Origin of the sequence: Phytohabitans houttuyneae, from assembly GCF_011764425.1 — a bacterium.
Classification (GTDB): domain Bacteria; phylum Actinomycetota; class Actinomycetes; order Mycobacteriales; family Micromonosporaceae; genus Phytohabitans; species Phytohabitans houttuyneae.
On the sequence record NZ_BLPF01000004.1, the window covers coordinates 343,259 to 400,439 of the forward strand.

General features: G+C 67.7%; 57 protein-coding genes and 1 pseudogene (1 of these 58 only partly in view). 22 read left to right on the forward strand and 36 right to left on the reverse strand.

The features are described 5' to 3' along the window. Positions 1–46 precede the first annotated feature (46 nt). From Phou_RS44145 to Phou_RS44155, 3 genes are all read left to right on the forward strand, one after another. Complete coding sequence (locus tag Phou_RS44145; RefSeq protein ID WP_218579588.1) at positions 47–334, forward strand: ribbon-helix-helix domain-containing protein; 288 nt, start codon at positions 47–49, stop codon at positions 332–334. A 103-nt stretch (positions 335–437) separates the two neighbouring features. After that, positions 438–659, forward strand: a complete 222-nt coding sequence (locus Phou_RS44150; protein WP_173069848.1) for a hypothetical protein — start codon at positions 438–440, stop codon at positions 657–659. A gap of 525 nt (positions 660–1,184) precedes the next feature. Continuing rightward, complete coding sequence (locus Phou_RS44155) at positions 1,185–2,516, forward strand: tyrosine-type recombinase/integrase (protein WP_246274574.1); 1,332 nt, start codon at positions 1,185–1,187, stop codon at positions 2,514–2,516. A 54-nt stretch (positions 2,517–2,570) separates the two neighbouring features. On the opposite strand, the gene Phou_RS44160 is transcribed toward Phou_RS44155, so the two are convergent. The 3 genes and pseudogenes from Phou_RS44160 to Phou_RS44170 all read right to left on the reverse strand — a co-directional run bounded on the left by Phou_RS44160 (position 2,571) and on the right by Phou_RS44170 (position 5,266). Next, positions 2,571–3,743: a tyrosine-type recombinase/integrase gene (locus Phou_RS44160; protein ID WP_173069852.1), complete on the reverse strand. Its 1,173-nt coding sequence runs from the start codon at positions 3,741–3,743 to the stop codon at positions 2,571–2,573. Between the two features lie 3 nt (positions 3,744–3,746). Beyond that, positions 3,747–3,955 (reverse strand): annotated as a pseudogene (locus tag Phou_RS44165) (helix-turn-helix transcriptional regulator). A gap of 735 nt (positions 3,956–4,690) precedes the next feature. Next, complete coding sequence (locus Phou_RS44170; RefSeq protein WP_173069854.1) at positions 4,691–5,266, reverse strand: hypothetical protein; 576 nt, start codon at positions 5,264–5,266, stop codon at positions 4,691–4,693. 157 nt (positions 5,267–5,423) lie between these two features. Between Phou_RS44170 and Phou_RS44175 the strand changes: the two genes are divergently transcribed. Then, the gene (locus Phou_RS44175; RefSeq protein ID WP_173069856.1) at positions 5,424–5,573 is read left to right on the forward strand and encodes a hypothetical protein; all 150 of its coding nucleotides are present in this window, start codon (positions 5,424–5,426) and stop codon (positions 5,571–5,573) included. Between the two features lie 252 nt (positions 5,574–5,825). Here the strand turns inward: Phou_RS44175 and Phou_RS44180 are convergent, their stop codons facing one another. Beyond that, entirely contained in the window at positions 5,826–7,388 is a 1,563-nt protein-coding gene (locus tag Phou_RS44180) for a hypothetical protein (protein WP_173069858.1), read from the reverse strand. 926 nt (positions 7,389–8,314) lie between these two features. On the opposite strand from Phou_RS44180, the gene Phou_RS44185 reads away from it, so the two are divergent. Together Phou_RS44185 and Phou_RS44190 are read left to right on the forward strand one after the other, a co-directional pair. Next, positions 8,315–8,773, forward strand: coding sequence for a transposase family protein (locus Phou_RS44185; RefSeq protein ID WP_173069860.1), 459 nt, complete (start codon positions 8,315–8,317; stop codon positions 8,771–8,773). A gap of 1,690 nt (positions 8,774–10,463) precedes the next feature. Then, complete coding sequence (locus tag Phou_RS44190) at positions 10,464–11,813, forward strand: IS701 family transposase (protein WP_281365205.1); 1,350 nt, start codon at positions 10,464–10,466, stop codon at positions 11,811–11,813. 97 nt (positions 11,814–11,910) lie between these two features. Here Phou_RS44190 and Phou_RS44195 read toward each other — a convergent pair whose 3' ends face one another. The 8 genes from Phou_RS44195 to Phou_RS44230 form a co-directional block, all read right to left on the reverse strand. After that, positions 11,911–13,101 (reverse strand): DUF711 family protein, encoded by a 1,191-nt coding sequence (locus Phou_RS44195; RefSeq protein WP_281365181.1) that lies wholly within the window; start codon positions 13,099–13,101, stop codon positions 11,911–11,913. After that, positions 13,098–13,688 carry a hypothetical protein gene (locus Phou_RS44200; RefSeq protein WP_173069866.1) on the reverse strand — a complete coding sequence of 197 codons (591 nt, stop codon included), beginning with the start codon at positions 13,686–13,688 and terminating at the stop codon, positions 13,098–13,100. Before Phou_RS44200 ends, Phou_RS44195 begins: the two co-directional genes overlap by 4 nt. A gap of 10 nt (positions 13,689–13,698) precedes the next feature. Further along, on the reverse strand, positions 13,699–14,082 hold the full coding sequence (locus tag Phou_RS44205; protein WP_218579589.1) for a RidA family protein: 384 nt from the start codon (positions 14,080–14,082) through the stop codon (positions 13,699–13,701). A 24-nt stretch (positions 14,083–14,106) separates the two neighbouring features. Beyond that, positions 14,107–16,047: a caspase family protein gene (locus Phou_RS44210; protein ID WP_173069868.1), complete on the reverse strand. Its 1,941-nt coding sequence runs from the start codon at positions 16,045–16,047 to the stop codon at positions 14,107–14,109. Continuing rightward, positions 16,044–16,364: a hypothetical protein gene (locus tag Phou_RS44215; RefSeq protein WP_173069870.1), complete on the reverse strand. Its 321-nt coding sequence runs from the start codon at positions 16,362–16,364 to the stop codon at positions 16,044–16,046. Before Phou_RS44215 ends, Phou_RS44210 begins: the two co-directional genes overlap by 4 nt. A 68-nt stretch (positions 16,365–16,432) precedes the next feature. After that, complete coding sequence (locus Phou_RS44220; protein ID WP_173069872.1) at positions 16,433–17,203, reverse strand: aKG-HExxH-type peptide beta-hydroxylase; 771 nt, start codon at positions 17,201–17,203, stop codon at positions 16,433–16,435. A 16-nt stretch (positions 17,204–17,219) separates the two neighbouring features. Further along, positions 17,220–17,390, reverse strand: a complete 171-nt coding sequence (locus Phou_RS44225; RefSeq protein WP_173069875.1) for a hypothetical protein — start codon at positions 17,388–17,390, stop codon at positions 17,220–17,222. 283 nt (positions 17,391–17,673) lie between these two features. Continuing rightward, on the reverse strand, positions 17,674–17,964 hold the full coding sequence (locus Phou_RS44230) for a DDE-type integrase/transposase/recombinase (protein WP_173069877.1): 291 nt from the start codon (positions 17,962–17,964) through the stop codon (positions 17,674–17,676). A 3-nt stretch (positions 17,965–17,967) separates the two neighbouring features. Here Phou_RS44230 and Phou_RS54815 point away from each other — a divergent pair, with 3 nt between their 5' ends. Together Phou_RS54815 and Phou_RS44235 are read left to right on the forward strand one after the other, a co-directional pair. Beyond that, positions 17,968–18,102: a hypothetical protein gene (locus Phou_RS54815; RefSeq protein ID WP_281365209.1), complete on the forward strand. Its 135-nt coding sequence runs from the start codon at positions 17,968–17,970 to the stop codon at positions 18,100–18,102. A 2-nt stretch (positions 18,103–18,104) separates the two neighbouring features. Beyond that, positions 18,105–18,326 (forward strand): hypothetical protein, encoded by a 222-nt coding sequence (locus Phou_RS44235; RefSeq protein ID WP_173069879.1) that lies wholly within the window; start codon positions 18,105–18,107, stop codon positions 18,324–18,326. Between the two features lie 2,081 nt (positions 18,327–20,407). Here Phou_RS44235 and Phou_RS54035 read toward each other — a convergent pair. Together Phou_RS54035 and Phou_RS44245 are read right to left on the reverse strand one after the other, a co-directional pair. Beyond that, positions 20,408–20,761, reverse strand: coding sequence for a DUF397 domain-containing protein (locus tag Phou_RS54035; protein WP_246274577.1), 354 nt, complete (start codon positions 20,759–20,761; stop codon positions 20,408–20,410). A gap of 216 nt (positions 20,762–20,977) precedes the next feature. After that, positions 20,978–21,856 (reverse strand): helix-turn-helix domain-containing protein, encoded by an 879-nt coding sequence (locus tag Phou_RS44245; RefSeq protein WP_173069881.1) that lies wholly within the window; start codon positions 21,854–21,856, stop codon positions 20,978–20,980. 725 nt (positions 21,857–22,581) lie between these two features. On the opposite strand from Phou_RS44245, the gene Phou_RS44250 reads away from it, so the two are divergent. Further along, a complete protein-coding gene (locus Phou_RS44250) occupies positions 22,582–22,791 on the forward strand; it encodes a hypothetical protein (RefSeq protein WP_173069883.1) in 210 nt (69 codons plus the stop codon). Between the two features lie 23 nt (positions 22,792–22,814). On the opposite strand, the gene Phou_RS44255 is transcribed toward Phou_RS44250, so the two are convergent. Continuing rightward, positions 22,815–23,135, reverse strand: a complete 321-nt coding sequence (locus tag Phou_RS44255) for a hypothetical protein (RefSeq protein WP_173069885.1) — start codon at positions 23,133–23,135, stop codon at positions 22,815–22,817. Between the two features lie 874 nt (positions 23,136–24,009). Here Phou_RS44255 and Phou_RS44260 point away from each other — a divergent pair. The 3 genes from Phou_RS44260 to Phou_RS44265 all read left to right on the forward strand — a co-directional run bounded on the left by Phou_RS44260 (position 24,010) and on the right by Phou_RS44265 (position 29,060). Next, the gene (locus Phou_RS44260; protein WP_246274580.1) at positions 24,010–26,529 is read left to right on the forward strand and encodes a beta-L-arabinofuranosidase domain-containing protein; all 2,520 of its coding nucleotides are present in this window, start codon (positions 24,010–24,012) and stop codon (positions 26,527–26,529) included. Beyond that, entirely contained in the window at positions 26,478–27,284 is an 807-nt protein-coding gene (locus Phou_RS54040; protein WP_246274582.1) for a hypothetical protein, read from the forward strand. The genes Phou_RS44260 and Phou_RS54040 overlap by 52 nt, the downstream gene beginning before the upstream one ends. Positions 27,285–27,437: 153 nt before the next feature. Next, the gene (locus tag Phou_RS44265) at positions 27,438–29,060 is read left to right on the forward strand and encodes a hypothetical protein (protein ID WP_173069887.1); all 1,623 of its coding nucleotides are present in this window, start codon (positions 27,438–27,440) and stop codon (positions 29,058–29,060) included. An 81-nt stretch (positions 29,061–29,141) separates the two neighbouring features. On the opposite strand, the gene Phou_RS44270 is transcribed toward Phou_RS44265, so the two are convergent. Next, complete coding sequence (locus Phou_RS44270) at positions 29,142–30,536, reverse strand: FAD-dependent oxidoreductase (protein WP_173069889.1); 1,395 nt, start codon at positions 30,534–30,536, stop codon at positions 29,142–29,144. 68 nt (positions 30,537–30,604) lie between these two features. Further along, positions 30,605–30,979, reverse strand: a complete 375-nt coding sequence (locus Phou_RS44275; RefSeq protein ID WP_173069891.1) for a hypothetical protein — start codon at positions 30,977–30,979, stop codon at positions 30,605–30,607. Positions 30,980–31,207: 228 nt separating this feature from the next. On the opposite strand from Phou_RS44275, the gene Phou_RS44280 reads away from it, so the two are divergent. The 5 genes from Phou_RS44280 to Phou_RS44300 all read left to right on the forward strand — a co-directional run bounded on the left by Phou_RS44280 (position 31,208) and on the right by Phou_RS44300 (position 35,985). Continuing rightward, positions 31,208–32,263, forward strand: coding sequence for a hypothetical protein (locus Phou_RS44280; RefSeq protein ID WP_173069893.1), 1,056 nt, complete (start codon positions 31,208–31,210; stop codon positions 32,261–32,263). Continuing rightward, the gene (locus Phou_RS44285) at positions 32,239–32,829 is read left to right on the forward strand and encodes a hypothetical protein (RefSeq protein WP_218579590.1); all 591 of its coding nucleotides are present in this window, start codon (positions 32,239–32,241) and stop codon (positions 32,827–32,829) included. The genes Phou_RS44280 and Phou_RS44285 overlap by 25 nt, the downstream gene beginning before the upstream one ends. A gap of 167 nt (positions 32,830–32,996) precedes the next feature. Beyond that, positions 32,997–33,515: a beta/alpha barrel domain-containing protein gene (locus Phou_RS44290; protein WP_178135017.1), complete on the forward strand. Its 519-nt coding sequence runs from the start codon at positions 32,997–32,999 to the stop codon at positions 33,513–33,515. A gap of 11 nt (positions 33,516–33,526) precedes the next feature. Continuing rightward, entirely contained in the window at positions 33,527–34,612 is a 1,086-nt protein-coding gene (locus Phou_RS44295; RefSeq protein WP_173069897.1) for a Zn-dependent alcohol dehydrogenase, read from the forward strand. Beyond that, positions 34,609–35,985: an aldehyde dehydrogenase family protein gene (locus Phou_RS44300; protein ID WP_173069900.1), complete on the forward strand. Its 1,377-nt coding sequence runs from the start codon at positions 34,609–34,611 to the stop codon at positions 35,983–35,985. The genes Phou_RS44295 and Phou_RS44300 overlap by 4 nt, the downstream gene beginning before the upstream one ends. A gap of 45 nt (positions 35,986–36,030) precedes the next feature. Here Phou_RS44300 and Phou_RS44305 read toward each other — a convergent pair whose 3' ends face one another. Further along, positions 36,031–36,651 carry a DUF6642 family protein gene (locus tag Phou_RS44305; protein WP_173069902.1) on the reverse strand — a complete coding sequence of 207 codons (621 nt, stop codon included), beginning with the start codon at positions 36,649–36,651 and terminating at the stop codon, positions 36,031–36,033. Between the two features lie 101 nt (positions 36,652–36,752). Between Phou_RS44305 and Phou_RS44310 the strand changes: the two genes are divergently transcribed. Then, positions 36,753–37,160 carry a hypothetical protein gene (locus tag Phou_RS44310; RefSeq protein ID WP_173069904.1) on the forward strand — a complete coding sequence of 136 codons (408 nt, stop codon included), beginning with the start codon at positions 36,753–36,755 and terminating at the stop codon, positions 37,158–37,160. 65 nt (positions 37,161–37,225) lie between these two features. Then, on the forward strand, positions 37,226–37,423 hold the full coding sequence (locus Phou_RS44315) for a hypothetical protein (protein ID WP_173069906.1): 198 nt from the start codon (positions 37,226–37,228) through the stop codon (positions 37,421–37,423). On the opposite strand, the gene Phou_RS44320 is transcribed toward Phou_RS44315, so the two are convergent. From Phou_RS44320 to Phou_RS44360, 9 genes are all read right to left on the reverse strand, one after another. Beyond that, complete coding sequence (locus Phou_RS44320) at positions 37,408–38,055, reverse strand: slipin family protein (protein WP_173069908.1); 648 nt, start codon at positions 38,053–38,055, stop codon at positions 37,408–37,410. The two genes, Phou_RS44315 and Phou_RS44320, sit on opposite strands and share 16 nt — an antisense overlap. Positions 38,056–38,410: 355 nt before the next feature. Further along, on the reverse strand, positions 38,411–40,612 hold the full coding sequence (locus Phou_RS44325) for a heavy metal translocating P-type ATPase (protein ID WP_246274584.1): 2,202 nt from the start codon (positions 40,610–40,612) through the stop codon (positions 38,411–38,413). A 16-nt stretch (positions 40,613–40,628) separates the two neighbouring features. Next, positions 40,629–41,474: a DUF8832 domain-containing protein gene (locus tag Phou_RS44330; RefSeq protein ID WP_246274586.1), complete on the reverse strand. Its 846-nt coding sequence runs from the start codon at positions 41,472–41,474 to the stop codon at positions 40,629–40,631. 183 nt (positions 41,475–41,657) lie between these two features. Continuing rightward, positions 41,658–42,194: a hypothetical protein gene (locus Phou_RS44335; RefSeq protein WP_173069912.1), complete on the reverse strand. Its 537-nt coding sequence runs from the start codon at positions 42,192–42,194 to the stop codon at positions 41,658–41,660. Positions 42,195–42,277: 83 nt separating this feature from the next. Continuing rightward, positions 42,278–42,886: a hypothetical protein gene (locus Phou_RS44340; RefSeq protein WP_246274588.1), complete on the reverse strand. Its 609-nt coding sequence runs from the start codon at positions 42,884–42,886 to the stop codon at positions 42,278–42,280. 75 nt (positions 42,887–42,961) lie between these two features. Continuing rightward, positions 42,962–44,515, reverse strand: a complete 1,554-nt coding sequence (locus tag Phou_RS44345) for an FAD-dependent monooxygenase (RefSeq protein WP_308785053.1) — start codon at positions 44,513–44,515, stop codon at positions 42,962–42,964. Positions 44,516–44,566: 51 nt separating this feature from the next. Continuing rightward, a complete protein-coding gene (locus Phou_RS44350; RefSeq protein WP_246274590.1) occupies positions 44,567–47,239 on the reverse strand; it encodes a LuxR C-terminal-related transcriptional regulator in 2,673 nt (890 codons plus the stop codon). 731 nt (positions 47,240–47,970) lie between these two features. Continuing rightward, positions 47,971–48,216, reverse strand: a complete 246-nt coding sequence (locus Phou_RS44355) for a hypothetical protein (RefSeq protein ID WP_173069916.1) — start codon at positions 48,214–48,216, stop codon at positions 47,971–47,973. Between the two features lie 14 nt (positions 48,217–48,230). Further along, entirely contained in the window at positions 48,231–48,788 is a 558-nt protein-coding gene (locus Phou_RS44360) for a hypothetical protein (RefSeq protein ID WP_173069918.1), read from the reverse strand. Between the two features lie 38 nt (positions 48,789–48,826). On the opposite strand from Phou_RS44360, the gene Phou_RS44365 reads away from it, so the two are divergent. Both Phou_RS44365 and Phou_RS44370 read left to right on the forward strand, forming a co-directional pair. Beyond that, positions 48,827–49,354, forward strand: coding sequence for a GNAT family N-acetyltransferase (locus tag Phou_RS44365; RefSeq protein ID WP_173069920.1), 528 nt, complete (start codon positions 48,827–48,829; stop codon positions 49,352–49,354). A gap of 10 nt (positions 49,355–49,364) precedes the next feature. Beyond that, entirely contained in the window at positions 49,365–49,766 is a 402-nt protein-coding gene (locus Phou_RS44370) for a PPOX class F420-dependent oxidoreductase (protein ID WP_173069922.1), read from the forward strand. Here Phou_RS44370 and Phou_RS44375 read toward each other — a convergent pair. The 9 genes from Phou_RS44375 to Phou_RS44410 all read right to left on the reverse strand — a co-directional run bounded on the left by Phou_RS44375 (position 49,744) and on the right by Phou_RS44410 (position 56,279). Continuing rightward, positions 49,744–50,538: an alpha/beta fold hydrolase gene (locus Phou_RS44375; protein WP_173069924.1), complete on the reverse strand. Its 795-nt coding sequence runs from the start codon at positions 50,536–50,538 to the stop codon at positions 49,744–49,746. The genes Phou_RS44370 and Phou_RS44375 overlap by 23 nt on opposite strands. Before the next feature lie 11 nt (positions 50,539–50,549). Then, positions 50,550–50,993, reverse strand: coding sequence for an SRPBCC family protein (locus tag Phou_RS44380; RefSeq protein ID WP_173069926.1), 444 nt, complete (start codon positions 50,991–50,993; stop codon positions 50,550–50,552). Continuing rightward, positions 50,990–51,346: an ArsR/SmtB family transcription factor gene (locus Phou_RS44385; RefSeq protein WP_425571200.1), complete on the reverse strand. Its 357-nt coding sequence runs from the start codon at positions 51,344–51,346 to the stop codon at positions 50,990–50,992. The genes Phou_RS44380 and Phou_RS44385 overlap by 4 nt, the downstream gene beginning before the upstream one ends. Positions 51,347–51,450: 104 nt before the next feature. Further along, positions 51,451–51,780: a cellulase family glycosylhydrolase gene (locus Phou_RS54045; protein ID WP_246274594.1), complete on the reverse strand. Its 330-nt coding sequence runs from the start codon at positions 51,778–51,780 to the stop codon at positions 51,451–51,453. After that, on the reverse strand, positions 51,777–52,049 hold the full coding sequence (locus Phou_RS54050; protein WP_246274596.1) for a hypothetical protein: 273 nt from the start codon (positions 52,047–52,049) through the stop codon (positions 51,777–51,779). The genes Phou_RS54045 and Phou_RS54050 overlap by 4 nt, the downstream gene beginning before the upstream one ends. Before the next feature lie 118 nt (positions 52,050–52,167). Continuing rightward, positions 52,168–52,335: a substrate-binding domain-containing protein gene (locus Phou_RS54055; protein ID WP_246274598.1), complete on the reverse strand. Its 168-nt coding sequence runs from the start codon at positions 52,333–52,335 to the stop codon at positions 52,168–52,170. Between the two features lie 230 nt (positions 52,336–52,565). After that, positions 52,566–54,023: a M20/M25/M40 family metallo-hydrolase gene (locus tag Phou_RS44400; RefSeq protein WP_173071433.1), complete on the reverse strand. Its 1,458-nt coding sequence runs from the start codon at positions 54,021–54,023 to the stop codon at positions 52,566–52,568. A gap of 127 nt (positions 54,024–54,150) precedes the next feature. Continuing rightward, positions 54,151–55,083, reverse strand: a complete 933-nt coding sequence (locus tag Phou_RS44405; protein ID WP_246274601.1) for a serine/threonine-protein kinase — start codon at positions 55,081–55,083, stop codon at positions 54,151–54,153. Next, positions 55,080–56,279 carry an MFS transporter gene (locus Phou_RS44410; protein ID WP_173069932.1) on the reverse strand — a complete coding sequence of 400 codons (1,200 nt, stop codon included), beginning with the start codon at positions 56,277–56,279 and terminating at the stop codon, positions 55,080–55,082. The genes Phou_RS44405 and Phou_RS44410 overlap by 4 nt, the downstream gene beginning before the upstream one ends. 145 nt (positions 56,280–56,424) lie before the next feature. Between Phou_RS44410 and Phou_RS44415 the strand changes: the two genes are divergently transcribed. Continuing rightward, positions 56,425–57,181, forward strand: partial view of a S41 family peptidase gene (locus Phou_RS44415; protein WP_173069935.1) — the 5' portion only. It continues 92 nt past the right edge of the window; the window shows 757 of its 849 coding nt (coding positions 1–757); its start codon is at positions 56,425–56,427; the stop codon falls past the right edge of the window.

Genomic DNA, 57,181 nt, shown 5'->3' on the forward strand with positions numbered 1-57,181 from the left:
CGTTCGGGCCAGCTCGGTTGCGAACGAGTGGATGGAGGGGGACGCGATGACGGTGCACCGGGACCCGAGGACGATGAGTCGGGAAGAGCTGGTGGCCTACTTCGACGGCGGAGGGGACATCTCGGAACTGTTGCGCGATGCCGCCGTAGGTCCGGACCTCGGTCCGGTGCCGAACCCGGAGAGAATACCGATGATCGTGACCGGAGTACGGCTCTCCGCGGCGGCAGTTCAGCGGCTAAACGAGCTGGCGGGTAACGACAAGGCGGGACGCTCAGATTTGATCCGTCAGGCAGTCGACGAGTTCCTGGCCAGGCATACACCCGAGGATGCCTGAACAGCGACAGTTCCTCGCGTCCTCGCGTTGGCGCGCACTCTTGCCGCTGCCATCGGCGGGCGCTGCTTTACGAGATCAGGTGCACGCACGGTCCCCGCCACCTGTGGGTGGCCTGCTCATCGCCGGAAGCAAACACGTACATCTCGGTGGACGGGCCATCGATGCCGTTCAGCATCCTGTAGCGTTCGAACCAGCGCTGTACTACGAGACGGTTGATGAGCGGCGGCGTTACTTGTCGGGCGTTGCCGGCTCGACGGGGCGACTCGGGCTGCTCGTCGGGACCGATGACGCTCTCCATGGCGAGAAGCCGTTGCTCTATTCCTGAGGTACGAGGGCCGGCAGGCTCACGATACCTGCCCTCGGGTGACTGCCCGCCGCCTGGGCGCAGTGGTGTCGTTGGACCTGGTGACGGCCGAGCCGCCCTGACCGAACACGACCGCCGAGGTTCGCCAGGTTGGGATAGCCCGGGGCGGGTAGTGGGTAGTGTCTAAATTATCCCATAGGTTCTGGTGCTCCATCTGACGCGCGCATCAAGTCTCAAGAAGCCGGGACGCTGCGGTAGGAGACCGACCATCAAACCTGCCTATACATTTGGCATTCACCTACACGGCAAATAGTGCATTTGATCAATCGCTGAATAGCGCTCGACCTGAGGTGAGCGCCAATTGGCGCTTGGCGGGCCCAAGTGCGCTGCCAATTGGGAACAGAAAGGCCTGACGCTGTGATCAACGGATCCTTGTATAAACGATGCGTATGCCGCGACGCACTGACTGGAAGAGTGTTGGGTCGGGCGTGTCCAAGATTGCGGCGTAGCAGCGGTTCCTGGAGTTCTGAGCACGGACTGTGGTATGTGCAGCTTGAGTTGCCCCGTCGCCTGGACGGGGGACGGCGACAGCTCCGCCGCGGCGGCTTCGGCAGCAGGAGCGAGGCCACCGAGACACTCGACCTTGCCCGGGACGTGCTCAGACTCGCCGGGCACGACCAGGCTCGCCGTGATGATGTCGCTGAGCTGCTGCTTGCCACGATCCGAGCGGGTCAGCCTTTGCCCGACATTGAGGACGTACGTCGGCGAATCCGCGCTGACCTTTCCCTAACCGGAATTCCCACCCTGGCCGAATACCTCACCGAATGGCTAGCAGGTCTCACAGTCGAGGCCACCACCGTCGCCGGCTACGAGTCACACATCCGAGTCCATATCATCCCGCACCTCGGACACCTGCCTGTAGACAAAATCCGTCCACGGCACATCAGAGCAATGCTCCAGGCAATCCAAACCTCCAACGCCGAGCTGCTCGCCGCGAAAGCGAGCCCGGACCCGCAGGTTCGCATCGGCGCGACAGGTAGGCGGATAACCGGTCCAGGCACCCTGCAACGGATCCGCGGCACGCTCCGCAAGGCCCTCAACGACGCCCTCGCGGAGGAACTCATCGCTGGGACGAACCCGGCCACCCTGGTCAAGACGCCCTACCGTCGGGCGCTCCCCATGATCTGGGAAGACGAACGCGTCGCCGAGTGGCGTCTGAGCGGAACAGTGCCCAGTCCCGTCATGGTGTGGACCGGCGAGCACCTCATCAGCTTCCTCACCTATACCGCCGCGCACGACCCGGACCTGCACCCCCTGTTCCACCTCATCGCCTACCGCGGCCCCCGCCGCGGCGAAGCATGTGGCCTACGCGACCGCGACGTCCACCTCGCCAAACGCGAAGTCGTCATCAACAACCAGATCACCGCGTTCGGCAACACGATCTGCCAGAAACCGCCCAAGAGCAGAGCCAGCAACCGGCTCCTCGTCCTTGATGCAGATACCTTCGCGGCGCTGGCCGCCTACAAGGCCCACCGGGCGGCCCGGCAGCTCGCCGCCGGCCCTGACTGGCCCGCCACCGGGCTGTTCTTCGTCCGTCCCGACGGACAGCCGTGGCATCCCAACGCGGTCTCAGCGCGGTTCCGCCGCTTGGTCCGCGACGCGGACCTCCCGCCAGTGCGGCTGCATGACCTACGACACGTCGCGGCCACCATGGCCCTCGACGCCGGCATAGACATCAAGGTCGTGCAGGAGCAACTCGGCCACTCCACATCCACGCTGACCCGCGACGCGTACCAGTCCGTGTCCAAGCATCTACACCGTGAGGCGGCTGACGCCGTCGCACGGCGTATCGCCGAAGCCGGCGGTCGAAGCGCCTGAACCCGACCACGCCACCAGTCCACCCGCTCGGGCTGTCGCCGCGAAGATCAGACCCTACCTGTCCCTGGCGGCGAACTGTTCGAGGATTTCGGAGACGTCCGAGACGAGGACGGGCTTGGCGATGTAGTAGGTGCTGGTGATTCCCTCACTGGCGTGGCCGAGCTGGGCTGCGGCGCTCTTGGTGTCGGCCTCCTGGGCGATCACGGTGGCGACGGTCTTGCGGAGGGTGTGCGGGGTAACCCATTCGAGGCCGGTGTCGGCGCGGGCCCCGCGCCATTGCCGGCGGACGTTGTGCGGCGACAGCCAGGTGCCGCGCCGCGAGGCGAAGACCGCGTCCCGAGCCTTGTCGGCAGCGATATCCTTGCGGGCCCGCAGCATCCGCACAGCGAACCGGGGCAAGACGAGTGTCCGGTAGCCGGCGTCGCTCTTGGTCCACTCCTGCCGAAAGTACCCCTTGCCCTTGACGTAGACGAGGGTGCCGCAGATGGTCACAGTTGGACGTTCGGCAGCCAGGTCGAGGTCGTCCCAGCGCAGGGCGAGGATCTCGCCGATGCGGGCGCCAGTGGCGAGTATGAGGTCGACGACGTCGGCCAGGTCGCCGTTCTGCCGAGGTCCCGGCTTGCCGGCCACAGGCTGCTGCCACTGGCGGATCGCCGCGCGGACAGCCTGCAGGTGCTCCTCGGTCAGCGCCGCAGCCTTACTGCGTGGGTTCCGCAGTCGCCCGGTCTCGCGTACGGGGTTGGTCATCAGCGCCCCACGGCGTACCGCCAACGCGAACATCTGACCGAGGACCACGTTCGCGGCCCTGGCGGGCCGCTGGACGATTTCGGCGACCGTGCGCAGGAACTTGTCGAGGCGGCCCACAGTGGCCTCCTGGATGCGCAAGCTGCCCAGGGCGGGCAGGATCGCGCTTCGCAGGCTGGTCTTGTAATTGTTGATGGTCTGCGGTTTGACGCGTTCCTCCGTGGTGATCTCTTCGATCCACAGGTCGGCGAGCGTGCGGACGCGGGTGTCCCTGGTGATCTCGTCGTCGTTCGGGGTGGCGCGGTCGCGCAGCTTCTCCTTCAGCGCCCGGATGGCGGCCGGGCCAGTACTGGCGGTGGCCTCGACGTCACGGGTCTTGCCGTCGTAGTCCCGGAATCGGGCTCGGGCGCGGTATCGGTTAGGGCCGCGCATCTCGGTGCGGATGCTGCCCCAGGTACCGATCGGTAGTGGAGGTCGGGCCACGGCTCACCACGGCGGATCGGTGTGTGCGTCGAGCCAGCGTTCGACCTCGCTGCGTCGGTAGCGCAGCGTGTTACCGACCCGGATGGCCGCGGTCCCTTACCTCGGCTGTGCCAGGCGTAAAGGGTGTTCTTGGGCTTGCCCGGCCAGGCGGCGACATCGTCGACGGTCAAAAGAGGGTCGGGTCGCCATTCGGCGGCGGCCGGCTCGTTCATCGCCGGCCTGCCCTGCCGCAGGGCCACAGCCCCGACACGCCCGGTCAGCCCCTTACGCCGGACGCAGCTGACCACCCTGGCGAGCCTGGTTCGTCTTGCACACCAGACATGCCTGGCCAGCCCTGCCATTCCGGTGGAGAGAAGATGCCGAAGACCAGCCCCGCCGTCGCCACCAACCGGAGACGGCCAGCGCGATCCAACGCTTCACGGGGCTCATGCCCCAACCCCCGAAGCTATTGTGGCCCACCCGTCGCCGTCGCGGTTGTCAATTCGATCAAGAAGCCTGGCCGCCGGCCTCGGCGTCGCGACATCCCTGCAGCGGTGCCCGTGCACCCGGATCGCCCGGTGCAGTGGATCGCACTGACGACAAACGGCAACGGGTCAGGTTGCGGGAGCTCGACGCGACCGCTCCACGCCGACCCAGAGCAGCCCGGCAGAACCGCGGTCGGGCAATCGGCGCACGGCGGCGCGCGACATCGACAGTAACAAAGAGCGACACATGACAGCGGCTCACCGGCAGCACCCCCGATGTCTTCGACGGTGGGCCCAGTCCCAACGCATTGAACACGTCGTCGCCACTCGCGGCCACCGTCCTCAAATCGCCGGCCCGCCGGAGCCGCCGCTCGTGGCAGGCCGCCGTGCCCAGCGTCGCACCGGCGCGTGCCCGGGATTCCGCCGATTGACATGGCCAACCACGTCCGAGCGGCGGCGGTGCCGAGACTCAGCCCCTGAATCCTATTCTGTTACCTCCACCTCCAGGTGTACGGTCCAGCGTTGTCCACTCGAATCATTGAACGCACAGTTCAAATACACGATGCCCAAGGGGGTGCCAGGATCCTTTACGATTGGCACAAAAGCATAGGACATCGGCTCAATGCGGTCAACCTTGATCTGGTAGCTCGCCCAATACCAGTCTAGAAAGCCGGCTATCGTTCTTGGGATCGTCCTATTCCAGTCGATCTCTAGCATGAGTTGCTCGAACGTGCGGTGATCTTTGTTGAAAACCATGAAGCCGCGTTTCGGAGCAGATTGATATGTCGCGCTAAGTTGCGGATGCGATACAGAGGAATGGTCGTGTTGCTGGTTTCGTGCATCATTAGGGGCTTTTCTGTCATCGCCTTGCAGAGTTGATCCCCATCGTGGTGCTTCACGTTCCCGCATCAGGCGTTCCTCTTCTATGGCAGTCAGACGCCTCGCGGCCTCGGCCTGATCTCGCGCATGTCTCGCCTGGCGACGCGCGATGAGTAATGCGACAAAACCTGTGAGTGCAACTGCAATAGACGCGATTAGCCCGAAGATTTCTACATTCACGCGAGCTCCTAGCGTTCGGCCGTCTGCCTACATTACTAGTTCATGTCGATTACCGGGCGTAGCGAGTCGGTGGTGCCACTGAATTGCCACAAAGGCGATGCGGTACACCGATCTCGCGCGCGGCCGACAGGCACGGCTTGGGTGAGCCGGCGGCTCTGTGAGGTTTGAGCGCCAGATACCGCTCGACGAGCTCGCCAACCGAGACCGCCGGCGGCAGCTGCGCAAGTACCTGCGCGAAGCGGGAGAGCTCGGAAGGCTCGACGCGACGGACCACCCCGTCGTCTCCGACCACGACCACCAGCATTGAGCTCATTGCCCCCATCAAGAACCAAGATCCGGCGGCCAACGAATGTAACCGGACAAAAAGGCTCGATGGGTGAGGCGCGCGGGGCGGGCACCTGGCGGCGGCCGGTGAGGTTGCTGGTTGAGGATCAGTGTCGACGGCTGGCGGTAACCGCGCGAAGCCCGCAGAACCCTCCCAACTGTCTGGGGCAATGCCCGACCGCCATCGTGTGCTGCGATTGCATTTCAGACACCAACGCACCGATGTACGTGAGAATTAAGCCTTTGAGTTGGGTACGAGATGGTGTGGACCGACAAATCCAACATGGACACGGCCAGTAGGTCCGTCGGTGTCATCGTAGAAGTAGATGCGCGGAGCAAGTGCACCTCCTCCCTCGCTTACCTTTATGTGAGCCTCCATATAGGTGCGCGGGCCTAGTCCCACCGCCGGATCGATCTCGAAAATGCGCGACTCTGCGTGGCGACTGTTGCGTAGTGTCTCTGATTCAGTCATAGCTAGGCGCTTGCTGCTAGCTGGCCAGCTCAGTGGGTCGCCACGTTCGCACCACGACCAGAAGTTGCCGCTGGCACCAGTTTGCTTCGCCTGGACGTAGGAGGCGAGGGCTTGAAAGCCCCGCCAAGCGGAGTTGCCGAGCGCGAATGCGTTCGGGGCGGTGTCGATACCCTCTAGCTTTTGGACGGCGCTTGGAGCAACCGTTACCCATGTGGCGAGGTGTGTTCGTGCCGCCTCGACTGCCTCGGACACGTCTTGGACCGTTTCCGGACGCGCGGCTGTCTCGTCTGGCTGCTCTGGGGCTGCCGACACCCTCCAGAACATTTCAGCCAGGCCCTGTCCCTCAAGCGCCTGTCGTAGGCGATCGAGGTGTCCGTTTGCTCGGGCGAGCTCCCGCTGAGCCTCCGCGAGTTCCTCATAGGCGAGGTCGGTCTCGAATTGTAATTCTTCACGTATTTGTTCTAGTTCGCTTTGGTTTACTGCGGTCCTGTCATCTCCTGTGAAGACCTGCAGTTCGGCGGGTACGCGCCGTCGGGTCGATAGCTGAGCGACCGCATAGACGATCCGGTCGACTGCGGCCTCTCCGCCGGCTCCGAGAAGCGCCGTTGCCTGCACGTACCGATGGCGCCAACCGTCCGCTGCTGTATCCAGGGGTGCAGGCACGTATGTCCGCACGGCCCCGTTCCATACAGCGAGAGGCCCGAGTTCTGCCTTAAAGGTCGCAGTTGCAGCCTCGTCTAGAACAACTACGGTTGCGATACCCCGAACGCGATGTGCAATTCGCTGAGCCCGATCCAACCACTGTACGTCCGTGTCATGTGGTGGTGCAGCGACCACAATGAACGGCAGCGTGCGCTCGCTTGATCGAAGAACATCAACTAGCGCCTTGGCTTCGCCGTTGGCGACTCGGACGACATCTGTGACGATGTTGCTGACGCCGAGGGCCGGTGAACCGGGTAGCGTGAGCACACTGTCGACAAGGCGGGGACTTCCGACGACAACGCGTTGAGTCGGGTTGTCCGTCTCCATGTCGACATCAATCCAGACATGGACCGCAACGTCCGTAGCGAGGGCACGCATCGTGACTGACCAGACCGCCGTCCCACGAGGCTCTCGTGAGCACGCTTCGACGCCGTATTCGGTGGCAGTCTCAAGGACCCGTACCGTGATCACCTTGTCCTGGACCACGGTCTCGCCCACGCCAAGCGACGTCACACTTGGGTTGTCCAGCGCCCATCGACTGAAGATCTCGCGCGCCAGCTCGACTACGGCACGCCGATCGGGTTCGGTGGTGTCCTTCCATATCGCGCGATACAGCAGGCTCATCGTCCGCTCCGAGTTCTGCGGCGCGACCAGACCGCGCGGGCGTAGCGCCGCGTATGTGTGATCATCGCGGATGTAGAGGATACCTCCGTCCACCGGGTGCTTTCAGGCAGTGACCGATTTCCGACGACGCGCCGTCGTCTAAGCATGGGGGCCTGCAGGACTCGGACGCCGGCTACACCGTAAACGCCGTCGATGGACCAAGTGGACACCTATCCGGTTGCCGGACCTGTGGATCGAGATCAGTTGATGTGGCGGCACAATGCGGTGACGGCTGTGAATCAGCGGCCCATCAGCCGGATGTGGCAAGCCGAGCCGCCGCAGCTGGCGAGCCGGGATCGGGATAGCGCACGCCGAGCCAGCTCCTGGCGCACGTCGGCGTCGTCACGGAGCCTCTACTCGTCGGCGACGGGCCGTTCGTGGCGGAACTTGCCATCGGCGTACCGACGTCGGTCGCACTGGATCGTGACGGCCAGGACCTGGACACTCCCCGGATCCGCCGTCCACCATATGAACGCTGCCGAATCGGGGCGACGGTGGCACGACCCGCAGTCGGTCGTGGCTTGCAATCGCGACTGCCCAGCCTGACCGCGGCCGGGGCGCAGTGTTCGCGTCTAGGCGACCCTCGAACGACGTAGCTTTGCCCTCCTGCAGAAGGTCGTGAAGCTCGAAGCGGGCGGCACCTACTACAGAGCCGTGGTCCACGTCACGCCCTGCCTTGCAGCCAATAGCTCATGGTCGAGTGGCACACCTGCAGCGCAGGAATACCCAGCGCCGTGCGGCGCTGGCCTGGTGCGGTTAGCAAACATAAGAACAGTTATCGACCATTGAGCGCCTGGCAGGCTACCACGGCCCTGCGGGTGCGCCGTCGTCGGACAGGCCACCGCCGACTACGCCGGCCAGATATGCGGCAGGCCAAGCGGTCGGCGGTGCTGGTCGACGGGTTCCTGGCCCCGACCGGCAACTGCACCGGTATACCGGACCTGTACTCCGGCAAACGCCACAGCAGCGGGATGAACGTCCAGGCCGTACCCAATTTGGCTGGCCGGCTGCTCGACAGCGGACTACCGGTCCCCGGCGCCCGCCACGACAGCAAAGCCCTGGCCGAGTCCGGCACCGCCGACCGCTGGGCCAACCACCTGCGACCCGGCGGCCCCGGCATGCTCGCCGACCTGGGCTACCTAGGCACCGCCGCGATCACCGGCACCCGCAAACCACGCGGCGGCGAACTCGGCGACGTACGACGCGCCTGCAACCAAAGATCACAGCACCCGCGCCGCAGTCGAACGAGCAATCGCGCACCTGGTCAATGGAAGTCCTCGACGCCGGCTGGCGCGGACGCCTTACCGACTTCCCCGACGTCCTACTACGGCAGCCGCACTTCGTAATCTGATTGTCCCAATCCTCCAGCAGCGCAGTGAGTTCGCCCCATCGGCTGATGTCATGGTCAGCTTCGCCATGCTGCGAGTTTCTCGCACTGCACACAAGCAGTCCAGGTCTTGCCGCGGGTGCAGAGCATCGTTGCTGCTGGCCATAGCGATGGTCGCTGATCCGCGCCGGAGGCAGAACCGGGTGCGGCGGGTGCTCGCGCTGGCGCTGTACTAGGCCGCCCGCCGCACCGGTCGGACGGTCCGCGCGGGTTGCGTCAGGACATGCCGCTGTGGTGGCTGGGCGACGCTGCCGCTAGCAATAGCGGCCAGACGGGACAACAGTCCGCTCACTGTTTGTACACAGACAATGGGCCTGTGACACTTGAGCCAGAGACGAGCGTGCCGCTGCACTGTATCTCCAAACTCGTTCCTGCGATCAGGTCGGGCCCATGTAGACGCAGTCATTAGGTCCAGCATGCGCCGGGTCCAAACACACTTGGTAAAAATAGTCGCAGTTACAGTAACAATAGTCGTACTGATAGGGGTCATGAGTGTCATAAGGATTGCCATGGCAGCCCCTAATGCACTCGGCCCACGACCTCCGACACAGGGCCATGTGGAACGACGACCCGGTGGGGGTGCCTCGTGGAGGCCACAACTTCGGATCTGGGTCTGGGGGCTGCGCGAAGGGGAATCGCGTAGGTGGCGGGTCGAACCGACGCGTGGTAGTGGTCTGCAGTGACCGAGTGGCCGCGGGTCGTGCTGAACGACGGGCTGAGTCGCCCAGCTGCTGGAAGACATCGGCCAATGCGTTCTCAGCAAAGGAGACCTGTACGATCATCAGTCGTTTGCCGCAACAATGGTGAAACTCGTCCGTCGTTGTGACCGACTCGATAACCTGCTTGTCGATGGTCAATGAGTAAGCACAGAGGCATCCTACGTCCGGTACAAACGGCGTGACCTTGACGCGGCCTTCGTCCTCGGGAACGGCCTCGATGGTGACGCGTAGTTCCTCGGCGCTACCTTGCCGCGCCAACACGTCGTCGACCGTGATCCGATCGCCTGACATTCGTGGCTCCTTGTCTACCACGTCCACAGTGGCCATTCCACCTAAATCTCGACGTAGAAATCATACGCCCGTTCGTCGGCGAGCCCAAGGTGCGTGCCATGTGGGAGCCCACGCGATGACCGTTGCGGGGTGTGCGGCACCAACGTAGAGCCGTGACGTTTGGGCTGGTGAGACGCCTGCTAGGTTGCGGATCAACCAGCCATATCCCGACGCCGTGACCAGCGCTTTAAGGCAGGCACGTTGGAACCAAGTCTGGTTGTTTGTCCGCAACCAGAGTCACAACTCCTGGCCAGTATTACGAAGCCGATCTTGAGCCCACCTACAAAATTTGACGGCGACGTGGCGTTCACCTCGACATGTCTCGCCGGCGGCGGGGCCACTGCTGAGGTGGCCTGCCGGCAGCCGGATGGCACCTGGCTTTGGATGATCGACCAGCCCAACGTTGTCGGATCGCGACTTGCCCCGATGCCAGCCCTATGGAATCCGCAAGGGTGACCGCCTGCTCCACTTACCAGCTCGACATTTGCGTGCCGTAGGCACAGCCCCGTGCGCTCGGCGTGTCGGCTTGCGTGAGGGGCGGCCGTCCCATAGTTCTGCGTGATTGTGGATCAAACTGAATACGAGACGGCCGCCGCGTGCATGGTAGCGGCCGGTGAGTTGACCCGGGAATACCAGGACGAGTTGTTGGGGCGTGTCGGGTGGGTGTTCGCCCGGCGAGAGCCGAGGTTGCAGGCGGGCAAGTATGTGCGTGCGCTGACTGCCGAGGTGCCGCGCAAGAACGGGTGGCAGATCGCGGAGTGGGCCGGTGATGCCACCCCGGACAAGACGCAGCGGCTGCTCAATCACGCGGTGTGGGACGAGAAGGCAGTGATGGGTGTGGTGGCCGGGTTCGTCGCCGAATATCTGGGCGCCGAGGCCGATCCCCTTGCGGTGGTGGTGCTGGACGAGTCCGGTCAGGAGAAGAAGGGCGAGTCCACCTGCGGCGTCAAACGCCAGTATGTCGGCTGCGCGGGCCGGGTCTCCAACGCGGTCAACATTGTGTACGCCACCCTCGCGACCGTCCGCGGGCATGCCCTGGCCGGGGCTCGGCCGTATCTGCCCCGCGAGTGGGCTGAGGACCAGAGGCGGCGGGCGCGTGCCGGGGTGCCGGAGCGTGTGGTGTTCAAGACGAAACCGGCGCTGGCCGTGGACCTCCTGACCGACCTGCACACTGCCAGGCTGCTCCCGCCGTGGGCCACCGGCGACGAGGTCTACGGACGGGACAAAGACCTGCGCGACTTCTGCGAGCAGCACAGCATGGGCTACGTGTTCGGGGTGCCATGCTCATTCACCGTCACGCTGACCTCCGGCCGGCGGGTCCGCGCCGACCAAGCACTGAAACTGGTGCCACCCAAAGCATGGAACCGCGCCTCATGCGGTGCCGGGTCCAAAGGAGACCGAACCTACGGGTGGGCGTGGATCGCCACCTGCAGCGACCGCCACCACCTGCTCGTGCGCCGCAACCCGACCGACCCGACCGATGTGGCCTTCTTCTACGCCTACGCACCCGACGGGCGGCCCGCCACCCTGCCCGTCCTGGTCTCCGTCGCCGGGCGTAGATGGCCGGTTGAGGAAGACTTCCAGGTCGGCAAGGACCAGTTCGGCCTCGACCACAGCCAGGTCCGGCTCTACACCGCGCTGCTGCGCCACCTCGTCCTGGCCATGCTCGCCCTGGCCGCCTGCGCGGTAACAGCCGCCGCGATGCGCGTGCTCAGCAACACCGCGGCCGCCGCCCCGACCCACCCCGACGATGAGCCACCCGAAGACCCCGGCCTCATCCCGCTGACCGTCGCCGAGGTCAAACGCCTGGCCAACATGCTCACCCGAACCGGGCAGCGACCCGCACACCACCTGCGATGGTCGTGGTGGCGACGCCGCCACCAAGCCCGCGCCCGCTGGTTCCACCACCGCAACCGGCTACGCCGCAGCCTTCAACCAGCACGAATGTAACCAGGTCTCAAAGTGCGGCTGCCGTACTACGCACCGTCACCACACTCGAGATCAACCGAACCTGGGGATAACCGATTTGCTTCGTCCAATCTTTCCGCTACGCGTCCCCGATGAGCGTTGGAGGCGCCGCCAACCCGTGGATCACCGTGTTCGTGACGTAGGGCGAGCGGAATGTCGTCATTTCGCCGTCTCGCTTGCCAGGCACAGGCATCAGCCGACCTGACAACGGCTTTGCGAGCCGTACCGCGAGCGTACCGATGTCAGACAGCACACGAGCGAGGCTTCCCACAGAGACATCGCCGGCCAGCGGAAGAGCGTCCAACCCCGTGCCGCAGACCGCCGAGTAGTACAGCAGCTTGTCTATGTCGACGAGCCTCTGCGCCCAGCGCTGTCCGAGTATCGAATCCTCGAGCACTGCCAGCATCAGACCGTTGTAACCGCGCGTCGGCAATCCGGTCGTCTGGATTCCTTCCGTCAGCGCGGCAGCCAAACTCAACGTGCCGGCCGAGCCGAAAAACTCGAGGCCGAAAGCCTCAAACGCGGCCGCCAGACTGTCGTGACCAAGTGGCGCCGGCGAGAGATCAATTCCGTCGAATCCGACGCCATGGTCGGCGCCGAACTTCGCCAATGCCGTCACTACCGGACCCGCATGGGCGATGAGCGTGCGTCGCACCAGCTCCGGGACCTCAGCGATCGAGCACCCGGACGACAGAGCCGCTACGACCGCGCTTGCACTTTGCAACCCCACGGTGAGGCCGGTCGGTCCCACGCCGTGGCTCGCCGCTGGGAAGAACGGGCAACCGTGACTCATCATCGCGACGCCGGCGAAGCGGAAATTGCCGAAGCCCTCTTCTGACTCCTGGGAGAGCCTCCTCACAACCTCAGCAACCGCCACGCATCGATCGAAGTCGACGCCATGATTGCGGGTGGCCAGCTGGACGGATCCGGAAAACGCGGGGTGTTGAACGAGAGCATCGCCCAGCCATGCGATGTCCTCACATGATGAGGTCGCGCCGGCAATACCCAGTGAGCAGAATTCAAGTCCGGCGTCGCGGACGACATCGTGAAAATCACGCAAATACCGCGATCGCGCCTCATTGTGCCAGTCACGCAGGTCATGCAGGACCGGCCGAGTGCTGAGCCGTATTGTCTGGACAGTGAATCCCGCCATCTCAAGACTGTTCCGAGCCTGATCCAGTGTCCACTTGGCTTGTTCGACAACCGAGGCATCGAGAGGGTGCCGGTCGGCCAAGCCCAGCGTTATTGTGCGGACTATATCTGAATTCATTCAGGCCATTCTCTGCTGATATTTTGGCGCAATGTACAGGCACATGCGCCCGGCACAGCACGACAGAGACGGCTTGCCAGTTCCACCTCACCGACGAAAGAGTGGAGTTCGTTGCCAACGGATCCAATTTCCTGACTTCGGCTACGCAGTACCTTATCCGCTACCAGCGCGGTGAAGACGTAGGCTTTGAGAACGTCGAGGTTGCAAACTTCTGTCAAGGAATCCGTGCCAGGAGTGCAGAGGTAATGATATTCTCCTGCCCACCGAGACAGGTCGCCGTCCTGTGACACCAGGCGGTCGATGTGAAGGTCACATTCGCGCGGCACGCATGAAACCGTCGGACCGCCGCGCCCCTCAGTCAAGATCGAGGCACAGGCCGCAAGACGGTAAACTTCGACAAGATTCTCTCGAACTTGCTGGCCATGCACGGGCTGAGCGGCCAACAGGCGCTTCGCCTTCAGGAGCAGAAGATACATGCGGTCGACGTCGACGGGTCGTCGCAGATCAAACGCCCTCAATCCGAGGAGTTCATCAAGAACGTTGTCGGCGACACGCAGATTCTGCAAGCAGTTGGCGGCCACAGCCATGGCAGTGACACTACACCCCGAGGACTGCGAGAGCGTCGAGCTCCACGAGCAGATCGCCGGGCAACTGGACGCCAACCGTGGTCCGTGCAGGAAACGGCTCCCGGAAGAACTGCGTATAGACCTTGTTGACGGCCGCGAAGTCGGCAAGATCGGCTAGATAGATTCGCATCATGATCACGTCTTCGAACGACGCATCAGCCTCCGTCAGCACGGCCTGCATGTTCAGCAGCGCCCGTTCCGCCTGAGCGTCTGCACCCCCCGGCACCATCTCCTCAGTCCGAGGATCAATCCCGACCTGGCCGGCGACGGCAAGAATCCTGCCGCGGCGCGCAGCGTGGGAATAGGGATTGACGGGAGGCGCGATCGTACGGCCGAAGGTCTCCAACGAGATCAACTTGGCTTCCTTCCAGGATTGCTATCACGTTAATTGACCAGCCAGCGGACGCCCATGGCGCCACAACACTGAGAAGGCCGAGAGCATCGACTCGCCCACCGCAGATGCGGCACGCACGACGTGTACAGGCGCTCTCCAAGGATCGGCCGACATCAGGCAAAGAGTATAAAATACTCGATCATCCACTACGCATAGATTTACTGGCATGAAGGTCGTCGAGTTCAACCGCAGTTCTGGGCCGCGTGCCCTTCGGAGCGCCCGAACGCAAACACGAGCGAATTCCTGGCCGTCAGCCAGACCGTGAGCCAATGCCTCCTGCCTGCCTCCGCACAACAGCGTAGCGCGCAGGCTCAGGAACGCGCCCTCCGGATCCAGCGCTACGAGTCTCGCATCGACGCGCCGCGGTATGACATCCGGCGCAAGGGTGAACTCCGCGTTACCGGACCACTCCTGGTACATGAAGACGCGCTGTCGTGCGGTACGGATCTGATCGGATAACTCCTCGACGCTCCAGTCCTCGATGACTTGGAAGCTTTGCTCAACCTGGAAACGGTGTGCGCCTGGTCCATTTGCCGGACGCTGCAGCCACGCGACTGCGAGTTCTAGTCGCTCGATCCTGCTTGAGGCAGCGTCGTTGGGCTGAGGCATCCGGGTCGACGCCGGGCTGGATGGCAGACCCCATCGACCGAGCGTGTCGATGACCTGTCGGAGCAGTCCGCCCATGACGCTGTCGGCCGGCGTTCGATGCATAGGCCCCAGATCTGCATCGGCATGGGGCAGGAAGACGCCGTAATACATCTCGCGATCGACGTTGTAGACCGGTCCGGGCACAAACGCATCGTAAAGCTTAGTGTTAGGGCCGTATCCGTAGCGCCACAACCAGTCGACGGACCGCTCACGCTTCCGCTCAACCCCTGCGACCCGTCCATCGCCGTGCGGGGTACGAGGTTCCGCGATGGTGAACGCGTAGTCCTCCCGGTGCGCCATCCGCAGCGCCCGGAACCTCGAATCCGGAGCGAGCAGCAGAAACTCATAGTTCACATTCGGACGCGCTGGTCCGCACTGCGCGATGTCACTCTCCACTCCGGGGAACCAGGTCTCCAGGATAGCAACCGAACCGAGCGCCTGTCGCACAGCGTCCAAGACCTTGCCCGGTTCCCACCGGGTATAGATGACGTAGTCGGTGTTGGGTGTGGAGGACCCCCGGCCTTTGCCGGGCGGCGGCACGGCGCTGTGAGCGACAACTACATCCGAATTGCCGTCCAGAGATCTCCAAATCCGAAGATCGTCCTGTCCGGCAAGTCGCCGTGTGCAGTAGCGCCAAAGTTCGTCGACGGTGATCTCGCCGTCACCGTTCAGATCCGCTCGCCCTTGAAGGATCCCTTCGGCGATCGTCTCCGTCATGTAAGAGGTCAATGTCGCAAGATTGATCTTGGCGAGAGAGCTCGGCCCTGAAGCGCCGAGCATCGCGTATCCATAGCTGGCCAGTGCCGCCGGCCCGGCACCCTTCAACACGTCGACAGCCGCCGCACCGGCGTAGCAGCAGTCCAGAATGAAGACGCACTGGTTGATCCCACGGTTTCGCACAAACCCTGCCACCGTCGCCAAATCCAGCCCGTCGACATCAACGTCGGTGGTCCCGCCGAGAATGAGCCGAAACTGCCCGGCTGTAGTTAGATCGGCGTGGCCGGAAAAATAGAAGACGAGGCTGGTGGAAGGTGACGCCTCAACGAGGATTCTGTTGATCTGCCGCCGGGCCTCCGTATCATTAAGGCTTGGATTCAACACAAGGAACGTCGTCCGCTCGGCCGATTCAGCCCCTGAAAACGCCTCGCGCAGCAATTCGACATCCCGCTGCGGTCCGTCCAGAGCTGAAAGCCCTTCCACCTCCGTCTGCTCGACACCGATGGCGATGACGGTCCGGCTCGATCCTCCACCACTGGGCGGACCGGCGTCTTCTATCACTTAGATCCGTCCTCGTCCTCGCCCTCGTCTTCACGAGTCTCAATTTGGGCATCCCTGATCCGATGCTTGGCGACCCGCTCGCGCAGATAGGCAACCGTCCAGTCCAATCCCCTGCCGGCCGCGTAGCCGATCACGAACTCAATGATCATCTCGGTCGGCGCTTTCGTCTGATCGCCACCGTTGAGGTCGGACCGCGTGCCACGACGATGCACCACCACACTGAGACCATTGGATCGCAGGTCTCCAGACAGCCTGTCCAGCGCCGCAAGATTGGCCGGCCCGCTACTGACTGGCACGGCCAATAAGATCGTCTTCACCAGGGATGTACCCCCAATCAATCACTTCCGACAGTACAGACTTGTGACAATCTGTCTACCAGCCGCAGTCAAGGGAGACCGAGGACCGTCGCGCGAGCATCGTCCAGCTTGACCGCGGCCCACTCGGCCTTGCACCGCGCTTCGGCGCTGTCGATACGCCGATTCCATGCGCCCAGCCGGGCGACTACGAACAGTTGATGCAGTAATCCGAACGCGGGTCGCGGATCTTCGCGAAGCGGTGTGGTGTACAGCTGGCCGTCGTCTGCTTCCAGACAAGGCGTCGAGGCTAGGAGCCCGTTAAACCGAACATGGGACGCCTCATGGATGATACCTTCAGCGCACACTGCTGGGTCGTCGAGCTCATCTCTACGCAGAAAAATCAAGCCATGTGTTTTGAAGTCGGCGAATCCCAATACCCTGCTGCCAACGAAGATATTGAGGCACGTTGTCGTTACCCGGATCTCCCGCTCGATCTCCGGCCAGTAAGAACGGACGAGACGAAATGCCGCCGCGATTCCCTCGCGTATCGAATCATCGATTACCTCGCAGACTGCGAATTCTTGACGTTCTCCAGTGGACTCCTCCGCCGCCACATGCGCCCGTTCAACGGTGCCTTGACGCAAGAGTTCAGGGAGCGGTTCCAGGTCGAACTGAAACGACCCCGCGGTCCCGTACGATGTCGCCCTCCGGCGACTTTCCGAAACAAGTTTCATCAGCAGATCGATGGGCGGCCGTCTCGAATAGGGAACCGAATTTGCGGCAAAGACGGCTGGGTGGAATACGCCCTCCGATGTGGAGTCGAAACCGAGGCCCATGGCCAATGCTCGCGACAGCGCCATGCTCTCTGCCCGCGCCCTACTGGGATTCGGGCGCCAGTCCAACATGTGTTCCATCCTCGTCCGAGTTGTTATCGGCCGCCGCTACCGGCCGGTCCGGAATGGTGCCGCTGCGAAGAAGGACCGGAAACTCCGGCAACTCGGCGACGACGAGCTCTTCCGGCGCGGGGTAGATCAACTGTTCTGACATACGTGCCTCCGCAGATAACATTCACGACCATTGCAGTCTAACGCAGCACAGGTTGCGCAAGAACACCGAGCGCATGTGGCACGGGCAGTGAACCGCCCTGATGATCTAGGAGACTCGGATTATTGCGCTCCGGCCGGGGCGACCGAAGTGTTGTGTTGATCGTAGTAGATGGCCTCGTACTCAGCGGGTACCAGTCGATGTATTCCAGAGTGGCTAGTTCGAGATCGTCGAGGGGTGCGCCATGGTCCATGCCGCTCGACCAGCTCGGTCTTGTACAGGCCGTTCACAGTTTCGGCGAGTGTGGTGTCGAATGAATCTCCTTTGCTGCCAACGGACACGCACGCTCCGGCCCTGGCGAGGCGTTCGGTGTGGCGAATCGACAGGTATTGCCTTGGGTCCCGCGGCCGAAGTGGTGTACCAGACCGTCGGGCACAACGCGTTGCCATAGCGCCAACTCCAACGCGTCCAGCGGCAGTTCGGTACGCATGTGCCCGGCCAGCCGCCACCCGACGATGGACCGGGAGAACACATCAACGATGAACGCGGCGTACACCGTGCCGGGGGCGATCGGCACGAGGTGAAGTTCGCGACCCACCGCTGGGGGGCCGGCGCGGTGAAGTCGCGTTGCAGCAAGTCCGGGCGGGCCGCCGCGGCGGCCGGCGACGTCGGCGCCAACTGGATCGTGCGCTTCTCTTCGCCCGCAAAGATGTGACGATGATCGCGCCTAACGTAATTTTCGTCGGCGCCGTGTTTGAAAGCACAGAAAGCATGGGTCTTCGCATCGGAAGTCGTCCGAAGAACCATGTGGTTGGGCAGCAGTCGATAGTCATCGGTGTCGTAGTAGACGCCGGTATTTCGGCGCGGATCATTCCGGTCGTTGCGCTTCTCTATGATCTGCGCCCCCGGTACCAGGTCGCCCATTCGATCTTTCATTGAATCCAGCCAGGCGAAATGCTCCACGTTGGTTGTTTCGTTCTTAAAGTCGAGTTTTGGTCCAAACTGGCTGAAGAGCACAAGGTTGCCCTCGCGCCGGAAGGATGGAGTGTCGGGCAACGTCACCACCTAGTTGTCGGTCGGCTGTGCTATATAAATTTGGCGTTGGTCCCCGGACCCCTATTGAACCGCGTGAATCACTGAGGGTCAAGAGATCGTGGCGGAAGGTAGACTACGAGTGAAATTGATCTTCTGTCGCCCACTGTCGTCGGGTTGAGCCGGCATGAGGACGGGTCATCATATCGAGCCTGCGGCGCGGCCAGGTGTTGAAGACAGCCTTGAGAGTGATCATGAGTGAGCCGGCGTGTCGCCTGCCGCCTCACCTCGACTATTGTCGGGAGTGGTGCTGTGGCGCGGGCTGGTGAGCCGCTGCGAGAATCACGGCGAGTGCGCGCCGACGACCCTCATAGCCAGCGGCCATGGGCTGGTGGCCTGACGTCTGGGAGACGGGTTTCTCGGAACTACTTTCCCTGACTCATCAGTGCTGATGTCTGGCGGATAGGGGCCAGCTCGTCCCGATGACGCGGACTGTGGTTGCCAGTTCGGCTCACTGCGTGGGTTCTCCACCCACGACGTCGGTCAGACGCTCGGTTCTCGGCAGCCAGCGCGGGTACGTGGACACCGCAACTGCTGGACCACGTGTAGCTCACCGTTTGGACGGACGTGCACGTGTAGTTCGCCGACCGTCTGTCCACCGGCAGCGGCGTGGCCGCGTCGTCGGTGAGGCTCTACTACTACGACCTGTTCCACACCATTGGAGGACGCTTCACGCTGCCTCGAACTCCCGGATCGGCGACGTCCTTGGCCTTCGTGCGAAGCGCCAAGCGCGACCGGGTGATCCGGCCGCCCGTGCCGGGGCATCAGACTCGGCAGCGTGTACCGCGGCCTGACCCGAAACGCCGCGGTGGATCCCGACCGAGGAGCAGGTGCTACGCCTGTTCGAGGCGGTGCCCGAGCGGTACCACGCCGCGCTCTGGCTCCGGGCAAAGCTGCCGTTGTGGTGACCGTCCGGATTGGCCGGGGAACGCCGGATTCGGGGTGGTGGTAGCCGAGGTGCCGGGATGCGACAGCGGGTCTCCACCTCCCAGGCGAACTCGCGGGCAGCCCGCCACCGCGCAGCGTACTCTCCGGAAGGTGAGCCGGCTGCTGGCCGGATCGACGTTAACCTCCGGCGCCACGCCGGTATGGCAAGCCGGGTCGAAGGCGTCGGCCGCAGCCTCATCGTGGAAGGACCGGCAACGCGGACGACCGCCGACATCGAGGTAGTCGACATGCAATCGCCGACCCGCCCGTGTCGTGCGGACCGGACAGCTTCGCCATCCGGGCCTGGCATGCGCAGGCACCACAGGTCCGTGACGGCCATGCGCTATCGGAACTCCTTGCTGTGCGGTGGAAGGGGGTGCCGGCCGAGGCGAGCCTTGACCACATCTGCGGCCCCATCGGTCGGCCGGGGCAGCACCGACCGGGCCGTGGTCCGAGGGCTGCCTGCCATTATGGTCGGTCGATGTGTGATCGATGTGTGATCGATGTGTGATCGATGGTTTCGGTAGCGACTGACACCGTGCGGCACTGCCGGATGCCGAGACGGCGGGTCAGCCGGCGCTGACCAGCACGAACTGGCACCTGCCGACACTGCCCGATACTGGGGGCTGTCCTATCGTTCGTACTCTTAATCCGCGGGTTCGGGGTTCGAGTCCCTGGCGGCGCACCAGACGCAAGGCCCTGATCAGGCGGCACGCCTTCGGTCAGGGCCTTCTTCATGCCCACTGTGGAGCACCGCCGGCAAGCTCTACTCGGCGTAAGACGGGACCGTCGATGACTGTGCAAACCCGCCGAATGTAGTGGGCCGAGCGACGAGAAAGGTCGTCTCAATGCGACCGCCTCAAAGGCAGCGTACGGTGCCTTGCAAGATGGCTCCCCGGATAAATCGCGCTGACGATTGGAGTCTCGTCCAGTGGGAGTGAAATGGAAATAGCGGCAAAGTAGACAAAGGGACCGGGGAGCTGGAGCGTGGAACGTCGGCACTAGGCCAAGGTGGCGAAGTCTCCCTGAGAGATATGACCTTGCTTCAGCGCGACCAGAAATGCCACCCAAGCGCTCCGGCCCACCGACAGCATCGTGCCGTCAGGGTCCTTCGAATCTCTGATCCAGATGCACTCGCCGCTGGCTCGGATCTCCACGCAGTTGCTGCTTCCCGCGCCACTCCTCGTGCTCTTGATCCACATAGTCGCCTCTCCATCGAGATCAGCCACCTGCTGGACCTCCAGACACTCCGCTCGAATGATCACCGGCACTTCGACGGCATCGACGCCAGGTCGATAAAGATCGTCGTTAGGCCATGGTCGCCATGGCGACTTACCGTAGTCCGCCCAGGCCAAGAAGAGTGTAAATGGCTGCGCGCTGATGGGCTAGACAGTGGACCTACTGCTGGCCGCCAGGGCTTGCATCTGAACGCGATATCGGAGCAGTAACGGCACACCGACGCGCCAGGACCTGGCGTGCACGCGATGGAGGCCGTCGCGGGCCTCGGCAACCGGTGACCGCGCCGGCTCGGCGGTCCGGGCCTGCGCGCAGGCAGGCCCGGGACACTGTCGTCAGCCAGGCATCGTGTCCAGGACGCCATCCAGGAACGCGTCGAGCTCAGACGCCTGGGTCGCGATTTTTTCCAGATCGAAGAACGCGCTCTTGTAAACTTCGATCTCGTCGGCGTCGTCCCGCGTCACGACGTTTCTGCGCGAGTTTTCCAGGAACAACAAGTCGTCATCTCGGGCATCGGGAAACTCAAGGAGCACAAACGGGCCCTTGGTGCCGAAGTGGGCGCCTTGGGTGAAGGGAATGATCTGGATGCTGACGGCTGGGAGGGATCCCATTTCCTTGAGCCATCTCAATTGCTGCCGCATGACTTTCGGGTCACCCGGTTGCGTGCCAACCCATCGCCTCACAACGGCCTCGTCCAATATGAAGAACATCTGTGGCGAGTCGGCCCGCTGAAGAAGGGAGCGTCGCCTAAGCCGCGCCTCGATCTGGCGTTCGATTACGCGATCCGACGTCCCGGGGTCCGCAAGCGTCTTGATTAGTGCCCGCATGTACTCCTCCGTCTGGAGGAGACCTGGCACGTACGTGCTTTCGAATTGGCGGAGAATTGACGCAGCGCTTTCATAACCGAGATAGATTACGAATTCTCGCGCCAGTACATCTTTGTAGTTGCTCCACGTCTGCTTCTTGCCTGCCTGCGCCATGCGTCGGAGGTCTGCCGTCTGCTTTGGATCGTTTATCTCATATTGATCGAGCAGAGCCCGCAGGTCGGTCATCGATATACTCACCTGTCCCGTTTCGATCCGGATGACCTTGGACAGGGACCAGTCAAGTGCCTCCGCAACCTCACGCTGGGTGAGCCCCGTGGCGATGCGCGCCTCCCGTAGTGCCACCTGCAGGCGCCGACGCTGGACCGTCGGATCCAGGTCTCGATCCATCTGTGACGCTCCCTCGCGTCTCGTGCGCACCCTCCCGCCGAAGGGTTCGGTCTAGCGCTATGCTAGTGGCTAAGCGGCAGTAGCGATCAGCTAGTAGCAAGATCGCGATGACGGTCACTAGCTTGCGCGGGAGGGCGAGCTAGTGCCAATCGGCTACTAGCAAGTGGCTACTGTAGCAGCGGCTTGGCGGAGGCCACGGGGGACTCCGGGGAATCTTGGAGCTGGTCCGGGTTCGGGGCAATCTGGACATGGCTCTCCTTATGGCGGGTCCCTCTGTCGCCTTGGAGATCATCGTGAGTCGGAGAGCGCGGCGTGGGGAGCGCGCGACGCCGAGTGTTGGTTCTGGCGCGGATCCAACACCGGCAGACGGCGGTGCCGGAGCCAACGGCGTGCCGCCGCGCCCTCGCGCGCCGGCAGACGGTCAGCGGATCGATCAGGCTGTCGCGCGGCAGGGACGTTCGGGACGAAGCCAGCACCGTGACCACTCCCAAAACCGGGGTAGCGCCAAGCAGCGAGGTAAGGCGAAGAACGACGTCGCCACCGACCGCGAGGGGGCGGCCGGACGTAACAATGAACGTCCGTACCCCATGACTCAGGGGCGAGGCGACATTCGCCCACCGGCTGCCGAGCCGACCAGGGCCGCGGACCGTGGGCCCGCCTGGTTGGTTGCCCTGCTTGATTTCGCTGAGCGACTGCTCTTCACGGCGAAGACGGTGTGGGGAAAGATGCTGCTCGCGTTGACGCTTGCTGTCGCCATCGCCTTACCGCCTGTCCTGATCCTGATCGGCTTGGGCTATGTCGCCAGCGAGGTGGCACCGCATATGTCAAACGCCACCTGGACGCTCTTGGCGCTTACTGCCGGCGTTGGCGGCAGTGGCGGGATCATCATCCGCTCGTGGATGAAGGTAAAACGTGAGGATGGGCAAGATCGATAGCCATTAGCGGCTGTCTGCGCTGATCACCCCTTGCGCTGCGATGCGGTGAGGCGAGACGCCAGGCGCTCTACACGTGGCTGGCTGAGCCAGCAGGCGACCCAGGTGGCAACGACCCCTGCCAGGGCGATCGCGGTCAGCGGCCATCCGCTCATACCGACACCCTGAAGAAACCTGATAAGCAATGCGCTCAAGAGGATGAACACCGTAGCCGTTGTGGTAGCGGTGATTAGGGCAGTCGCCGCGAGGACCGTCCGGCGAAGCGAGCGCGAAGGCAGCAAAGCCTGGGCACGCGGCGTGTTCACAAGCTCAGACGTGTGATCTCGCACGTCGGCATTGATGGACACGACTGGAACCATAGAGGCTACGGGCATGCCTTGGGAACCCGTGAGCGGCGTCGAGTTGTCAGCAATCATGATCCTATCCAAGGATAGTCCACCACAGAGCGCTGCGGACCCATCACACCACGTCCGTAAGATCCCTGGGGTGGAGTACTCCATGACAATTTAAACTCGCATTTCGGATCAACCACCGAAGCGTGTCAACAAACCCCAGGAGGGTCGTGATCGACCAGCTCCGTGCTTCGTCGCTCTTGGTAACCGATCCGAGGTCGACAATGGTAGTGGCCGGTGTGAGCCCCTTATTGCGGCGGCCGAGGAAGGTGTTGGTGCAGCGGGTGGTAACGGTCTAGTCATCTTGGACAATCTCCGCCTGCGTCCGCCATCGCTCGTCCGTCTGGATTCTGGGTCCTGACCGCTAGTTGATGACCCACCCGAGGATCGGTATCGGCCCGGTTTGCCAAATTCGGCAAACGATCACGTTGGGTGCTCTGGCGAAGTGGAAACCGTTCTGTTCCAAGACTTGGCTCTGACCGCCAACGGTCGTAGCCAGCCCTCCGGCCAACCCTAGCCGCCGAAAACTTTTCGGTGACCGCCGCGGGCAGACTGATCTTCGTAACAGCCTTTCAGTACGGCGGGTTGATCTAGAGCGTTGACATGGGCGTAACGCGCTGGCACGATTTCCGAAAAGGTTTTCGGGGCGCTGTTCCGACGGTACCGGGCGCTGTCGGAGCGACGAAGCGCGCTCCCTGACCGTCCCGGTATCACTGCGTGGAAGGGACCTTCAGTGGCCCAGTTCGACGAGGTCAGGTTCAACCGACGCCAGCTCCTCCAGGCATCCGCTCTCGGTGCCGGCGCCACCGCCGGCTCTAGCATGTTCGGGGTGACGCCCGTCGAGGCAGCGCCCCGCATCGGCATCGCCGCGGCCGATCCCGGGCCCGGCGGCACCGCGCCGGTGCGGCCGTTCGCGCTGGGTGATGTGCGGCTGGGCAGCGGTCTGCTGCAGGAAAAGCGCGACCGCATGAAGAGCTTCCTGCGCCTGTACGACGAGCGGCGCTTTCTGGTCTTGTTCAACAACCAGGCCGGCCGGCCCAACCCGGCGGGCGTCGGGGTCCCGGGCGGCTGGGAGGACGGCGGGCTCCTGAGCGGCCACTGGGCGGGGCATTACATGACGGCGCTCGCGCAGGCGTACGCGGATCAGGGCGAGGCGGTCTACAAGCAGAAGCTCGACTGGATGGTCACCGAACTCGCCGCGTGCCAGGCCGCGATCACCGCGCGGATGGACGGCGGTGGGCCGGGCGGTGAAGAGCCGCCGGAGCCGGAGATCGACCGGGTGCCGGGGCGGTACAACAGCGCGCTGCGGCTCAACGGGCCGAGCCAGGCGCAGTACGTGACGCTGCCCCAGGAGGCGATCAACCAGCTGACCGACTTCACGATCGCGGCCTGGGTCAACCTCGCCTCCACGCAGAGCTGGACCCGGCTGTTCGACTTCGGGCAGAACACGACGGTCAACATGTTTCTGACCCCGCGGGCCGGCGTGACCGGCAGCGTGCCGCGGTTTGCCATCACGGTCGGGGGCTCGGGCCAGGAGCAGCGGATCAACGGCACCGCCGCGTTGCCGACCAACCAGTGGGTGCACATCGCGGTGACGCTGGCCGGTGGCACCGGCACGATGTACGTCAACGGGCAGGTGGCGGGCACCAACACCGCCATGACGCTCAACCCGTCCAGCCTGGGCAACCCGGGCAACCGGTGGATCGGGCGCTCGCAGTACGGCGACCCGTTCCTGGACGCGACTATCGACGAGTTTCACATCTTCGACCGGGCGCTGACCCAGCAGGAGCTGCTGTCGCTTCAGGACTCCGCGGCCGGCAGCACGGGCGGTGGCAGCATCGCGTGGTACCGGTTCGACGAAGAGGGCGGCACCACCCTCCTGGATGCCTCGCCCAACGGACGCGATGGTGGCATCGTGGTCGCGCAGCAGGGTGGGGCGAGCGACTGGGTCCCCACCCACCCGGGCTACCTCGGCGCGATCCCGGAAGACGCGGTGCTGCGCCTCGGCCCGCCGCGCTGGGCGGTCTACGGCGGCAACGCGGACACCAACACGTGGGCGCCGTGGTACACGCAGCACAAGATCATGCGTGGCCTGCTCGACGCGTACTACCACACCGGCAACACGCAGGCCCGCGACGTTGTCGTCAAGATGGCGGACTGGGCGCATCTCGCACTGACCATCGGGGACAAAAACCATCCCGAGTACACGGGTCCGCTCACCCGCGACAACCTGAACTACATGTGGGATCTCTACATCGCCGGCGAGTTCGGCGGTGCGAACGAGGTGTTTCCCGAGATCTACGCGCTCACCGGCGAGGCGAAGCACCTGGAGACCGCCAAGGCGTTCGACAACCGGGAGTCGCTCTTCGGCGCCACCGTCGAAAACCGGGACATCCTCGTGGTCACCCCGCAGAACAGGCCCGGCCGGCGCCGCCCGGAGCGGTTGCACGCCAACACGCACGTGCCGCAGTTCATCGGGTACCTGCGGATCTTCGAGCACACCGGTGACGAGGAGTACTTCACCGCGGCGAAGAACTTCTACGGCATGGTGGTGCCGCACCGGATGTTCGCCAGCGGCGGCACCGGCGGCAACTACCCGGGCTCGAACAACAACGTCGAGCTGTTCCAAAACCGCGGCAACATCGCCAACGCGATCGCGCAGGGCGGAGCGGAGACGTGCACGACGTACAACCTCATCAAGCTGGCCCGCAACCTTTTCCTGCACGAGCACGACCCGGCGTACATGGACTACTACGAGCGGGGCCTGCTCAACATGATCACCGGGTCGCGGGCGGACACGGCGAGCACGGGCGACCCGCAGCTCACGTACTTTCAGCCGCTGACGCCGGGATCCAGCCGCAGCTACGGCAACACCGGTACCTGCTGCGGCGGCACGGGCCTGGAGACCCACACCAAGTACCAGGAGGCGATCTACCTCAGGTCCGCGGACGGCTCCACCCTCTGGGTCAACCTGTACGCGCCCTCGACGCTGACCTGGGCGGAGAAGGGGTTCACGGTCACCCAGGAGACGGCGTACCCGCGCGAGGACCGGACGAAGCTGACCGTCGACGGCGAGGGGCCGCTCGACATCAAGCTGCGGGTGCCCGGCTGGGTGGAAAAGGGCTTCTTCGTCACCGTCAACGGGGTCGCGGCGAACGTGGCGGCCACGCCGGGCAGCTACGTCACGCTGAGCCGCACCTGGACGGCGGGAGACACGATCGAGGTCCGCATGCCGTTCAGCATCCGGATCGAGCGGGCGCTGGACCGTCCGGACACCCAGTCGATCTTCTGGGGCCCGTGCTCCTGCAGATCGTGGGCAACCCCGGCGGTGGCAGCTTCCGCGAGCTGACCCTCTACCGCCACCTGAAGCGGGACGGCGACTACTCGCGTGCGGCGATCACGCTGAACGGCACGACGCAGGCGGGCGATCCGAGCTTCACCGCGCAGGGGTACACCGTGCGGCCGTACTACATCAGCGACACCCAGCCCGTCTCCTCGTACTTCCGCCGGGTCGAGCCGACGATCGTGTTCGGCTCCATCGACACCGGCGTGCCGAACCGGAAGCGCAACGACGGCCTGCCCGCGTACGACGTACCGGTGACAGGCATCCCGTCCCCCGGCAGCGACGGCCCCACCTTCCTCGACCTGGTGTGGGACAAGGCGCCCTTCGCCAACCACGGCGCGTTCGTCGCGGCCGTTACCGGCACCGCCGAGGCGTTCGTCGCGGCGGGCGTCTTCAGCGCGGCCGAGAAGGACGTCGTCGTCGCACGGGCGGCCGGCGCGGCACAGGAGCTCGCGCCGCCGGTCACCTGGGCGGTCGACATCCAGGCCCGCGCGCAGTGTGTCGGCACCAGCGCCTACGTGTCGGTCAACGTGCGCAACACCGACGAGGTACCGCTCACCGTCGAACTCGTCACGCCCTACGGTTCGCGGACGGTGAGCGGCGTCGCGCCGGGCAAGGCCGCCTACCAGTCATTCAACGCGCGCCGGGCGACGGTGCCGGCCGGTACGGTCACCGTGAAGGTCACCGGCACCGTCGACGGCACCGCTGTCACGGCGCAGTACGACGCACCGTACGAAGCGGGCGGTTGCGCCACTGCCTGAGCACCGCGGTGGCGGCGCCCTTCCGGGCGCCGCCACCGTCGATCGGATCGGGATCTGTATACCTTTGGATGAAGCGATCAACCCTTCCCGCCCTCGCTAATCGACCCCGGTCCCTCTTCGCCGGACGGCGGGGAGACAACGGGGAGGTCTACAGTGGATTTGCGTGCCGGCGTGCGCCGGCTTCTCGCCGCTTTCACGGTCGCCGTCGCGGCGTCGGGGCTCACCGTGATGGTCGCCGCGCCGGCCAGCGCCGGTTCCGGCCCGCTCAGCATCAGGTCGATCGCCTTCGCCGAGCGCCATGTCGACACCACCGCTGACGCCGTCGTGGTGGCGTTGGACTTCACCATCAAAAACACCAACGCCGCCGCGGAGCACCTCGCCGGCGAGGTGAGCGTGCGGCTGGCCGGGACCGCGCCCGGCACGTTCGTCGGGCAGACCCACGAGATCCTTTTCCAGTACGGCCAGACGGGCTACGACCACGCGGACTGGATCTCCGGCACGCCGCAGCTTTCGAGCTACCGGTACTCGTTCGTGGTGCCGCGGTACGCCAACGCCCGGCACGCGCGCTGGGTGGTCACCGCGGTCACCGCGCAGGACGAGCTCGGTGGCACGCTCTCCGTCGACCGCGCCGGCCTGCAGCGGTTCAGCCGGTCGTGGGTGGCGGCCACGTCGTTGGTCGACACCACACCGCCGAGCCTGGGCGGCGTCGACCGGGACGTGTGGATCGGCAACCGGCGGCCGTACGTGTACACCGCCGGTGGCAACGCCGAGGTGCGGTACCGCGTCGACCTTTCCGACTACCAGACGGGCTTCTGGCACGGCAGCCTCACCATCACCGGTCCCGGCGGCGCGACCATCACCACGGACTTCGCCTCGCAGGTCAACAACCTGTCCCGGTCCTGCGGATACTCCTACCCGTACGACGCCTACGAAGGGCCGTGCGGCGCGCTGGTCGTACCGCCGGCGAACACCGCCGCGGGTACCTGGCGGGTCACCTCGGTCGTCCTGGTCGACAATGCCGGCAACACCGCCACCTTCGGCGACCCGGGCACGGAGCCGGTCGTGTTCACCGCCAACCAGGTCGTCAGCGCCAGCGACTTCACGGTCACTCCCAACCCGGTCAACAACTGGCACGAGAGCGTCGAGACGCGGGTCGGCATGGCGGTACACGGCGCGCAGCAGGGCGTCAGCGAGATCATCCTGGACCTCAGCAACGTCGGCGGCCACTGTGCACAGGTCTCGACGACGCCGACCGCGCACCCGGACGGCACGTATTCCGTCCCCGTTCGGGCGTACCAGGGCGCCGCCCGGTGCGTCGCGCAGGGCCTGGCCGTCGTCGACGGTGCGGGTAACGCGGCGGCGTACGGCACGCAGTACTTCGGTCCAGACCCGGGCGTGACGATCCTGCGGCTGCCCAACACCACGCCGCCGGTCGTGACGGCCGCGTCGGTCTCCCCGGCGACGGTCACCCAGGCCGCGGCGAGCGAGACGACGATCACGCTGTCCGTGCAGGTCACCACCCCGATCGCGCCGGTCACCAGCTACGACCTGTACGTGTACGACGCGGCCGGCGAAGAGGTGGTGCGGCAGGGCGGCGGCACCGGCGCCTACAACGGTGTGGTGGAGGTGCACTTCCGCTTCTACGACGGGGCGGAGCCCGGCGAGTACACGGTCGGCTTCGCGATCTCTGACGCGAGCCGCCTGACCTCGCGCTGGGGCATGCCCGGCTTCCCACCGGTACCCGGTGGCCCGGTGACCATCACCGTCACCGCCTGACGAACGAGAACGGGCCGGCGGCGCGAACGTGTCGCGCCGCCGGCTGCTGCGACGAAGGTCAGGCGGCGATGGAGGGCAGGATCAGTTCGAGGTTCGCCCAGACGCGGGTGGAGTTGTGTGAGGAGAAGGCGGCGCCACCGTAGTACGTGCGGTTGCGGCCCTGCAGCGCGTTGAGGCGGCGGTAGAAGCCGCGTGCGATGGCCGCCGGTGAGACGTGCAGCTCAAACGGGATGTGACCCTCGAAGACCACGAGGTCCTCGTACCTGAGGGGTACGTGCCGGCCTTCGCGATCCGTTCGAGGTCGGCGCGGATGTTGCGGCGCACCTGTGTCGTGGGCAGCGGTGTCGGGCTGCCGTACTTCACGTTGTAGAGGCCGGGGATGCCGGTCGGGCCGATCCCGTAGAGGCCGGGCAGCGGCGGCAGGTTGTACGGCGTTTCCGCGGCCACGTTTTCCAGGCCGATGCCGTCTGGCAGGCCCGAGACGCGCGCGACGCCCGTGTAGTAGGCGCCGCTGACGAACTGGCTGAACAGCGACCGCTCGACCGAGTCCAGGTCGAAGCCGGCGAAGCTGCGCAGCAGCGGTGGGATGGCCACCACGAGCTTCCCGGCGCGGATCAGCCGCGGGCCGTCCGGCGTCGCGACGAGCACGCGCACCTCACGCGCCGAGCGGTCGACCCGGATCACCTGCGACTCCAGCAACACGTCGTCGCCGAGGTGGGCGGTCGCGCGCTCGTACAGCAGGCTGTTGTCGTGCGCGGCGCTGGTGAGGAAGCCGCCGCCGAGGATGTTGCCGGCGACGCCCTGCCCGAAGAGGTTGATCGCGTAGAGCGCGGGCAGGTCGAGGAGGTCGCCGATGCCCTGCCCGTAGTTGAAGATCAGCGGCACCACCGAGCCGAAGTCGTACTTCTCCACGAAGTCGGCGAAGGGCGCGACCAGGTCGTGCGGCACCGGGTCCGGCAGGTTGTAGACCGTGTCCAGCGGGCCGAACTCGCTGATCTTCTGGTAGTACGCGGGCAGCGCGACGGGTGGCGGCGGCGTGTAGTCGACCGGCCGTCCGGTGCGGAAGTCGATGTACCGGTTGTCGGCGCCGAAGCCGCCGGCGGGGGTGAGGCCGAGCCCGAAGCGTTCGAAGTGCCGGTGCACCACCGGATCGTCTTCGAACACGATGACGCCGATGTCGACGGTGCCGCCGGTGGCCGGGTCGTGGTAGGTCTCGGTGTGGCCGCCGAGGCGGTCCTTCGCCTCCACCAGCACCACACTCTTGCCGAAGTCTCCGAGGCGGGTGGCGGCGTACGTGCCGGCGGAGCCACCGCCGATCACGCAGACGTCCCGGTGGATCACGTGCGATTCAGCGAAGGCGGCGGCCGTACCACGGGCCGTGGCCTGGGCGGCGGCGGACGAGCTCAGCGGCGCGGCGACGGACCCGGCGGCCGTCGCGCCCATGATGCCGAGCATCCGCTTTCGGGTGAGTCCCAAGGCGATCTCCTTCTCCATGACGGACGTGAGAACGCCTCACTGTATGGGAATTTCTCGATTGAAGCGGGTCACTGCGGGAGCAACGTTGCCCGCTCGGGCGCCAGATTCGTGTCCTCGCAGAACCGGGCCAGGATCTCGGCCGGATCGCCCGCGTCGCGCCGCAGGAACGTGAAGCGCCGCGCCGGGCGGCCGGCCGGGCCGAGCAGGGCGACCACCTCACCGGAGCGCAGCTCGACGATCGCCACCGGCCGGCGCTCGCCGTCGACCTCGTCGGGCCGGCGGTTGAGCAGGCCGGTCAGCTGGTGGATGTCCAGGTCGACGCGCGCCACCGCCCGCGTGCCCGCGAAGTCGGGCCAGCGCGCGGCGTCAAGCTTCAGATCCGGGTGGAAGTCGACGCCGTAGAGGACCGCGTTGAGATGGCCACGGGCCGAGTCGGCATCCATGCCCGAACCCTTCCAGGCCGGCTCGCCGTTCGCTAGGCGCACGATCAACGGCGGCGCCGTTTCCCCAACCTGAGGTCCAGCCAGATTCTAGATCGACATCTTCCTATATCTACAGGCTCGGGCATATGCTTTCGAAAATCTGTCGATAGGCAGCGCCGAAGCTATGGCCAGGGGGACTTGATGCCACGGCGATCTGGGGTATTGCGCTGGTCCGCGGGCATTGTGGCGGTGGCGTTCGCGGTGTCGGGACAGTCTGGTCCCGCCGCGGGCGCTGCTGGAAGCACGCCCAAGGCGGGCGATTTCGTCGTGTACGGGTTCAGCCAGTCGGACGTGCACGACGAGGACCCGCAGGTCTACGAGCTCGACCCGGACACGACGATCCGCGCGATCGGGAAGTGGTCCACAGCGGGGGACGAGGCCGCCGACTACAACTTCGCGCAGATCGGGCGCTACCACGCCAAAGGCATCAACTTCATGGGCAGCGGCACGGCGAGCGTGATTTTCCCGAAGGACTTCGCCACCACGGAGATCTTCGACGACATGTCGACGCGGGATGCGGACGGCAATCCGGTACCCCACGATGAGTTTGGTTTTCCGGAGCCGGCGCGGCGGGGAAACATCTTCAATCCCGCCTACCGTGAGTATCTGCTTTCCTGGGCCCGGATCCAGGTTGACGGGGGCGTCGACGGCGTCAACTTCGACGAGATCAACGCCGGCTTCAGCGGCGGGCTGAAATACGGGTTCAACGGCAACGAAGGCTTCGACGACTACGCGATAGCGGACTTCAACCGGTACCTGCTCGCGAAGTATCCGGCCTTCACCACCGCGGACTGGAAGTCGCGCTTCGGGATGACCGACGACAACGTCCTGCGCCGCGACGTGCCGGCCGGTGACCTGGCGGCAAACTTCAACTACCGCGAATACCTGCGCGCCGGCGGCTGGAACCTCGACCCGCTGAACGCGGCGAACCCGCTGGCCCCGAGTGGGGACGGGTGGTCGCCAACCGCATGTACGCCGAGGACACGTCGTTCACCGCGACGTACATCCGGCGGTACTGGAAGCGGATGGTCGACGACCTGCGGGCGTACGCGTGGCACACCCAGCAGCGCCGCATCCTCATCTCGTCGAACGGGCTGTGGCCCTATGTGGACTTCAACAGCGTCGGCATGTACCCGTGGAACCCGGACGAGCAGACGCCCGATTTCCGCGGCGCCGACTACGTCCCGGTGGTCGACGGCCACCTCAACGGTGCCAAGTCGTTGCAGTCGCAGTACCGCTACCTGAAGGACCAGAGCGGGCGGATCGCCGGCAACGTGCCGGTCGTCGTGTTCATCGACTGGCCGAACGACATGATGACCAACTACCTCAACCTGCCGCTGCGGGAGAAGAAGGACTACTGGCAGATCTTCGGCGCCGAGGCGTACGCGAACGGCATCTTCCCCGCCTTCCACCTGAAGGACACGGTCGGCAGCCCGACCGCGACGGACCTGGGGATGATGGACTTCTTCACGACGTACACCCGCTTCTACAAGGAGCACCGCGCGGTCTTCAAGGACAACGCGGTCGGCACCGAGGCCGTGCGGGTCGGCGCCGACGGAGTCTCGGCCAGCGTCCTCGTGCAGCGTGGCACCGGCAGGCGCTCGATCCACCTGGTCAACCACAACTACGCCCAGGGGATCGTGCCGCAGTCCGGGTTCACAGTGGAGGCCGACCTGGGCTCCTGCCCGCGCCGCCTCACGATGCTTTCCCCGGACCGCACGCGCGCCACGTCGCCGGCCTTCTCCTGCCGCCAGGGCAAGCTCAAGCTGACCGTCGACCGCCTTGACTACTACAACGTGATCCTCGTCTGAGGCAGGTCGCCGGCCGCGGCGCGGCGAGGCGGCCACCACAGCGACTTGCCGTACGGCTTCTCGCGCCCCACTGCCGCATCGGTCTCCGACCTTCGGGTCCTCCACCTTGATGATCTCGCCGCTCGCCGGGATGTACTCCCCGCCGAGAATCCGTGTTAGACAGGGGCATGGCATCCTTACCTGCCCAGGCAGGCGGTGGTCTGCAGGCGCGTGCGCGGTCCGTCGAGATCGTCGAGGTCGGCGCCGAGGCGACCAGCTTCGTGCACCCCAAGCGGGTACCGCAGATGGCCGACGCCGACGACGCGATGGCCGGCGTGCCGCGCGTGGACGGGGTCAGCTACATCGGGCTCGTGGCGAACGAACGCGGGCTCGACAGGGCCTTGGCATCGGGCGTCGACGAGGTCAATGTTGTGGTTGTGGCCATTGAGACCCTAACCGGCGTGGAGCTCGGCGCGTCCGCATTGGACAGTGGCGCGGGTGGGATCGGCGGCTGCCCGCTCGCGCCGGCAGCCACCGGAAACATAGCCACCGAGGACCTGGCGTACCAGCTGCGCCGCTCCGGCATCCACTTCGGACTCGACTTGGACGGGGTGCTCGCCGCCGCCGCGCTCATCGGCGCCGAGCTGGGCATCCGGCTGCCGGCGCTGCTGGGCCGGGCCGGCGACTTTCCGGAGCGTCAGTTTTGAAAGCAGCGATCATGACTGCGGTCGGCGCCCCACTTGTCGTCGACGACGTCGAGCTGGAAGCTCCACGCGCCGGCGAGGTCGCCGTCGACGTCCACCACTGCGGAGTGTGCCATTCCGACGTGCACTACATGGACGGCGCGCTCCGTACCGGCCTGCCGGTGATCCTCGGGCACGAGGCGGCGGGCGTGGTGGCCGAGGCGGGGCCGGACGTCGCCGACCTCAAGCCCGGTGACAAGGTCGTGCTCACGATGGCGCCCTCCTGCGGGCGTTGCTACTGGTGCGTCCGCGACGAGCACACGCTCTGCCAGCGCTTCGCCGGCATGGTCGCCGGCGCGTACCCGGACGGCTCCACCCGCCTGTCCTGGAAGGGCGAGCAGGTGCGGCGCGGGCTTGTGCTGTCCGCGTTCGCCGAGCGGACCGTGGTGCCGGTCGAGGCCGCGGTGCGGATCCCCGATGATGTGCCGACCGACATCGCCGCCGTCGTGGGCTGCGCGGTGCAGACCGGCGTGGGTGCGGTGCTCAACACCACTCGCGTACCGGTCGGTGCCTCGGTCGTCGTGAGTGGACTCGGCGCGGTGGGCCTGTCGATCGTCCAGGCCGCGGCGATTGCCGGTGCCACCGTGATCGTCGCCGCCGACCTGAACGCCGAGCGCCGCGCCTCCGCCCTGCGGCTGGGTGCTTCACACGCGGTCGACCCCGCCGCCGAGCGGCTCGACCGCGTCGCGCGTGAGCTGACCGAGGGGCGCGGCGCAGACTTCGGCTTCGACGCCGTCGGCCGCGGCGAGGTGGTCGAGACCCTGCTCAAGTCCACGCGGAACGGTGGTACCACCGTGATGGTCGGCATGCCGTCCACTGAGGACACCGTCCGCGTGCGCGCGCTCGTGCACGCGTTCTACGAGAAGAAGCTCGTGGGCTGCCTGCTCGGCTCGGCCAACGCGCACCGCGACCTGCCGCGCATCCTCGACCTGTGGCGGGCCGGCCGGCTCGACCTGGCCGGCATGGTCACCGCGCGCCGCCCGCTCGACGAGATCAACGAAGCCGTCGCCGACCTGCGGCGCGGTGCCGGAGTCCGTACCGTCCTGGAGATGGCTCGATGAGATACGACGCCGCGTTCGTCAACGGCTCGTGGGTCGCGGTCACCGGGCCTGCCGCCGACCTCGTGGATCCCGCCACCGAGGAGCCCTTCGCGACCCTGCGCCTGGCCGGCAGGTCCGAAGTGGACGCATCGGTGGCGGCGGCGCGGGCCGCCTTTCCCGCCTGGCAGGCGGCCGACCGGACCGGCGTGCTGCGGCGGGTGCGAGACGGGATCGCCGCGCGGAGGGCCGAGTTTGCCGCGCACATCACGCAGGACATGGGCTGCCCACCGAAGATCGCCGACGCGGTACAGGTGGGCGCGCCGCTCGCGGTGCTCGACGGCTTTCTGTCCAACGTAGACCGCGCCGAAGAGAAGCTCGGCCACTCGCTTGTCGTCCGCGAGCCGGTGGGTGTGGTCGCCGCGATCACCCCGTGGAACTACCCGCTGCACCAGGTCGTCGCGAAGCTCGCACCGGCCCTGCTCGCCGGCTGCACGGTGGTGCTCAAGCCGAGCGAGCTGGCGCCCTCCGCCGCGCTGCTGCTGGCCGAGGTCTTCGCCGAAGCCGGACTGCCGCCGGGCGTGTGCAACATCGTCGTCGGCACCGGCCCGGAGGTCGGCGCGGCGCTGGCCGCGCACCCGGGCGTGGACATGGTCTCGTTCACCGGCTCCACCGCCGCCGGCCGCCTGGTGGGGCGCGCGGCCGCGGAGACGGTCAAGCGGGTCGCGCTGGAGCTGGGCGGCAAGTCGGCGAGCGTGCTCCTGCCCGACGCCGACCTGTCCAAGGCGGTCAAGGCCACTGTCAACAACGCGTTCCTCAACTCCGGCCAGACCTGCACGGCCTGGACCCGCCTGCTGGTGCGCCGCGACCAGCACGACGAGGTGGCCGCGCTGGCGGGCCGGTTCGCCGAGGCGATGGCTGGCCGGCTCGGCCCGGTCGCGTCGAGGGCGCAGTGGGACCGCGTGCAGGGATACCTGACGTCCGCGAAGGCCAGCCTGGTCACCGGCGGTCCCGGCCGACTGGACGGCCACGACAGGGGGTACTTCTGCCACCCGACCGTCTACGCCGACGTACCCCGCGACGCCCCGATCGCGCAGGAGGAGATCTTCGGCCCGGTGTTGTCGATCATCCCGTACACCGACGAGGACGACGCGCTCGCGATCGCCAACGGCACCCCGTACGGCCTGGCCGGCGCGGTGTGGTCGGCAGACCGTGAGGCCGCGGTGGCCTTCGCCCGCCGCATGCGCACGGGCCAGGTAGACATCAACGGCGCCCGCTTCAACCCGATCGCACCGTTCGGCGGCTACGCCCAGTCCGGCATCGGCCGCGAGCTCGGCCCGTACGGCCTAGACGAGTACTACGAGCTCAAGTCCATCCAGCTCGACGAGCAACCGTAGATCTCACGCCCCTTGGAATGGATTGTCGCGCTGCCTGCCCGCGGTCTAGACGGCCGCGGCCTGGGTGGGGACGCGGGAGCGTGCGTCGGGGCGCCAGGTGCGGCCGTTGGCGTACACGATCCGGAAGCCGAGGTAGGACGCGAGCGGCGCCCACGCCGTCGAGCCCATCCGCCGCTCCACCGCGTCGGCGCGGTCGCCGTTGGCGAGGATCTGCAGGGCCACGGTCTCGAACGCCGCCGACTCCACCCAGTCGATGTCGCGCGTGTAGCCGCAGATCAGCGCGGCTCCGGTCGCGTCGAGGAAGTCGTGCAGGCGGGCGTCCGAGGCCCGCAGGATCGAGCAGCTGCCGAAGTAGAGCCGCTTGCCTTCGCAGCGGGCCGCCATCATGTCGGCGACCTCGTCCAGCTCGACCGTGTCCCGGTCGGTCAGGCACAGCTTGCTCGGCTCGCCGTGCATCGCGAAGAAGCCGACCTTGAAGTCGGCGTACTGCCGGAGCAGCCATCGGTCGAGGAAGTAGGCCAGCTCCTCGCGCGTGGCGACGTCCTTGTGGATGAAGCGGATCGCCTGGAGGCGCTGGAGCAGCTCCAGGGTGGGCAGGACGGAACTCTGATCGTTCAGGTCGCGGTGCCACTGCCCCTCGACACAGAAGACCCCACCTTTTGCCACGCTGACCTCCCCCTCGTCGACGGCCCTGTGGAAGCTAACCGGCCCACAATCGGGACGGAACAGCCGATCATCCGTCCCCTTCTGCCAGACACGATGAGCGGATGACGGTGTACCGGCGGCCCCCCGCCCGCGTGATGCTGGAGATGGCGCCGCGGCTGGCCAGCTGGGACCGCGTGGGCGCACCGGGCCAGCTCGCGCTCGCCAAGTTTCTGGACTACGCAGATGGCGTGGCAGCGCCGCTGTTGGTTGGCGACGGCCCGTTCGCGCTGGAGTTGTCGGTGGCCGCCGACGGATGGGCAGCGCCGGACCGCGGCGGGCGAGACCTGGACAACTACCTGTTTCCGCTGGTCAACCGCCTGGGCCCGCAGCGGTTCGCGGCGGTGTTCGGCCGTAAGACCCAAGGCGGCTCCTGGCTGGCCGCCGGACCGGCGCTTTGCGCGCCGACGCCGGTGCCGTCGCTGTTCGCGGTCTCCACCACGACATCGACCCCATACTCGGCCCCGATGTGAGGATCGGGCTCTGGTGGGGTCCGGTCGCTTCGGTTGAGCCGCAAGGACGATGGGGGTGACTGACCGTGCTCGCGCCCGAAGAGTACGACGATGTCCTGGTCGTGGTCGCGCACCCGTTCGGCGATGTGGAGGTGCCGCTGACCGAGTGGCTGCGCGTCGGGCCGGGCCCGCGGCCGCTGGTGCGGATCACGCGGGCCCGGCGCCGCAGTGGGGAACCGGTGGCGTTGAGTGAGATACCGGCCCGGGATCAGCGGGGCACGTAGCGAGGGTCGGGCGTGAGCACGACCGTCGCCCCCGGAGTCGCGGCGGCCTGGATGGTGCGGAGCTGGAGCAGGGCCGGGTGGTCCTGCAGCAGCCGCGCGGCGTTCGCGAGCGTACGCAGCGACGCCGCCTCGGCCCGTGCGACCTCGACCTCGGCCTTGCCGCGCTCGCGCGCGAGCAGCGTCTCCGTCGCCGCGCGGCGCAGCTCGCCGGGCAGCATCAGGTCCTTGACCGTGACCGAGGCCAGCTCGACGCCGATGCCGTCCAGGTGCGCGGCGGTCGCCTCCGCGAGGCCCGTGGAAAGGCGGCCGCGGTCGGCCAGTACGTCGTCGAAGGCCACGGCGGCGACCGCGTCCCGGATGGCGAGCTGGGCGGCGGTGTAAAGGTCGTACTCCGCGCCGGTGGACGCGGTGAGGAACGCCCGCGGGTCGGTGACGCGCCACAGTACGAGGACGGAAACCTTGAGCGTGATGCCGTCGGCGGTCAGCAGTTCCTGACCCTGGACGACCGTGCTGCGCTGTCGCATGTCGACGGTGAGCAGGCGGGAACGGTGCCGGCTGTACCGGTGCCTACCGGGCTCCAGCACCTTCTCGAAGCGCCCGTCGGTGAACTGCACCCGGCGCTCCCAATCCATGACCGTGACCTTTGCCATTTCTCACCTCCGATAACGGAACGTCGGCCGAAAGTCCACATTGGCGTGAGCGAACCCCGCGCCACCCAACGATCGTGCGGCGGGGGCGTCTGCGACCGTGGTCGCAAGCCCGCATGGCCACACCACCGCCGCCCTTGCGGGCAGGGTCGCGCGGGGTCGCCCGGTTAAGGACTCGAACCTCGGCCTCTCGGCTTCACCATGGTTGAAGACCCCAACGCGCGGAACGCGGTCGGCGATGCCGGCGCGCCGCTGGACTGTCTCCAACAAGAACGGTACGGATCACTCCCGCCAGACGCATTCGCTTTTCACGGTCGCGAAGTCGCCTGGCGGGAAAGACCTACGCGCGCGGGGTGGAGCTTTTGAAACCGCGCAGCCGCAGGCTGTTGGTGACCACGAAGACCGACGACAGTGCCATCGCACCGCCAGCGATCATCGGGTTGAGCAGGCCCGCCGCGGCGAGCGGGAGGGCGGCGATGTTGTAGGCGAAGGCCCAGAAGAGGTTGCCCTTGATCGTGCGCAAGGTGCGCCGCGACAGGCGGATGGCGTCGACAGCGGCGTTGAGGTCGCCGCGCACGAGCGTGAGGTCCGCGGCCTCGATCGCCACGTCGGTGCCGGTGCCCATCGCCAGCCCGAGGTCGGCCTGTGCGAGCGCGGCCGCGTCGTTGACGCCGTCGCCCACCATCGCGACGACCTTGCCCTCGTCCTGCAGGCGCTTGACCACGTCGACCTTGCCGGCCGGCAGAACGCCGGCGACCACCTCGTCGATGCTGACCTCGGCCGCGACCGCCTTCGCGACCGTCACGTTGTCGCCGGTGAGCAGCACGGGGGTGAGGCCGAGCCGGCGCAGCGCGGCCACCGCCTCGCGGCTGGTGGGCTTCACCGCGTCAGCGACGGCCACGACGCCACGCGCGCGGCCGTCCCACGACACCAGCACCGCCGTCCGCCCGGCGGCCTCCGCCGTCTCCATCGCCGCCGCGAGATCATCTGGTACCGGCTGCCCCGCCTCCGGACGACCGACGGCGATGCCGCGCCCCTCCACCGTGCCCCGCACCCCGACGCCCTGCGTGCTGAGAAACGTCTCGACCGAGGGGAGCGCGCCGCGCTCGGCGGCGGCCCTGGTGATCGCGCGGGCGATCGGGTGCTCGGATCCGGCCTCGACCGCGCCGGCCAGACGCAATACCTCGTCGCGGTCCTCGCCCGCGCCCGCCACCACGTCGACGAGCGTCATCTGTCCGGTGGTCACCGTGCCGGTCTTGTCGAGCACCACCGTGTCCACGGTGCGGGTTGACTCGAGCATCTCGGGACCCTTGATCAGGATGCCGAGCTGCGCGCCCCGGCCGGTGCCGACCAGCAGGGCGGTGGGCGTGGCAAGGCCCAGCGCGCACGGGCAGGCGATGATCAGCACGGCCACCGCGGCGGTGAACGCGGCCGTCGTCCCGTTGCCGGTGCCCAGCCAGTAGCCGAGCGTGCCGACGGCGATCGCGATCACGACGGGCACGAAGACTCCGGAGATCCGGTCGGCCAGCCGCTGCACCTGCGCCTTGCCGGTCTGTGCCCGCTCGACGAGCGCGGCCATCTGGGCGAGCTGGGTGTCGGAGCCGACCCGCGTCGCGCGTACCAGGAGGCGGCCGCCCGCGTTGACCGTCGCACCCACGACCTGGTCGCCGGCACCCACCTCGACCGGCACTGACTCACCGGTCAGCATGCTGGCGTCGACGGCGGAGGAGCCCTCCTCCACGACGCCGTCGGTGGCGATCTTCTCGCCCGGGCGTACGACGAACCTGTCGCCGACCGCAAGCTGAGCCACCGGGATGCGCACCTCGGCGCCGTCGCGCAGCACGCCGACGTCCTTGGCGCCCAGCTCCAGCAAGGCCCGCAGCGCGGCGCCGGCGCGGCGCTTGGCGCGCGTCTCGAAGTAGCGGCCGGCCAGGATGAACACCGTCACACCGGCAGCGGCCTCAAGGTAGATGCTGCCGGAGCCGTCACCCCGCTCGATCGCGAACCGGAAGGGGTGGGTCATGCCCGGCTCACCGGCCGTGCCGAAGAACAGCGCCCACACCGACCATCCGAACGCTGCCAGCGTGCCGATCGACACAAGCGTGTCCATCGTCGCGGCGCCGTGGCGCAGGTTGGTCCAGGCGGCGCGGTGGAAGGGCAGCCCGCCATACACGACGACGGGCGCGGCGAGCGTCAGCGAGAGCCACTGCCAGTACTCGAACTGCCACGCCGGCACCATCGCCAGCGCGATCACCGGGATCGTGAGCACGAGCGAGACCAGCAGCCGGGTGCGGAGCGGGTCGGACTCGCGGGGTGCCTCCCGCGGGTCGGGCGCCGGGACAGCCGCGGTGTACCCGGTCTTTTCGACCGTGGCGATCAGGTCGGCCACGCCCACGGCCGGGTCGGAAACGGTCACCGCGGCCTTTTCCGTCGCGTAGTTGACCGTCGCGCTCACACCGTCCATCCGGTTGAGCTTCTTTTCGATGCGAGAGGCGCAGGACGCGCAGGTCATGCCGCCTATCTCCAGCTCGATGAGGTTCATCACGCGCCCTCCTCCCTCAGTCATGGGTGTGCCCGTCGTCGTCGTGGCCCGGTGCCGCGGGTGCCGGGGGCAGCTCCGCATCGCCCGCGACCGCGGTGAAGGCCGCCGTCCGTACCTTCCCAGCATGCTGGAAGTCCAGGAAAAGCCGGTACGCCCCGGCGGACGGCACCTCCGCGTAGAACGTGATGTCCGGTCCCGGCGCCGTCTTCCCGTCACCGGGCTCGCCGTCCGGGTGCACGTGCAGGTAGGCGAGGTCACCGTCGCGCAGGGCCACCAGGTGCCCGTAGGCCGCCAGGTAGGGCTGCAGATCGGTGACCGGCCGCCCGCCCTTGCTGACGCCGAGCGTCAGCTTCGACGCGGTCCCGGGCACGAGGTCGCCGGCGAGCGTGACCGTGTACCCGTCGACGGTCGCCTTGCGCTCCGGGGCCGGCAGCGGCGCGGGCCGGTAGTCGCCGCGCGCCGGCACGTCCACGCCGAGCGTGAGCGCCTCTTCGCGGGCGGCCGGCTGGAAGTCAGTAAAGATCCGGTACTGCCCGGGTGCGTCGGCCGCGAGCGGGACCGACCACGTGCCGTCCGCCGCCATCGTGGGGTGGACGTGCTGGAAGCCGGTCAGGTCCCGGCGCACCGCGATGAGGTGCAGGTCCTTGTCGTGGGTCGGCGTGTACGCGGTCACCGGCGAGCCGTCCGGCCCGACGATGCGGAAGCGGTAAGGCGCAGCCTTGCCCACCGGGAGACCGCCGCTGACCGGCGCGAGCCGGTAGCCGTCCTGTGCGACCTGCAGGCCGCCCGGCACCTGCGCAACGGCGCTCTCATGCCCGCTGCCCTCGCTGTCCCCGTGTCCACCTCCGTCGTGTGCGGCCACCGGGGCACCGGCTCCGGGCCGCCCACCACCTTGCCGGCGCCCAGCGCGGTGGCGAAGATCGCCGCCAGCCCGAGGGCGTAGCCGGTCATCCTGGTTGGCGTGTTCATGCCGCCAGCATACCCATACCCCCAGGGGGTATCAAGCCCGCTGCCGGCGGAGCGGTGTGGGTCACCCCGGCCCGGGTCAGCTGCCTCGCACGCCCAGCATGCCGGCCCGCGCGACGCCGCTGGGCAGCTCCGGGCCGAGGCTTGTCCGCGCCCAGTCGATCTGGTCGGGCCAGCGGGGCCGCATGAGGTGGTTGAGCCGCGCGCCGTCCGGATGCCGGCGCACGAGCTGGGTGAGATACGCGGCGCACCGGCGCCGCACGTACGCCTCGATCATCGCCGCTCGTCGCTGTGTGACGCGCAGGCCGATCCTGATCTGCTCCTCCAGCCGGGCGACCTCCGCGTCGGCCTGACGGGAGGTGGCTTCGCGCAGTGCCGCTTCGAGGTCGAGCACCTCGAGCTGGAAGGCGATCCACTCTCGTTCGATGCGGCCCACGCCGAGCTGGCCGAGAAACATCATGCGGGGCGTGCTCAACTCGGCTTCGGGCGTGCCCGGCCGAGCGCCTTCGGGCACCGAGGGGATGCCCTTGCGGCCGTCGCGTCTTCCGCACCACCAGTCGGAGAGCCGCGCGAAAAGTCCGTACCTGATCGAGGGTGTGGATCGCTTGTCTCTCATGCCGACCCTTCTTTTAGAGGGGAGAAGGCCGAGTGTGCTGAGGCGGCGCGCCGTTGCCATGACGTGAATGCGTAGTTCTCCCGTCACACGGCGTGCCGGATGATGTCGCTCAGCTCGTTTGTCGCGCGGAAGGCGGCCACCCGGCCACCCTTGATGACCATCAGGTCCTCGACCGCGCACGCCGGGGGTGCGTGGTCGAGCGCCGCGGCCAGCCCCGGGTTGCGTCCGGCCCACTCCGCCAGCGCCTCGGCCAGTGCGGCCTCCATCGCCTCGGCGGGCATCGGCTCCGCGGCAAACCTGGCCAGCAAGCGTTCCCGGTACGGCCAGAAGGACCACACCTTGGTCTCGTCGACGAGCTGGGCGACCGCGTCCGTGCGGCGGTAGCAGAGCGCGAGCTGGATCGAGTCGAGCCGGCCGTCGCGGATCAGCGCGTCGATCAGGGGATGCCGCGCGTGGGCGCCGGCGACCTCGTAAAACGTGCTGCGGCTGCCCTGCGGCCCGGCCGCCTCGACGATCCGCCGCCAGGTGAGCTTGGCCTCCGGCTGCGTGGAGAGGAGGCGGGCGACGGAGCGGAAGTAAATGATCTTCGTACGCCAGTGGCTGCGCTTCGCCGACCGGGTGGTGGAGAGGCGGCGGTGCCACTCACCGACGACGGTGTGGAAGAGATCTGGGTTCGATATCGCCAGGGTCATCAGGCCTGCCCTCTGTCGCTGCTGCACAGGTTGGCCTGAGCCTTTCCGGACAGTCCGGTGTGACACATGACGTATTCACGTGGTCTTGCAACCCGTCACCAGGTCGAGCACTCTTTCCCAGTCGTCGGGGGCGGATTTGGCCCGCCAAGCGACGTGCTGATCCGGCCGGACCAGCACGAGTGGGTGATCCCAGTGTGTCCGTACGGCGGGATCCGCAGTGACTACATGCGCCACGGGGATTCCCCGCTTTCGCGCGGCGGCGACGAGCGGGCGGCCCGCGTCGTCGTCGGTAAGGTCCACAAGCGTCAGCTCCGGCCCCAGCCGGTCGAGGAGCTGCGCGCCGGCCGGCACCAAGGCGCCCGGTGTGACCGTGGGCGGCACCTCGTCCGGCAGTGACCACTGTGGATGATCGTCGGCCCAGATGACCGGAGAGGCGATCCGCTCACCGGCCGGGCCGGCGTCACCCGTCCGGTGCGCTTCTTGCCGCAACACTTCGGCGAGCAGCTCGCGCGTCGCCCCGGCCTTGGCCAGCCGGCTGAATCTTCGCCGGGTCTCCAAGCTCCTGGCCAGCATCTCCCGGTCGATCAGAGCGCGTTGGCGGCGCTCTCCCTCGTAGCTGGCGAGCAGGCCCGGCCCACCCCAGCCGTTGATCGCCGCGGCGAGCTTCCAGCCCAGGTCGACGGCGTCGCCGATGCTGATGTCCGCGCTCTCGGTGACCGGGTGGAACCGGTGTGCCGCCTCACCCACGAGGTAGGCGGGTCCGCGTTGGTAGGTGGCGGCCACCGCCAGCGAGTCCTCCCACTGCGTCACGCCGAGCACTTCTTCCGGGTCGAGCCGGACGGCGAGCGCCGCGCGGAGGCCGGCGACCGGGTCGGTGGTGATCGACTCCTCGGGCCCGAGGCGGAGGTGGCCGATCCAGGTGTCGTCGTCGCCGCGGGACACGAGCGCGCCGCCACCGACAATGACCGTCGAGAGGCCGCGGCGGGCGAAGCGCCGAGTGAGGTCTTCGCTGCGGAAGTGGACCGAGCAGTGCTGGGCCGGCGTGGACAGCCGCTCCATCGGCACCTCGAGGCAGCGGCGCACCGTACTGTGCGCACCGTCGCAGCCGGCGACGTGCCGCGCCTCGACGAAGTGGCGGTCGCCGGTACCGGCTGCCACGAGCTCGGCCACCGCACAGTCCGACTCGACTCGCAGCCCGGCGAACGTCCACCCTTCGCGGAGGTCGATCAGGGGGTGGCGGCGCGCGGCGTCGCGCAGATGCTTGGCGAACCGCGCGCCAGAGACCCGCTGGCGCCCCTCGGCCTGCACTGTGCACCCGACCGAGGTGAGGATCGGCGGGTCGTCGAGTCCCTGGCTCCACTGCAGGCCGGTCGGCTCGTCAGGGCCGGCGCCGTGCTGGCGCACCAATGTGGCGAGCCCGAGCCGCCGCAGCAGCTCCATACTCCGGCCGGCCAGAAGGTCGAAGCCCGGATGGCGCGGTTCGGACACCGCCCGTTCGACCACAATGGACGTGACATTGTGATGTGCCAATTCCAAAGCGAGAATTGCACCTACCGTCCCGGCTCCCACCACGAGTACCTCGGTACGTAGTGCTGGCGTAGCCAAGAGGCCCACCCCCTGCGCGGACACGGTGACGTCGGTGTCACAGAGCAATGCTTGGGGATGGCGCCGATTACCACATCACGTGCTTGCGTTATTCGTGCCGTCTTCGCCGACGAGCCTCGCGAGTAGGGTGCGGCTGTTGATGCCGAGTTTGGCGAATATCTTCCTTAGGTGACTGTCGACAGTATGCCGTGAGAGGAAAAGCTCGGCAGCGATTTCGCGGTTGCTTCGCCCCTTTGCGACCAGGATGGCCACGGGTCGCTCGGCCTGCGAGAGCCGCGCGAGCACCGACTCGGCCGACGGCTGCCGCGCCGGTTGCCGGCCCAGCCGCTGCTCCAGCCGGCGGCGGGTCCGCCCGGCACCGCACGAGGTGGCGATCGACAGCGCCTCCTCGGCGAACGCACGCGCCTCGGCGAGATCCGCGCTCACGTCCGCGGCGTCCTCCAGTGCGGCGGCGAGCGCCAGCGGCCGGCCAGCCTCGCGGTATCCGTCGATCGCCAGCCGGAGGAGAGCGGGGTCGCGGCGGAGTACGCCCTCGGCGTGCGCGGCCGCCGCCTCGTGCGCGCGGACGCTGGGGTTGCGCTCGGCGAGCTTGCGGGTGGTCGTGACGACGAGCTCCGCCCGTTCGGTATCGCCGGCGCGGAGCGCCACGCGCACCAGTGTGGCGGCAGCTCCGGGGTCCTGGACGATCAGCAGCGACCGGCGGGGCATCGCGTCGTAGATCGTGACGAGCGCACCCAGCGCCGCCTCCGGACCGGCGGTCGCCTCCTGCAGCAGGCCCTCGGCCCAGGTCGCGTCCTCAGGGGCGGTGGTGATGCCGTCGGCCATCCAGCGGCGCATCCGCTCGATGTACCCCCGCGCCTGCGAGGTCTCGCCGCGCAGGACCGCAAGGCGCGCGAGCCCGGCCAGCAGGGGCACGGCGAGCGCGTACGCGGCGTGGTTTTCGGCGACCTCGACGCCCGCGTCGGTCTCCGCGACGGCCTCGTCCAGGCGCCCGGCGGCGGTCAGCAGGGCCGCGTGGTAGTAGTGCCACAGGGGTGCCGACCAGGCGGTGCCGAGGCGCTCGGACTCCTCACGCCCGCGGCGGAAGATCGCCGAAGCCTCCTCGAAGCGGCCCTGCACGGCGAGGGCGTCGCCGAGCCAGATCCGCGGATGCCAGTGCGCCGCCTCGCCGCCGATCCCATCGGCGATCTCGGTGGCCTCGGAGGCGTGCGCGAGCGCGTCGTCCAGGCGGCCCTCGGCCTGTGCGGCGAGGCTGCGCGCGGTGAGGCCGAAGACGGCCGCGCCGTACTCCTCGGCCGCCATCCCGGACGCGTACGCGTTGGAGCCGGCACGGTCGGCCCACGTGAGGTCGCCGGTGTAGAACTGAGCGTGCGCACGGACCGCCCACAGCCGGGCGCGCACCGCCTCGGACACGTCCGGGTAGCTGAGCCCGCGGGAGGCGTACTCCACGGCGGCGGGATTGCGACCCGCGTGCTTGAACGCCTCGGCCAGCCCGAGCAGAAGCGCCGCCTCGGTCGGTGGCTCCAGGCCCGCGTGCAGCGCCGCCTCGCCGAGCCGCTGCGCACGCTCCAGGCGGCCGGCGGAGGCGAGCAGGCGCACGGTGTCGGCAACCAGCTCCGGGCGTTCGGCGTCGTCGTCGCCGACCACGTCGAGCGCACGCAGCATCAGGTCGGCCGCGGTGCTCGGCGCGGCCGGTGCGACCTCGAGCGCGGCTTCCCGCAGCATGGCCACGGCCTCGCGGGCGGAGCGGCCGCTGCGGAGCAGGTGCTCGGCCACCTCGACGGGCGAGCGGTCCTCCTCGCGGCCGATGACCGCCGCCTCCCGGTGGTACAGCGCCTTCGCCGCGCTGCCCATCCCGCCGTAGATGGCCAGCCGGACCAGGTCGTGCGCGAACGTCAGGCCGTCGCCCCGGTCCACCAGCACCTTGGCCGCGGTGGCCTCCTGGATCGACGGCAGCAGCGCGGCCGGACGCGTGCCGAGCAGGCGGGCCAGCGTGTCCACAGTGAACCGACCACCCAGGACGGACCCCGCGCCGAGCAGCTGTCGCGTCTCGGCCGCCAAGCCGCTCAGCGTCTGCTCGACGATGGTGACGAAGCTCGACGGCAGCTGGTCACCCACCACTGTGGCGATGCCGTCGCGTACCAGCAGCTGGCCCGTCGCCATCAGCGCGCGCATCAGCTGCTCCAGCTGGAGCGGGTTGCCGTCGCAGCTCGCGGCCAGCGCCAGCACGGTGTTGTCGACCGTGGCGCCCACGACCTTCGAGCAGAGCTGGCCCACCGCCTCGTCGTCCAGCCGTCCCAGCACGACCTCCGGCGCTCCGTCCCGGATGAGCCGTTCGACGAGCTGCTGGCCGGGCGTGCTTTCCCCGGCCCGGCGCCGGGCGAAGACCCAGCGCACCGGCGAGGAGGCCAGCGCGGTCACCAGCTCGCGCACGGCCAGCGCGGAAAACTCGTCCGTCCACTGTGCATCGTCTATGACCACGACCAGCGGCTGGCTCGACACGAAGTCCTCCAGTGCCGCGGCGAGCCGGTCGAGCGTACGGAACTGGTTTTCGCCCGCCTCGCTGACCCACGCGAACGCGCTCGTCGGCGGCTCGATCTGCTGCAGCGCCGACGCGAGCGTGATGAACGGCGCGGCGCGGTCCAGCTCGAACGCCGCGCGCGTCGCCACTGCAAGCCCGGCCTGTCGAGCCTCCTTGGCCGCCGCCCGCAGCAGGTGTGACTTTCCGATGCCGGACGAGCCGGTCACCACAACGCACCCGCCAACCCCCGTGCCGTGTCAGCGAACGCCTTTCGCAAGATCGCCAATTCTCGATCACGACCGAAAGTCGTCAGCGGATCCACCCCCCGGGGATCGTCTCTACGGCAAAACGTCAAGCGCAGATTGTCACGACGCGAGTGGCCCTGTTAAGCAACCTTTCGGTTGACCTAGCCAGAGTTCATTGTCGCGATGGTGACTGTCCCGGCCCCGTGTCACTGCTCGGATCAACATTCGGCCGAGAATGACCGGGCCGTTTTCTGTCAAGAAAGATTTCACGCGGAAATGCGTCGTTCGCTTTCATGCCTGGTCAACAGCTCGACCCCGTGCACGGATGTGGGTCAACCCCTGTGCCCGCACGGCCAAACCTGTCGAGTCCATGACCGGCGACCCGCGCGGTGACGTCGGCTCACTACCGATTGTCAGCCACGGAGCGGCCGCCTGGTACGAGTGCCGCACCAGTGTTGCGCCCACAGGGATTCGGACCTGCCGACATGTCATCAGCCCCATTCCATGAGGAGCCGAAAGAGCCGCTGGCAATACAGTCGATTGGCGTATTAGTTTGCGTCTCCACCCGTCGGACTCCGGGAGGCAGTTCGAGAAGAAACTCGGTCCCGGCAATCATCCGGCTTGAGGGCGCGAAAGGCGGCGCCGCCGGCAGAGCCAACCGTGCGGTGTCCAAAAGCGGGCCGGCCGGTCATCGCCGGCAGTCCACTAAGGTCTCAGCCGTCCTCGGATTCGCCGTAGCGGAGAGCGATTCGAGCGCGGACCAGGTCCACCATGACCGGGTCCGCGCGGTGCAGATAGCCGGGAATGGTCCTGCGCAGCAGAATCGGCTGCCGCTCGAAGAGCGCGTCGGCCTCCGCCGACAGCCGGTCGAAATGGCGGTCCCGCACAGCGTGCAGGCAGTCGAAGAGCGCGCGCTCGCGGGCCGTCGGTGGCTGCCAGCCGTGAAACAGCCGGGCCACGTCCACCGCCTGCTTCAGCGGGAGCTGGAGCACGAGGCGCCACAGGTCCCCCACGCGCGGCGGCCGGTCAGCGCGCGGACCAGGTATTCCCGCTCGGTTTCGGCCAGCGCCCGCCGGCCGTCGCCGGTGAGCACCTGAACCAGGTCGACCTCGCCGATCTCGCTCATCGCGGCCCGCAGCCGGCGGCGCAACCGTTGCGGTGCGCGCTGGTAGGCGCGGGCCAGCAGCGCGTTTGACGGGTCGAGCTCGCGGTACCGCGCCACCTGCCCGGTCAGCACGAACAGCGCCGCCCGGGCCACCGGGTCGTCCGGCGCGTACCCCCGGTCGCGGCAGATCGCGACCGCCTGGGAGACCAGCGCGTCCGAGCTGCCGCCGCTCAGCACCGCCGCGCAGGCCTGCGCCGGGGTCGCGAGTCCGAGTGCGATGCGACTGGCGAGGGGTTGCGTTACGGGGGTGGCCTCGGCTGGCGGCGGGTCTGGCGCGGGCACCGGGGGAGGCTCGGCCTGCTCGCCGACCGGCGCGACCGTGCCGCGTGTACGCCGGCGTCGCCACCGCTCCAGCCATCGCCACATCGCTCCATGATGCGGGGTGCCGTGCAGAATGGGTCCTCGTGACTGTGACGACCCGCCTCGTGCGCCTCGACGACGTACCGGCCATCACCGACCTGGTCAAGACAAACCGTGAGTTTCTCGCCCCCTGGGAGCCGGCGCGCGACGAGGACTACTTCACGGAGGAGACGCAGCGCGCGATCGTCGAGACAGGGCTGGCGGCGTACGAGCGGGGCACCGGCGTCCCGCACCTCATCCTCGACGGCGGTGAGCTCGTCGGCCGGATCAACCTCAACGACATCGTGCGCGGGCCGTTCCAGTCGTGCCACCTCGGCTACTGGGTGGCCGAGAGCGCGAACGGGCGCGGCGTGGCGACGGCGGCGGTGGCGGCGATCGTGCGGGTCGCGTTCGAGGAGATGGGGCTGCACCGCATCCAGGCCGGCACGCTCGTGCACAACGCCGGTTCGCAGAAGGTCCTCGCGCGCAACGGGTTCGTCCAGTTCGGCACCGCCCCGCAGTACCTCAGCATCGCCGGCCGCTGGCAGACGCACGACCTCTTCCAGCTCATCGCGCCGGAGCGGTCCGCGTAGCCTTGGCGCGGTGGACTTCGAGAAGGCGCGCGACTTCGTCCGGCGCAACCACCAGGCGGTACTGACCACGTACTACCCGGACGGGCGGGCGCAGCTGACGCCGGTCACCGCCGGGGTGGACGAGGCCGGCCACGTGGTCATCAGCGCCCGCGAGCACCTGGTCAAGACCCGCAACGTCGCGCGCGACCCGCGAGTGGTGCTGTGCGTCCTCAACGACCGCTTCTACGGCGAATGGGTGTACGTCGAGGGCAACGCCGAGGTCGTCCACCTGCCCGAGGCGATGGAGCCACTCGTCGACTACTACCGGCGCATCTCGGGTGAGCACCCGGACTGGGACGACTACCGCGCCGCGATGGAGCGGGACAAGCGGGTCCTGCTCCGGATCACGATCACCCGCGCCGGTCCGGGCTGAAAAAGTCGATCAGCACCGGGGCGAGCGCGTCCGGCGCCACGTCGTGGGTCTGGCCGTCGAGCACCCGGTGCTCCGCGGTGGGGATCAGGTCGGCTGCGGCCTTCGCGGCCGCCCGGAGGTTTTCCGGGCTGGCGCCGCCGCCGATCACCACGACCGGCACGGTCACCCGCGCCGCCACCGCACGCGGCACGCGGCCTTCGGTGAGGATCTCGTCGTCGTACGCGAGGGTGGGCGCGATCGCCTCCAGCACGGCGAACGCCGGCGATCCGCGGAAGCCGGCGATGGCCTCGGGCGGCATGCCGACGTGCCTCATGAACCGCGCCACGGCGTCGCCCCGGCGGCCGGCGTCGAGCAGCTCCCGCAGCTCCGTCGCGTACTCCTTGATCCGCGTGCCGTCTTCGAACTCGCCCGTGTACGGCGGCTCGTACATCGCGACCTTCGTGATGCCCGGCTCTTCGGCGGCGGTCGTGAGGGCCAGCGCCGCACCGGAGGAGATGCCGTACACACCGGCCTCGCCGCCGGCCGCCGCGACGAGCGCACGCAGGTCCTCGACCTCGCGGGCGGGTGCGTACGGCAACGTGTCGGTGCTCTCGCCCCGGCCGCGCCGGTCGTACGTGAACACGGTGAAGGCCTCGCTGAGCAGCGCGGCGAGCGGGCGCATCGGCCCGGCGGCGCGGTAGCACATCCCGCCGTCGACGAGGATGAGCGCGGGCCCGCTGCCGCTGCGCTCGTAGCCGATCGTGGTGCCGTCGGTGGAAGTCAGGGTGGGCATGTCGAAGCTCCTCAGGAAGTGATCCGCGCCAGGTAGGCGTCGAAGCGGTCGAGGCTGGTCTGGAATCCGGCCCGGGCCTGCGCGCTCAGGTACGCCTCCGGCACGTTGGTCTGATGGGTGGTGACCTCGGTGCGTCCGTCGCCGAGGTCGGTGAACGTGATGCTGGTGCGCATGCCGCCCTCGACGCCGGGCTCGATCCAGACCAGCAGGTCCGGGCGGCGCACCTCGACGTATACGGCCCGCATGGTGTACGTGCTGCCGTCCGCGTCGTTGACCATCGTGGTCTCGAAGGCACCGCCGGGGCGCAGGTCGACGGTGATGTTTTCTACCGGTGTCGTGGTGCCGGTCGGTCCCCAGAAGTGGGCCAGGTGCTCCGCGCTGGTCATGCAGTCGAAGAGCAGCTCGGGCGGCGCCTGGTGCACGCGCTTGTACGTAAGCTCGCCCGTCCCGCTCATCGCGCGCCCTCCCGGAGCGCGGCCAGGTGCGCGTCGAGGCGGTCGTGGCGGTCGGCCCAGACCTTGCGGTGCCGGGCGATCCACTCCACCGCGGTGTCGAGGTGCGCGGTGTCGAGCGCGCACGGCCGCGCCTGCCCGGTCCGTGAGCGGGTGATCAGGCGGGCCTTCTCCAGCACCTTGAGGTGCTTGGAGATCGCCTGCTGGCTCATCGCGAACGGCTGCGCCAGCTGGCTCACCGTCGCGTCGCCGCGGGCCAGGTGCTCGAGGATGGCCCGGCGGGTGGGGTCGGCCAGCGCCGAGAACACCAGGGTCAGGTCGTCTTCCAGTACTGCCACGCTCCCGACCCTATCCACAACCACTCAGTTGCACAACCGTCAGGTTGTAGATGATGGCGATCGAGGGCATGGCGCCGGCGCGCGGGTCAGCCGGTGACGACCTGCTCGCCGCCATCGACGAGCTACTCGCCGGCCGCTGAGCGGGCCAGGTGGCCGGCCGACTCGCCGATCCAGATGGGCGTCCCGGTGCGGCGCATGAACTCGGTGCGGCGCAGGAACGTCTCCTCCACCACCTGGCGGTCGAAGTACTCGCCGCGGGCCATCCCCGGGTACTCGCTGCCCGCCGCCATCCCCGGCAGCGCGTAGTCGTGTGCGGTGTAGACCGTGTTGGCGAACGGCTCGGTGAACGCGGAAAAGTCGGTGGAGTACCTGTTTCCGTCCAGGAACAGCACGTGCCGCGGGTCGACCGCGCGGATCGCCCGCTCCAGCCGCGCGTAGAACGGGCCGATCACCTCGCCGGACGGGTCGGCCGGCTCGTTGACCGGGTTGTAGCCGGCGACGGTGGGGTTGTCGCGGCGAGGTACCCGGCGTCGGCCGCGTCGAAGAAAGTCGGTGAGGAAACGTCGAAGTACCGCCGGTACCCCTCCTCGCCGAGCACCCGCCGCAGTGCTTTGCGCTGCTGCGACTCCGTGCCGGGGTAGCCGGTGATGAAGTTTTCCATGTTGAGCCAGCCGCCCGGGCCGACGCCGGCGAGCGTCACCGGCTGCCCGCCCGCGTCCACGAGGCGGTCGCCACGAAGCTCTATCCACTTTAGACCCAAGTCGGTACCGGTCCGGTCGTGTCGCGTACGAGCAGGCGTGGCTGGAAGCGCGCGTCGTAGCCCGGGGGAGCGCCGCTCATCAGCGCCCACAGCCGGTCCCACGCCTGCCGGCCCAGCTCGTTTTGGGGATCGAGGCGGTGGTGAGCGGCGGCGTCGTGTAGCGGGCGAACGGGATGTCGTCGAAGCCGGTGATGGAAAGCTGGCCGGGCACCGAGACGCGAAGAACACCCAGCTGCCCAACGGGCACAACCGCCAGACCCCGTCGCTGCCGATCTCCCTGCCCGGCAACGGAAGCCTGCTCGCCGCGGTGGCGCTGATGGCGGCCGGCTGGGAGGGCGGCCCGCCGGCGCCCGGCTTTCCCACCGAGGGCTGGGACGTGCGGCACGAGGGCCTGCACCCGTCACCCTGAGCCAGATCGTGGTACGAATCGGCCCCAGAGGGCGGATCCATACCACGATCTGTCCCGTATGACAGGGCCTAGCTCACGGTGACGCGCACGTCGTCGACGCCGGCCTCGACGAGGCTGGCGGTGGAGGCGTCCGCCGCCGCGACGAGCACGCGCACCTGCTGCCCGGCGTAGGCGGAGATGCTCCAGCTGCCGGTGGCCCAGGCGCCGTTGCGGTTGGCGGCCGCGCCGGCCTGGGTGAAGAGCACCGCCGTCCCACCACTGTGCACGATCGACACCCGGAAGAAGTCGGCGGTGGAGGAGTTGCTGCCGTGGGCCAGGTACCACGACATCGACAGCGTCAGCGTGCCGCTGGCGGGCAGCGCGATCGGCGGTGAAAGGGCGCTCGTGGTGCCACCGTCGACGTCGTACGTTCCCGCGTCGGTGCCCGCCAGCGCACCGGTGACCAGGTCGTTCACGCCGGAGACCGTGGTGCCGAGCTGCTTGGCGCCGCTGGAGGTGGTGGCGGCGGGGTCGGCGCGTTCCCACGTTCCGGTGGTGGCGGTGTCGGTGCCGGACGGGTTGGTGGTCCACCCGGTGGCGGTCTCGAAGGTGTCCGACCAGACCGTGGTGGGTGCGGTGCCGGTGGCGAGTGTCCACAGCGCGTACGCGGCCGCGTCACCGGCCCGGTCAAGCACCGTGTCGGAGATGTTGCTCGGGTTGGTGTCGCAGGCCCGGTGGTAGCAGGGGTCGAAGGCGCTCTGCGTGCCGCCCCACTTGGCCACCTGCGCGGCCGTCTTCACCCGCGATGCGCCGGCCGCCACGCCGGAGGTCTGCACGCCGATCGCGTTGAACGAGGCGTCGTCGGAGCGCCCCGCGCCCTCGGTGTTCTCCTCGGTCTGCACGCCGATCGAGTCGTAGTACGCCTTCAGCACCTGCCCGACCCCGGACGTGATGCGGTTGATGAAGTAGCCGCCGTTGACGGAGGCGACCATGTCGAAGTTGAAGTACCCCCGGATCCGCGCCCGCTCCGCCGTGGGCAGCGTGTTGGCGTAGAACTCCGACCCGTTCAGCCCCTGCTCCTCGTCGGTCCAGAAGGCGAACCGCAGGTGGCTGGTGAGGCTCGGGTTGGTCGCGGCGAGCGTCAGCGCCAGCTCCAGCAGCATGGACGAGCCGGAGGCGTTGTCGTTGATGCCCGGCCCGGCGGCGACGCCGTCGAGGTGTGCGCCGAACATGTACACGCTGTTGGGGTCGCCGCCCGGCCAGTCCGCGATCACGTTCGGCCCGGACCCGGCCGTGCAGCCGGACGTGCAGCTCTGCCGCACGACCGTGAAACCGGCGGCGGTGAGCCGGTTCGCCACGTAGTTGACCGACGCGGTGTACCCCGTGGTCGTCGAGCGGCGGTTGCCGCCGTTCGCCGTGGCGATCGACTGGAACTGCAACAGGTGCGCCTTCATGTTCGCGAGGGAGATGTCGGGGATGGCGGCCACCGCCGCGGCCGGCGCCGCCGGCACGGCGAGTGCGGCCGCCACGAGCGGCACGGCCGCCATCGCACGCAGGATCGACGAGGGTCTCACGCGACCTCCTAGGCCAAGGGAACGCCGGGGTTACCGGCAGGCGCAGGATATGGCGCGCGCGAAGCGATAGAGAAGACTCAATAGGGTACTGGGTCTGAGGTTATGACCACCCGGTCGCGAGGATGACCGCGACGGTGGCGGTCGCGGCCAGCACGAAGGTGGCGACCGCGAGCTGGATGCGGGTGAGCCGGGCCAGCGCGGCCTCGTCCGACGACCGTCCCGCGGGCTGCGGCTCGCCCTCCGCGACCGCCCGCAGCCACCGCTCCACCGCCTCGGCGTCCGCGCGCCGCGCCGGATCCCGCTCGAGCAGGCTGAGCAGCATCGGGGCCAAAGGACCGGCGCGGCGCATCCGGTCCGGCGGTTCGTGGGCCGCCGCCAGCAGCGTCGCGGTCGTCGTTTCCCTTTGGTACGGGGCGCGCCCTTCCACAGCCGCGTACAGTGTCGCGCCGAGCGACCACATGTCTGTGGCCGGCGTGGACACGCCGTCGCGGACCCGTTCCGGCGCGATGTACTGCGGCGACCCGATCAACGCCTCCGCCGGGTCGGTCCCGCTCTCCCGCTGCCGCACCGCCAGGCCGAAGTCGGTGAGCACCACCCGCCCGTCGTGGCCTACCAGCACGTTCTGCGGCTTGATGTCGCGGTGGATGATCCCGGCGCGGTGTGCGGCGCGCAGCCCCGCGAGCATGCCGAGCCCCACCCGCGCCGCCTCGCGCGGGCAGAGCGGGCCGTCGCGGACGACCACGTCGTACAGGGAGCGGGACGGCACGTACTCCATCACGATCCACGGCCGGTCGGTGTGCAGGATGTCGTGGATCTGCACCACGTTGGGGTGGTTGAGCGAGGCGGCCGAGCGGGCCTCGCGCAGGCTCTGTTGGACGGTGGCGAACTGCCCCTCGTCGGGCGTCGTCACCTCCTTGACCGCGACGTTGCGGCCCAGCATGTCGTCGGCGGCCAGCCATACCTGGCCCATGCCGCCACTTCCGATCGCCTCCCTCAGCCGGTAACGGCCGGCGATCACGGTCCCGGTGGTCACGCAAGCGATTCGGAACGCCTCTGCTCGGGGATTGGTGCCTCTTCGCGGGCCTTCATCAGGCGGGCCATCGGCCACCAGACCGCGAGCTGGAGCAACGCCAGCACCAGCGTAAACGGCAGGAGTGTCCACACACCCACCCCTTGCGCGACCGCGCCGGCGAGCCAGGGGAGGGCGGAGCCGCCGACGACCGACCCGGCGTTCATCACGCCGATCGCGGAGGGCACGAGGCGCTGGCTGGTGAGGCGCGGCGCCACCGCCATCGCGGTCGGGAAGATCGGCCCGAGGAAGAAGCCGAGCAGCACCATGCCCGCCACCGCCGGCACCGTGCCGGGCAGCACCCAGGTGAGCAGCGCCGCCGCGATGACGCCGGCGAGGCAGGTGTACATCAGGCCGACCGCGGTGAGCCCGAGCCGCGCGACCAGCGGGCTCAGCAGGAAGCGGCCAGCCGTGAGCCCCAGCCAGTAGCCGCTCACCACGTACCCGGCGAGCAGGTCGGACTGGTCGCGCGCCTCGACGAGATAGCTGAAGCCCCAGTTGCCGACGCCGATCTCCAGTCCGACGTAGACGGCCAGGAGGATGGCGCCGAGCAGCACGCCCCGCTGCAGCAGGACCCGCTCCTTGGACTTGGCCTCGGTGTGCGCGGGCGCGCCGGCGGATCGGGGGTACGCCAGGAGGAAGCCCGCCGTGATCGGCGCCGCCACCAGCGCGAGCACCAACCACACCGCCGGCCAGGCGCTCACGTCGGTGATCCAGTTGGCCAGCGGCGGCCCGATCAGCGCGCCGACGCCGAAGAACCCGTGCAGGCGGTTGAGCAGCGTGGTCGCGTTGGGCAGGCCGGCCAGGTACGCGTTGAGCACCGACTCGAGCGTGCCCATCGCGTACCCCGTGGCGATCTGCAGCACGACGAACGCGATGAACGGGGGTCGGGTGGCGGTATACAGGGCGGCCAGCACGTAGGCGACGCCGCCGACCGCGAGGGCCACCCGCGTGCCGGCGCGGTGGATCAGCTCGCCGGCGGTGGCCCCGGCGAGCACGAAGCCGGCCGAGCCGGTGAAGAACGTGAGGCCGATCGTGGCCCGCGAGACGCCGTAGTCGTCCATCTGGGCGACGAGCAGCACGCCGTTGATGCCGGCGCTGATGCCGACGAGCACGAACGCGGTGTAGGCGAGGACGACGGAGGTTTGGCGATGGCGCATGGGTGCCCTCACAAGCTATCGCAACTTTTCCGAAAGTCAGGTCACTATAACGGCCGATGAGTCATGCGGCGTTCGCTTAAAGCGTTAATTTCGAGGGCTGAACTTCCGGAAATCGCGCCCTACGGTATCCCACATGGTCTCCGATATGATCTCGCGATTGACCGGCTGGCTACGCCGGCTGCCGCCCCCGCACGAGCGCTTCGAGGGGCTTGCGGCGGCGCTCGACGAGGAGTTCGGCGGGCGCCGGGAGCCGATCACGGCGGCGGCCTGTGCCGAGATCGAGCGAGCCGCCTGGCCGTACGCCCGGCACCTGTTGCTCCACTTCGACCCGGCCGGCACCGGCCCGCCCGACGAGGTGGCACCGGGCTGGCCCGAGCCCGACCCGGCCGTGGTCCTGCCCGCGGCCGCCCAGGTGCGCGAAGTGTCCAGGATGGACGGTGGCGCCTGCCTGATCCGGGTCGACGGCCTCGACGCGCTGCGCTTCGCCCAGCCGTACCTCGACGCCGCGTTCGCCCTCGCCCGCGGTGCGACCGCTATCCTGCTCGACCTGCGCGCCAACGGCGGCGGCTCTCCGGAGACGGTCGCGTACATCGCCGGCCGGCTGCTCGGCGACCGGGCCGTTCACCTCTCCGACGTGACCTACCGCGATCACACCCGTCAGTGGTGGACGCCCGACCTGCCACAAGGGACGGCGGTGCCCTCGGAGGTGCCGGTGGCGGTGCTGGTCAGCGACCGCACGTTCTCCTCCGGCGAGGCGCTCGCGTACCACCTGCGGGCCCGCGGGCGGGTCACGGTCGTCGGTGGACGGACGCCCGGGGCCGCCGACCACATCACCGAGATCCGGCTCGCGCCCACCGTCGTGGGTCAGGTGCCCATCGGGTACGTGACCGACGCCGTCAGCG

What these genes read in the sequence shown, in the direction of transcription:
- Phou_RS44145 (WP_218579588.1), top strand. Translation starts at nt 47, where the DNA reads ATGACGGTGCACCGGGACCCGAGGACGATGAGTCGGGAAGAGCTGGTG.
- Phou_RS44180 (WP_173069858.1), bottom strand. Translation starts at nt 7,388, where the DNA reads ATGAGCCTGCTGTATCGCGCGATATGGAAGGACACCACCGAACCCGAT.
- Phou_RS44190 (WP_281365205.1), top strand. Translation starts at nt 10,464, where the DNA reads ATGGTAGCGGCCGGTGAGTTGACCCGGGAATACCAGGACGAGTTGTTG.
- Phou_RS44195 (WP_281365181.1), bottom strand. Translation starts at nt 13,101, where the DNA reads ATGAATTCAGATATAGTCCGCACAATAACGCTGGGCTTGGCCGACCGG.
- Phou_RS44200 (WP_173069866.1), bottom strand. Translation starts at nt 13,688, where the DNA reads ATGGCTGTGGCCGCCAACTGCTTGCAGAATCTGCGTGTCGCCGACAAC.
- Phou_RS44220 (WP_173069872.1), bottom strand. Translation starts at nt 17,203, where the DNA reads ATGGCGCTGTCGCGAGCATTGGCCATGGGCCTCGGTTTCGACTCCACA.
- Phou_RS44225 (WP_173069875.1), bottom strand. Translation starts at nt 17,390, where the DNA reads ATGTCAGAACAGTTGATCTACCCCGCGCCGGAAGAGCTCGTCGTCGCC.
- Phou_RS44235 (WP_173069879.1), top strand. Translation starts at nt 18,105, where the DNA reads ATGATCGCGCCTAACGTAATTTTCGTCGGCGCCGTGTTTGAAAGCACA.
- Phou_RS44245 (WP_173069881.1), bottom strand. Translation starts at nt 21,856, where the DNA reads ATGGATCGAGACCTGGATCCGACGGTCCAGCGTCGGCGCCTGCAGGTG.
- Phou_RS44250 (WP_173069883.1), top strand. Translation starts at nt 22,582, where the DNA reads ATGCTGCTCGCGTTGACGCTTGCTGTCGCCATCGCCTTACCGCCTGTC.
- Phou_RS44275 (WP_173069891.1), bottom strand. Translation starts at nt 30,979, where the DNA reads ATGGATGCCGACTCGGCCCGTGGCCATCTCAACGCGGTCCTCTACGGC.
- Phou_RS44290 (WP_178135017.1), top strand. Translation starts at nt 32,997, where the DNA reads ATGGCATCCTTACCTGCCCAGGCAGGCGGTGGTCTGCAGGCGCGTGCG.
- Phou_RS44295 (WP_173069897.1), top strand. Translation starts at nt 33,527, where the DNA reads ATGACTGCGGTCGGCGCCCCACTTGTCGTCGACGACGTCGAGCTGGAA.
- Phou_RS44300 (WP_173069900.1), top strand. Translation starts at nt 34,609, where the DNA reads ATGAGATACGACGCCGCGTTCGTCAACGGCTCGTGGGTCGCGGTCACC.
- Phou_RS44310 (WP_173069904.1), top strand. Translation starts at nt 36,753, where the DNA reads ATGACGGTGTACCGGCGGCCCCCCGCCCGCGTGATGCTGGAGATGGCG.
- Phou_RS44320 (WP_173069908.1), bottom strand. Translation starts at nt 38,055, where the DNA reads ATGGATTGGGAGCGCCGGGTGCAGTTCACCGACGGGCGCTTCGAGAAG.
- Phou_RS44325 (WP_246274584.1), bottom strand. Translation starts at nt 40,612, where the DNA reads ATGAACCTCATCGAGCTGGAGATAGGCGGCATGACCTGCGCGTCCTGC.
- Phou_RS44335 (WP_173069912.1), bottom strand. Translation starts at nt 42,194, where the DNA reads ATGAGAGACAAGCGATCCACACCCTCGATCAGGTACGGACTTTTCGCG.
- Phou_RS44340 (WP_246274588.1), bottom strand. Translation starts at nt 42,886, where the DNA reads ATGACCCTGGCGATATCGAACCCAGATCTCTTCCACACCGTCGTCGGT.
- Phou_RS44360 (WP_173069918.1), bottom strand. Translation starts at nt 48,788, where the DNA reads ATGTGGCGATGGCTGGAGCGGTGGCGACGCCGGCGTACACGCGGCACG.
- Phou_RS44375 (WP_173069924.1), bottom strand. Translation starts at nt 50,538, where the DNA reads ATGCCCACCCTGACTTCCACCGACGGCACCACGATCGGCTACGAGCGC.
- Phou_RS44380 (WP_173069926.1), bottom strand. Translation starts at nt 50,993, where the DNA reads ATGAGCGGGACGGGCGAGCTTACGTACAAGCGCGTGCACCAGGCGCCG.
- Phou_RS44400 (WP_173071433.1), bottom strand. Translation starts at nt 54,023, where the DNA reads ATGGCGGCCGTGCCGCTCGTGGCGGCCGCACTCGCCGTGCCGGCGGCG.
- Phou_RS44410 (WP_173069932.1), bottom strand. Translation starts at nt 56,279, where the DNA reads ATGCGCCATCGCCAAACCTCCGTCGTCCTCGCCTACACCGCGTTCGTG.